Source organism: Cupriavidus sp. CuC1 (genome assembly GCF_044627735.1).
Classification (GTDB): domain Bacteria; phylum Pseudomonadota; class Gammaproteobacteria; order Burkholderiales; family Burkholderiaceae; genus Cupriavidus; species Cupriavidus ulmosensis.
Genome location: NZ_JBIUHC010000010.1, coordinates 1 through 56247 on the forward strand (window position 1 = coordinate 1; position 56247 = coordinate 56247).

51 protein-coding genes (1 of these 51 only partly in view) are annotated in these 56247 nt (G+C 66.1%); 19 read left to right on the forward strand and 32 right to left on the reverse strand.

Features of this window, described 5'->3' with window-relative positions; translation table 11 throughout:
• The 6 genes from glcE to ACGLHR_RS06340 form a co-directional block, all read right to left on the reverse strand.
• A partial coding sequence (gene glcE / locus ACGLHR_RS06315; RefSeq protein WP_400092728.1) for a glycolate oxidase subunit GlcE occupies positions 1-706 on the reverse strand: 706 nt, incomplete at its 3' end.
• 39 nt (positions 707-745) lie between these two features.
• A complete protein-coding gene (locus ACGLHR_RS06320) occupies positions 746-1705 on the reverse strand; it encodes an ion transporter (protein ID WP_267604351.1) in 960 nt (319 codons plus the stop codon).
• Positions 1706-1707: 2 nt separating this feature from the next.
• On the reverse strand, positions 1708-3201 hold the full coding sequence (locus ACGLHR_RS06325) for an FAD-linked oxidase C-terminal domain-containing protein (protein ID WP_318230896.1): 1494 nt from the start codon (positions 3199-3201) through the stop codon (positions 1708-1710).
• Between the two features lie 253 nt (positions 3202-3454).
• Positions 3455-3982 carry a GNAT family N-acetyltransferase gene (locus tag ACGLHR_RS06330; RefSeq protein WP_400092729.1) on the reverse strand — a complete coding sequence of 176 codons (528 nt, stop codon included), beginning with the start codon at positions 3980-3982 and terminating at the stop codon, positions 3455-3457.
• A gap of 40 nt (positions 3983-4022) precedes the next feature.
• The gene (locus tag ACGLHR_RS06335; protein WP_400092731.1) at positions 4023-4913 is read right to left on the reverse strand and encodes a LysR substrate-binding domain-containing protein; all 891 of its coding nucleotides are present in this window, start codon (positions 4911-4913) and stop codon (positions 4023-4025) included.
• A 14-nt stretch (positions 4914-4927) separates the two neighbouring features.
• Positions 4928-6346 (reverse strand): FAD-linked oxidase C-terminal domain-containing protein, encoded by a 1419-nt coding sequence (locus ACGLHR_RS06340; RefSeq protein WP_318230899.1) that lies wholly within the window; start codon positions 6344-6346, stop codon positions 4928-4930.
• 239 nt (positions 6347-6585) lie between these two features.
• Between ACGLHR_RS06340 and ACGLHR_RS06345 the strand changes: the two genes are divergently transcribed.
• The 4 genes from ACGLHR_RS06345 to pabB all read left to right on the forward strand — a co-directional run bounded on the left by ACGLHR_RS06345 (position 6586) and on the right by pabB (position 12887).
• The gene (locus ACGLHR_RS06345; RefSeq protein ID WP_400092732.1) at positions 6586-7131 is read left to right on the forward strand and encodes a cob(I)yrinic acid a,c-diamide adenosyltransferase; all 546 of its coding nucleotides are present in this window, start codon (positions 6586-6588) and stop codon (positions 7129-7131) included.
• 186 nt (positions 7132-7317) lie between these two features.
• Positions 7318-9327 carry a molecular chaperone DnaK gene (gene dnaK / locus ACGLHR_RS06350; RefSeq protein ID WP_400092838.1) on the forward strand — a complete coding sequence of 670 codons (2010 nt, stop codon included), beginning with the start codon at positions 7318-7320 and terminating at the stop codon, positions 9325-9327.
• Positions 9328-9502: 175 nt separating this feature from the next.
• Positions 9503-10651, forward strand: a complete 1149-nt coding sequence (gene dnaJ, locus ACGLHR_RS06355) for a molecular chaperone DnaJ (RefSeq protein WP_318230902.1) — start codon at positions 9503-9505, stop codon at positions 10649-10651.
• A gap of 313 nt (positions 10652-10964) precedes the next feature.
• Entirely contained in the window at positions 10965-12887 is a 1923-nt protein-coding gene (gene pabB / locus ACGLHR_RS06360) for an aminodeoxychorismate synthase component I (RefSeq protein ID WP_400092734.1), read from the forward strand.
• 9 nt (positions 12888-12896) lie between these two features.
• On the opposite strand, the gene ACGLHR_RS06365 is transcribed toward pabB, so the two are convergent.
• From ACGLHR_RS06365 to hda, 8 genes are all read right to left on the reverse strand, one after another.
• On the reverse strand, positions 12897-13628 hold the full coding sequence (locus ACGLHR_RS06365) for an ATP-binding cassette domain-containing protein (RefSeq protein WP_400092735.1): 732 nt from the start codon (positions 13626-13628) through the stop codon (positions 12897-12899).
• Positions 13625-14323, reverse strand: coding sequence for an ABC transporter permease (locus ACGLHR_RS06370; protein WP_400092737.1), 699 nt, complete (start codon positions 14321-14323; stop codon positions 13625-13627). Before ACGLHR_RS06370 ends, ACGLHR_RS06365 begins: the two co-directional genes overlap by 4 nt.
• A gap of 13 nt (positions 14324-14336) precedes the next feature.
• Complete coding sequence (gene panB, locus ACGLHR_RS06375; RefSeq protein WP_318230905.1) at positions 14337-15158, reverse strand: 3-methyl-2-oxobutanoate hydroxymethyltransferase; 822 nt, start codon at positions 15156-15158, stop codon at positions 14337-14339.
• 209 nt (positions 15159-15367) lie between these two features.
• Positions 15368-16009: a deoxynucleoside kinase gene (locus ACGLHR_RS06380; RefSeq protein WP_267604338.1), complete on the reverse strand. Its 642-nt coding sequence runs from the start codon at positions 16007-16009 to the stop codon at positions 15368-15370.
• 84 nt (positions 16010-16093) lie between these two features.
• Positions 16094-16612, reverse strand: a complete 519-nt coding sequence (gene folK, locus ACGLHR_RS06385; RefSeq protein WP_318230906.1) for a 2-amino-4-hydroxy-6-hydroxymethyldihydropteridine diphosphokinase — start codon at positions 16610-16612, stop codon at positions 16094-16096.
• Positions 16612-18231 carry a polynucleotide adenylyltransferase PcnB gene (gene pcnB / locus ACGLHR_RS06390; protein WP_400092739.1) on the reverse strand — a complete coding sequence of 540 codons (1620 nt, stop codon included), beginning with the start codon at positions 18229-18231 and terminating at the stop codon, positions 16612-16614. The genes folK and pcnB overlap by 1 nt, the downstream gene beginning before the upstream one ends.
• 1 nt (position 18232) lies before the next feature.
• Positions 18233-18907, reverse strand: coding sequence for an HAD family hydrolase (locus tag ACGLHR_RS06395; RefSeq protein WP_400092741.1), 675 nt, complete (start codon positions 18905-18907; stop codon positions 18233-18235).
• A gap of 115 nt (positions 18908-19022) precedes the next feature.
• The gene (hda, locus tag ACGLHR_RS06400; RefSeq protein ID WP_267604330.1) at positions 19023-19730 is read right to left on the reverse strand and encodes a DnaA regulatory inactivator Hda; all 708 of its coding nucleotides are present in this window, start codon (positions 19728-19730) and stop codon (positions 19023-19025) included.
• A 278-nt stretch (positions 19731-20008) separates the two neighbouring features.
• Between hda and purM the strand changes: the two genes are divergently transcribed.
• Positions 20009-21061 carry a phosphoribosylformylglycinamidine cyclo-ligase gene (gene purM, locus ACGLHR_RS06405; protein WP_267604328.1) on the forward strand — a complete coding sequence of 351 codons (1053 nt, stop codon included), beginning with the start codon at positions 20009-20011 and terminating at the stop codon, positions 21059-21061.
• 175 nt (positions 21062-21236) lie between these two features.
• Here the strand turns inward: purM and ACGLHR_RS06410 are convergent, their stop codons facing one another.
• From ACGLHR_RS06410 to mutL, 3 genes are all read right to left on the reverse strand, one after another.
• On the reverse strand, positions 21237-21740 hold the full coding sequence (locus ACGLHR_RS06410) for a GNAT family N-acetyltransferase (RefSeq protein WP_400092743.1): 504 nt from the start codon (positions 21738-21740) through the stop codon (positions 21237-21239).
• A gap of 74 nt (positions 21741-21814) precedes the next feature.
• Positions 21815-22804 carry a tRNA (adenosine(37)-N6)-dimethylallyltransferase MiaA gene (miaA, locus tag ACGLHR_RS06415; protein WP_400092745.1) on the reverse strand — a complete coding sequence of 330 codons (990 nt, stop codon included), beginning with the start codon at positions 22802-22804 and terminating at the stop codon, positions 21815-21817.
• A 31-nt stretch (positions 22805-22835) separates the two neighbouring features.
• Positions 22836-24860: a DNA mismatch repair endonuclease MutL gene (gene mutL / locus ACGLHR_RS06420; RefSeq protein ID WP_400092747.1), complete on the reverse strand. Its 2025-nt coding sequence runs from the start codon at positions 24858-24860 to the stop codon at positions 22836-22838.
• Positions 24861-25017: 157 nt separating this feature from the next.
• Here mutL and ACGLHR_RS06425 point away from each other — a divergent pair, with 157 nt between their 5' ends.
• Positions 25018-25644, forward strand: a complete 627-nt coding sequence (locus ACGLHR_RS06425; RefSeq protein ID WP_400092840.1) for a VTT domain-containing protein — start codon at positions 25018-25020, stop codon at positions 25642-25644.
• Positions 25645-25682: 38 nt separating this feature from the next.
• Here ACGLHR_RS06425 and ACGLHR_RS06430 read toward each other — a convergent pair whose 3' ends face one another.
• Together ACGLHR_RS06430 and murJ are read right to left on the reverse strand one after the other, a co-directional pair.
• Entirely contained in the window at positions 25683-26531 is an 849-nt protein-coding gene (locus ACGLHR_RS06430; protein WP_318234630.1) for a SirB1 family protein, read from the reverse strand.
• Positions 26532-26774: 243 nt separating this feature from the next.
• Positions 26775-28328 carry a murein biosynthesis integral membrane protein MurJ gene (gene murJ / locus ACGLHR_RS06435; protein WP_267604324.1) on the reverse strand — a complete coding sequence of 518 codons (1554 nt, stop codon included), beginning with the start codon at positions 28326-28328 and terminating at the stop codon, positions 26775-26777.
• 371 nt (positions 28329-28699) lie between these two features.
• Here murJ and rpsT point away from each other — a divergent pair, with 371 nt between their 5' ends.
• Positions 28700-28966, forward strand: a complete 267-nt coding sequence (rpsT, locus tag ACGLHR_RS06440) for a 30S ribosomal protein S20 (RefSeq protein WP_006157537.1) — start codon at positions 28700-28702, stop codon at positions 28964-28966.
• A gap of 258 nt (positions 28967-29224) precedes the next feature.
• Here rpsT and ACGLHR_RS06445 read toward each other — a convergent pair whose 3' ends face one another.
• Positions 29225-29524: a DUF3579 domain-containing protein gene (locus tag ACGLHR_RS06445; RefSeq protein WP_006157536.1), complete on the reverse strand. Its 300-nt coding sequence runs from the start codon at positions 29522-29524 to the stop codon at positions 29225-29227.
• Positions 29525-29920: 396 nt separating this feature from the next.
• Between ACGLHR_RS06445 and argF the strand changes: the two genes are divergently transcribed.
• From argF to ACGLHR_RS06460, 3 genes are all read left to right on the forward strand, one after another.
• Positions 29921-30844: an ornithine carbamoyltransferase gene (gene argF, locus ACGLHR_RS06450; RefSeq protein WP_400092750.1), complete on the forward strand. Its 924-nt coding sequence runs from the start codon at positions 29921-29923 to the stop codon at positions 30842-30844.
• 189 nt (positions 30845-31033) lie between these two features.
• Positions 31034-32263, forward strand: coding sequence for an argininosuccinate synthase (locus ACGLHR_RS06455; RefSeq protein WP_267604320.1), 1230 nt, complete (start codon positions 31034-31036; stop codon positions 32261-32263).
• A 165-nt stretch (positions 32264-32428) separates the two neighbouring features.
• Entirely contained in the window at positions 32429-32740 is a 312-nt protein-coding gene (locus ACGLHR_RS06460; protein ID WP_006157533.1) for a pyrimidine/purine nucleoside phosphorylase, read from the forward strand.
• 48 nt (positions 32741-32788) lie between these two features.
• Here the strand turns inward: ACGLHR_RS06460 and murB are convergent, their stop codons facing one another.
• A complete protein-coding gene (gene murB, locus ACGLHR_RS06465; protein ID WP_400092751.1) occupies positions 32789-33808 on the reverse strand; it encodes a UDP-N-acetylmuramate dehydrogenase in 1020 nt (339 codons plus the stop codon).
• A gap of 168 nt (positions 33809-33976) precedes the next feature.
• On the opposite strand from murB, the gene ACGLHR_RS06470 reads away from it, so the two are divergent.
• Positions 33977-34462, forward strand: a complete 486-nt coding sequence (locus ACGLHR_RS06470; RefSeq protein WP_006157531.1) for a YajQ family cyclic di-GMP-binding protein — start codon at positions 33977-33979, stop codon at positions 34460-34462.
• Between the two features lie 54 nt (positions 34463-34516).
• On the opposite strand, the gene ACGLHR_RS06475 is transcribed toward ACGLHR_RS06470, so the two are convergent.
• From ACGLHR_RS06475 to ACGLHR_RS06485, 3 genes are all read right to left on the reverse strand, one after another.
• Positions 34517-34915, reverse strand: a complete 399-nt coding sequence (locus ACGLHR_RS06475) for a DUF192 domain-containing protein (RefSeq protein WP_400092841.1) — start codon at positions 34913-34915, stop codon at positions 34517-34519.
• A 238-nt stretch (positions 34916-35153) separates the two neighbouring features.
• A complete protein-coding gene (locus tag ACGLHR_RS06480) occupies positions 35154-35375 on the reverse strand; it encodes a hypothetical protein (protein WP_150985996.1) in 222 nt (73 codons plus the stop codon).
• A gap of 109 nt (positions 35376-35484) precedes the next feature.
• Positions 35485-36159, reverse strand: a complete 675-nt coding sequence (locus ACGLHR_RS06485) for a pseudouridine synthase (RefSeq protein ID WP_400092753.1) — start codon at positions 36157-36159, stop codon at positions 35485-35487.
• 322 nt (positions 36160-36481) lie between these two features.
• Between ACGLHR_RS06485 and icd the strand changes: the two genes are divergently transcribed.
• Positions 36482-37732 (forward strand): NADP-dependent isocitrate dehydrogenase, encoded by a 1251-nt coding sequence (gene icd, locus ACGLHR_RS06490; RefSeq protein ID WP_400092755.1) that lies wholly within the window; start codon positions 36482-36484, stop codon positions 37730-37732.
• A gap of 462 nt (positions 37733-38194) precedes the next feature.
• Here icd and ACGLHR_RS06495 read toward each other — a convergent pair whose 3' ends face one another.
• Positions 38195-38401, reverse strand: a complete 207-nt coding sequence (locus ACGLHR_RS06495) for a cold-shock protein (RefSeq protein WP_150986000.1) — start codon at positions 38399-38401, stop codon at positions 38195-38197.
• Between the two features lie 512 nt (positions 38402-38913).
• Here ACGLHR_RS06495 and clpS point away from each other — a divergent pair.
• From clpS to ACGLHR_RS06515, 4 genes are all read left to right on the forward strand, one after another.
• Positions 38914-39240, forward strand: coding sequence for an ATP-dependent Clp protease adapter ClpS (gene clpS, locus ACGLHR_RS06500; RefSeq protein WP_006157525.1), 327 nt, complete (start codon positions 38914-38916; stop codon positions 39238-39240).
• Complete coding sequence (clpA, locus tag ACGLHR_RS06505) at positions 39237-41531, forward strand: ATP-dependent Clp protease ATP-binding subunit ClpA (protein WP_043349328.1); 2295 nt, start codon at positions 39237-39239, stop codon at positions 41529-41531. The genes clpS and clpA overlap by 4 nt, the downstream gene beginning before the upstream one ends.
• A gap of 152 nt (positions 41532-41683) precedes the next feature.
• Positions 41684-42697, forward strand: a complete 1014-nt coding sequence (locus ACGLHR_RS06510) for a Bug family tripartite tricarboxylate transporter substrate binding protein (protein ID WP_400092756.1) — start codon at positions 41684-41686, stop codon at positions 42695-42697.
• 14 nt (positions 42698-42711) lie between these two features.
• The gene (locus tag ACGLHR_RS06515; RefSeq protein WP_267604308.1) at positions 42712-43554 is read left to right on the forward strand and encodes a VOC family protein; all 843 of its coding nucleotides are present in this window, start codon (positions 42712-42714) and stop codon (positions 43552-43554) included.
• Between the two features lie 32 nt (positions 43555-43586).
• Here ACGLHR_RS06515 and dut read toward each other — a convergent pair whose 3' ends face one another.
• The 6 genes from dut to ACGLHR_RS06545 form a co-directional block, all read right to left on the reverse strand.
• Positions 43587-44087, reverse strand: a complete 501-nt coding sequence (gene dut, locus ACGLHR_RS06520; RefSeq protein WP_267604306.1) for a dUTP diphosphatase — start codon at positions 44085-44087, stop codon at positions 43587-43589.
• A 100-nt stretch (positions 44088-44187) separates the two neighbouring features.
• Positions 44188-45210, reverse strand: coding sequence for an LLM class flavin-dependent oxidoreductase (locus ACGLHR_RS06525; protein ID WP_400092757.1), 1023 nt, complete (start codon positions 45208-45210; stop codon positions 44188-44190).
• A 48-nt stretch (positions 45211-45258) separates the two neighbouring features.
• Complete coding sequence (gene coaBC / locus ACGLHR_RS06530; RefSeq protein ID WP_400092759.1) at positions 45259-46455, reverse strand: bifunctional phosphopantothenoylcysteine decarboxylase/phosphopantothenate--cysteine ligase CoaBC; 1197 nt, start codon at positions 46453-46455, stop codon at positions 45259-45261.
• Between the two features lie 601 nt (positions 46456-47056).
• Positions 47057-47596 (reverse strand): signal peptidase II, encoded by a 540-nt coding sequence (gene lspA / locus ACGLHR_RS06535; protein ID WP_400092760.1) that lies wholly within the window; start codon positions 47594-47596, stop codon positions 47057-47059.
• Positions 47596-50487 (reverse strand): isoleucine--tRNA ligase, encoded by a 2892-nt coding sequence (gene ileS, locus ACGLHR_RS06540; protein WP_400092762.1) that lies wholly within the window; start codon positions 50485-50487, stop codon positions 47596-47598. Before ileS ends, lspA begins: the two co-directional genes overlap by 1 nt.
• Positions 50488-50635: 148 nt before the next feature.
• Positions 50636-51643, reverse strand: a complete 1008-nt coding sequence (locus ACGLHR_RS06545) for a bifunctional riboflavin kinase/FAD synthetase (RefSeq protein ID WP_400092764.1) — start codon at positions 51641-51643, stop codon at positions 50636-50638.
• Between the two features lie 148 nt (positions 51644-51791).
• Here ACGLHR_RS06545 and ACGLHR_RS06550 point away from each other — a divergent pair, with 148 nt between their 5' ends.
• A complete protein-coding gene (locus ACGLHR_RS06550) occupies positions 51792-53621 on the forward strand; it encodes a hybrid sensor histidine kinase/response regulator (RefSeq protein WP_400092765.1) in 1830 nt (609 codons plus the stop codon).
• A gap of 98 nt (positions 53622-53719) precedes the next feature.
• Here ACGLHR_RS06550 and ACGLHR_RS06555 read toward each other — a convergent pair whose 3' ends face one another.
• Positions 53720-54379: a response regulator transcription factor gene (locus ACGLHR_RS06555; RefSeq protein WP_267604301.1), complete on the reverse strand. Its 660-nt coding sequence runs from the start codon at positions 54377-54379 to the stop codon at positions 53720-53722.
• A 241-nt stretch (positions 54380-54620) separates the two neighbouring features.
• On the opposite strand from ACGLHR_RS06555, the gene purN reads away from it, so the two are divergent.
• Both purN and ACGLHR_RS06565 read left to right on the forward strand, forming a co-directional pair.
• Positions 54621-55277, forward strand: a complete 657-nt coding sequence (purN, locus tag ACGLHR_RS06560) for a phosphoribosylglycinamide formyltransferase (protein WP_400092767.1) — start codon at positions 54621-54623, stop codon at positions 55275-55277.
• Positions 55274-56247, forward strand: the 5' portion of a protein-coding gene (locus tag ACGLHR_RS06565) for an RsmB/NOP family class I SAM-dependent RNA methyltransferase (RefSeq protein WP_400092768.1). It continues 433 nt past the right edge of the window; the window shows 974 of its 1407 coding nt (coding positions 1-974); the start codon lies at positions 55274-55276; its stop codon lies beyond the right edge, outside the window. Before purN ends, ACGLHR_RS06565 begins: the two co-directional genes overlap by 4 nt.

Sequence of the window (56247 nt, forward strand, 5' to 3'; positions counted from 1 at the left end):
CGCGCGCGGCGCGCAGCGCGGCCGCCGCGCCCGACAGGCGCAGGTGCAGCACGCCGTCGTGCCAGGCCGAGGCGGCAATCGGCAGGGGCTGGCCGCCCCAGTCGTTGAGGCGGTCGAGCGCCGCGGCCTCGTCCAGCGCAAAGCGCAGCGTGGCGTCGTCGAAGGGCACCGGCAGCACTTTAAGCGAGACTTCCAGGATCAGTCCCAGCGTGCCGAGCGATCCGGACATCAGGCGCGAGACGTCATAGCCGGCCACGTTCTTCATCACCTGGCCGCCGAAGCTCAGGACGTCGCCTCGGCCATCCATCACGCGCGTGCCCAGCACAAAGTCACGCAGCGCGCCCACCGCCTGCCGGCGCGGGCCGGACAGGCCGGCGGCCACCGCGCCGCCGATCGTGGCCACGTCGCTGCCATCGGCGCCCGTGCTGAAATGCGGCGGCTCGAACGCCAGCATCTGGCGCCGCTCGGCCAGCGCCGCCTCGATCTCCGTCAGCGGCGTGCCGCAGCGCGCGGTGATCACCAGCTCGGGCGGGTCGTAGTCGACAATGCCGGTGTAGGCACGCGTGTCGAGCAGCGCCCCTTGCGCTTGCTGGCCGTAGAAATCCTTGCTGCCGCCGCCACGCAGGCGCAGCGGCGCGCGCGTGTCGGTGGCATGCCGGATGGCATCGCGAAAGGCGGTGAGGGTGGCTTGCTGATCGGATGGCATGGCTGGCATGGTGGCTGGCTGGTGTCGGCTTGAACTAAGTCAGGCGGAAGAAGTGGGGCGGCGGGTTGGCGCCTCGGCGGGTGCGCGGGAGCCTGCCGGCTCGCGTTCGCTCTCGTCCTGGTAAGGCGGCAGCTCGGTGCCGCAGTGCTTGCAGTAGCCGGCGTCGGGTTCGTGGCCTTCGGTCAGGCAATGGTTGCAGGTGCGCGTGGTCAGTGGCCGCTTCATGATGCTGGCGGCTAGCTCGGCGCCCACGATGCCGGTGGGAAAGGCAATGATGCCGTAGCCCAGCAGGATGGTCAGCGAGGTGATGAACTGGCCCAGCGGTGTCTTGGGCACCATGTCGCCAAAGCCGGTGGTGGTCAGCGTCACCACCGCCCAGTACATGCTAACGGGGATGCTGGTGAAGCCGTGCTGCGGGCCTTCCACCACATACATCACGGTGCCGAGGATCACGGTGATGATGAACACCGTGCCGAGGAAGACGAAGATCTTGCGCCGGCTGTTGGCCAGCGCGCGGTACAGGATCTGCGCCTCCTCGAAATACACCGTCAGCTTGAGGATCCGGAACACGCGCAGCAGCCGCAGCAGGCGCACGTCGATCAGGAACGCCAGCTCGGGCACGAAGAAGGCGAGCCAGGTCGGAATGATCGACAGGAAGTCGACCACGCCGAAGAAGCTGAACACATAGCGCAGCGGCCGGCGCACCACCAGGATGCGCATCACGTATTCGGCGGTAAATAACAGCGTGAATAGCCACTCCAGCACCGTGAACACGCGGCCCAGCCGCAGGTTCACGGCCGGCAGGCTGTCGAACACCACGATCAGCACGCTGGTGACGATGGCCAGCAGCAAGGTGATGTCGAACAGCCGCCCGTTGCGCGTGTCGGCCTCGAAGATGATGGTGTACCAGCGCTCGCGCCAGCCCGATTCGGGCTTGCCGAGGCGCTGGCGGGTTTGCGCGCTGCTGCGGGCGCGTTGCGTGGCGTTGGGACCGGCCATGTTCAGAAACGCGGCAGGTCGGGATGCGGCAGCAGGCCGCGCTTCACATGCATGCGCCCGTACTCGGCGCAGCGCGCCAGCGTGGGAATGGCCTTGTCGGGGTTGAGCAGGCGCGCCGGGTCGAAGGCCGCCTTGACGCCGAAGAACATCTCGCGCTCCTCCGCGGAGAACTGCACGCACATCGAGTTGAGCTTTTCCACGCCCACGCCGTGCTCGCCGGTCACCGTGCCGCCGAGCTCCACGCAGCTCTCCAGGATGTCGGAGCCGAACAGCTCGGCGCGGTGCCATTCGTCCTGGTCCGCACCATCGAACAGGATCAGTGGATGCATGTTGCCGTCGCCCGCATGGAACACATTCATGCAGCGCAGGCCGTACTTGCGCTCCATCTCCTCGATGCGCTTGAGCAGCGTGCCGATGTGCTTGCGCGGGATGGTGCCGTCCATGCAGTAGTAGTCCGGCGAGATGCGGCCGGCGGCGGGGAAGGCATTCTTGCGCCCACTCCAGAAGCGCAGCCGCTCGGGCTCGCTTTGCGACACCTGGATGCGGCTGGCGCCTGAGGCGCGCAGCACCTCGCTCATGCGCTCCACTTCCTCGGCCACCTCTTCCGGCGTGCCGTCGGATTCGCACAGCAGGATGGCGGCGGCGTCCAGGTCGTAGCCGGCACGCACGAATTCCTCGACCGCGGCGGTGGCGGGCTTGTCCATCATTTCCAAGCCGGCCGGAATGATGCCGGCGCCGATCACGTCGGCCACTGCGTTGCCGCCCTTGGCCACGTCATCGAAGCTGGCCATGATCACCTGCGCCAGCTGCGGCTTGGGGATCAGCTTGACGGTGACCTCGGTCACCACCGCCAGCATGCCCTCGGAGCCGATCACCGCGGCCAGCAGGTCCAGCCCCGGCGCGTCGGGCGCTTCCGAGCCGAACTCTACCACTTCGCCTTCCATGGTGACGGCGCGCACGCGCAGCACGTTGTGCACCGTCAGGCCGTACTTCAGGCAATGCACGCCGCCCGAGTTCTCGCTGACGTTGCCGCCGATGGTGCAGGCGATCTGCGACGAAGGATCGGGCGCGTAATAGAGGTTGTACTGCGCGGCGGCCTCGGAGATGGCGAGATTGCGCACGCCGGGCTGGACCACCGCGGTGCGCGAGCGCGCGTCCACGCTGACGATCCGCTTGAACTTGGCCAGCGACAGCACCAGGCCGGTGGCGATCGGCATGGCTCCGCCCGACAGGCTGGTGCCGGCGCCGCGCGGCACCACGGGGACCTGCAGCGCATGGCACAGGCGCAGGATGGCGCAGACCTGGTCCTCGTTGTCGGGCAGCGCCACGGCCATCGGCACCTGGCGATAGGCCGCCAGGCCGTCGCACTCGTAGGGCACGGTGTCCTCGGGTTTCCACAGCAACGCCGCATCGGGCAGGATTTTCGCCAGGCCCGCGAGCAACGCGTTGCGGCGTGTGTCGTCGGCGACCAGTGAGGCTTCGTGCGGGGCGTTCATGGCAACTCCTGTTATGGCCGCCGGCGCCCGCCATGGCAGGGCGGGAGCGGGTGGGGAGCAAGGACTATAGCGCAGCCAGGTGGCTGCGCAGCCCTGTGGCGACGTGAATTCCGCATGGCAGGCCGATCAAAATCGCTCATGACGGCATTGGCCCGGAACGTGCCATGCGGGCGGTGTCGCGCAGGAGCCTCGCGAGCTGGCCGGTACCAATCCAGCTTAGCACCGGCGCGGCGCAAGGCGTCGATAGGGCGCCTTATTGTCCGCGCGGCGCCAGCATGTGCACCATTTCCAGCTTGTCGTGATAGTCCGGTGCCACATAGAGCGCCTGCGGCTCCACGCCGTAGCGCACGAAGCCCATGGCTTCATAAAGCGCGATCGCGGGCGCATTGATGACGTTGACGCAGAGCGTGACCTGGCGCAGGCCGGGCATGGCGGCAGCCACCGCCATCGCCTGCTCCATGAGCTGCCGCCCGAGACGCCGGTCGCGATAGCCCGGCGCTACATACATACCCCAGATAAAGGCCTTGTGGCGCTGCTTGACCTTGTCCTCGCGCATCACCCCGACCACGCCGGCCAGCGCGGTGCCGCCCTCGGTGGCTTCAAAGGCGCCGATCACAGCCTTTTCGGGCGTTGCCTCAAGGCGGCCGGCGATGGTGGCCAGCGGCAGGTCACTCTCTTCCTCGAAGCTGGAGCCAAAGGCAGCGGGCGCTTCCAGCAGGCCTTCGAGGCGCAACGCCTGGAAGGCTCTGGCATCGGCGGGGGTTAGCGGGCGGATCTGCATGGGGTTCTTCTCCGGGGGCCGGCCGAACAGCCAGCCAGTCTTACCAGTCCAGGCTGAGCAGCCAGTCGACGAAATACCGCGCCTCCGGCTTGAGCGGGGCCTGTTCGCGCTCGACGATGTAGTAGCCGTGCGGCGATACCGATTCGATATCCAGCAGCCGCACCATCTGGCCCAGCGACAGCCAGTGCCGGGCCATGCGCTGGCGCACCAGCGCCACGCCCTGGTTGGAGGCGATGGCTTCCAGCATCAGGCCGATGTCGTTGAATTGCGGGCCGGTCTGGGGTTCGGGCCAGTCCAGGCCGGCGGTCTCGAACCAGGGCTTCCAGGGCTCCAGCGGGCTGCGCAACAGCACCAGGTTGTGCAGGTGCTCGGGTCTGGTGATGGCGCGGCCGTCAATGCGCTCGTAGTACTCGCGCCCGCAGGCCGGGAACACCGGCTCGACCAGCAGCTTGGTGGTCTTCAGGTCGGGGTAGCGTCCGGTGCCGTAGCGGATCTCCACATCGGTGTCTTCCGCCTTCACGTCCAGGAAGGGGATGGCCAGGTGCAGCTCGGTGTCGATGTGCGGGTACAGCGCGGTGAACTCGGGCAGGCGCGGCACCAGGTGCTGGCGGCCGAAGGTGGGTGGGATCGCCACGCGCAGGCGGGTGCGCTGCTTGTTGTACTCGGGCCGGGCCAGTTCGTTGAGCGACTTGAGGGCATCTTGCACGTTGCGCAGGTAGCGCGTGCCAGCGGCCGTCAGCCGCAGCGCGGCATTGGCGCGCACGAAGAGGTCCTCGCCCCACAGTTCCTCGAGGTTCTTGATGCGGTGCGACACCGCGCTGGGCGTGACCGACAGCTCCTCTGCCGCGCGCGCGAAGCTGCCCAGCCGGGCGGCGGCTTCGAACGCGATCAGCAGGTGCAGCGGCGGGACGCGGTTGAACACGGATGCCATGCCGTGCCGGTCCGCTAGCGCACCGGGCGGAAGATCTTGCCCGGGTTGAGGATGTGGTTGGGATCGAGCGCGTTCTTGATAGCGCGCATCAGGTCGAGCGCGTCTTCGCCGTGCTCGCTGACCAGGAAATCCATCTTGTGCAGCCCCACGCCGTGCTCGCCGGTGCAGGTGCCGCCCATGGCCAGCGCGCGCTCCACGATGCGCCGGTTGATGGTCTCGGCCTCGGCGAGTTCTTCTGGCTTTTCAGGATCGGTGAGAATCGCGACGTGGAAATTGCCGTCGCCCACATGGCCCACGATGGGGCAGGGCAGGCTGGACGCATTGAGGTCGCGTTCGGTCTCGGTCACGCAATCGGCCAGGCGGGAGATCGGCACGCAGACGTCGGTGGTGACCGCCTTGCAGCCCGGCTTGAGCTGCAGCATGGCGAAGTACGCGGTATGGCGCGCGTTCCACAGGCGGCTGCGGTCTTCCGGCCGCGTGGCCCACTCGAAGCCCTGGCCGCCATTGTCGGCGGCGATCTGCTGCACGGTCTCGGCCTGCTCCTTGACGCCGGCCTCGGTGCCATGGAATTCGAAGAACAGGTGCGGCATCTCCGGCATGGACAGGTTGTCGTGCCGGTTGATGGCGCGGATGGCCAGCGCGTCGACAAACTCCACGCGCGCGACGGGCACGCCCAGCTGGATGGTCTCGATGGTCGCCCGCACCGCGCTGCCCATGCTGGGGAAGCTGCAGATGGCTGCCGAGATGGCTTCGGGCTGCGGGTACAGCCGCACCGTCACCTCGGTGATGATGCCCAGCGTGCCTTCGCTGCCGATCATCAGGCGGGTCAGGTCGTAGCCGGCGGAGGACTTGCGGGCGTGGGTGCCCGTCTTGATGATGCGCCCGTCGGCGGTGACCACGGTCAGCGCCAGCACGTTTTCGCGCATGGTGCCGTAGCGTACCGCGTTGGTCCCGGAAGCGCGCGTGGCGCACATGCCGCCCAGCGAGGCATCGGCGCCCGGGTCGATCGGGAAGAACAGGCCGGAGTCCTTGATTTCCTGGTTCAGCTGCTTGCGGGTCACGCCCGGTTGCACCGTCACGTTCAGGTCCTCGGGTTGCACCGACAGCACCTTGTTCATCTGCGACAGGTCCAGGCTGATGCCGCCGGCCACCGCCAGCAGGTGGCCCTCGAGCGAAGAGCCGGCGCCGTAGGCGATCAGCGGCACACGGTGCGCGTTGCACAGGCGGGCCACCTCGGCCACTTCCTCGGTGGTGTGGGCGAAGACCACGCCGTCCGGCGCTGCCGGCGGGAAGGGCGATTCATCGCGGCCATGGTGGTCGCAGACGCCGGGGGAGGTGGAGAAGCGTTCGCCGAAGCGGGCCTGCAGGGCGTCGCGCACGGCGGCGGGCAGGGGTTGGCGCACCAGCGCAGCGTGGGCAAGGGGTTGGTTCATGGCGTCTCCGGCGGGTCTGTGGGGGCCGGGGCCGTGCAGCGCCGGCCTTTGCAGGGCCGCGCTGAACGGTGCCGGCACTCGCACCCGGTAGCGTATCAAGCGAATCCCGATATTCTACGCCGCGCCCGGGCTGGCTCGCGGGGCGGGCGCCGCAACAGCCACCCGGCGCCAGGCCGCGCGCTAACGCGAAGGGCCCGATGCGCGCCATAATGCTGGATTCGCCAACGCAGGAGACCCGCATGGGCCATCGCCTCTCCAAGATTGTCACCCGCACCGGAGATGCCGGCACCACCGGGCTTGGCGACGGCAGCCGCACCAGCAAGGACAGCCTGCGCATCGCCGCCATCGGCGATTTGGACGAGCTCAACTCGAACCTTGGCGTGCTGCTTACCGAGACGCTGCCCGACGACGTCCGCTCGGCCTTGCTGCACATCCAGCACGACCTGTTCGACCTTGGCGGCGAGCTCTCCATCCCCGGTTACGTGCTGGTCAAGCCCGAGCAGGTGCTGCAGCTCGACGAATGGCTGAATCGCTACAATGCCAACCTGCCGCGCCTGGCCGAATTCATCCTGCCAGGCGGCAGCCGGGCTGCGGCGGTGGCGCATGTGTGCCGCACGGTGTGCCGGCGCGCCGAGCGCGCGCTGGTGGCGCTGGGCGCGCAGGAAGCCCTGAACGAGGCGCCGCGCCAGTACCTGAACCGCTTGTCCGACCTGTTGTTCGTGCTGGCGCGCGTGCTCAACCGGGCCGGCGGGGGCAGCGATGTCCTGTGGCAGCGAGGCCGCTAGCCGCTCCTGTTTTTGGTGGCGCAAGAGGCACAAAAACCACGCTTGGCGCGCAACGTCTTCTAATACCCCTCAACGTGGCCCAGCCAGCCAGCCGTTGATCAGAGGGAGAAGCCGAGAAATTTAGTCGGATTTGCACTTCCGGCCCTTGAAATGGCCCCGGACGGCCACATTTCGGCCTCAGGATGAATTGCAGTCCCCGCGGATAGCGGGGCTCAAGAGGAGAGAATAATGGGTAAGATCATCGGTATCGACCTCGGTACCACCAATAGCTGCGTCGCGATCATGGAAGGCAATACGCCCAAGGTGATCGAAAATGCCGAAGGCACGCGTACCACCCCTTCGATCATCGCCTACATGGAAGACGGCGAGATCCTGGTGGGCGCGCCGGCCAAGCGCCAGGCGGTGACCAATCCGCGCAACACCCTGTATGCGGTGAAGCGCCTGATCGGCCGCAAGTTCGAAGAAAAGGAAGTGCAGAAGGACATCGGCCTGATGCCGTACACCATCGTCAAGGCCGACAACGGCGACGCATGGGTGTCCGTGCGCGACCAGAAGCTGGCACCGCCGCAGGTGTCCGCCGAAGTGCTGCGCAAAATGAAGAAGACCGCCGAAGACTACCTCGGCGAGCCGGTGACCGAAGCCGTGATCACCGTGCCGGCGTACTTCAACGACTCGCAGCGCCAGGCCACCAAGGACGCTGGCCGCATCGCAGGCCTGGACGTCAAGCGCATCATCAACGAGCCGACAGCGGCCGCGCTGGCCTTTGGCCTGGACAAGAACGAGAAGGGCGACCGCAAGATCGCCGTGTATGACCTGGGTGGCGGCACGTTCGACATCTCGATCATCGAGATCGCCGACGTTGATGGCGAGAAGCAGTTCGAAGTGCTGTCGACCAATGGCGACACCTTCCTGGGCGGCGAAGACTTCGACCAGCGCATCATCGACTACATCATCGCCGAGTTCAAGAAGGACCAGGGCGTTGACCTGTCCAAGGACGTGCTCGCGCTGCAGCGCCTGAAGGAAGCTGCTGAAAAGGCCAAGATCGAACTGTCGAGCTCGCAGCAGACCGAAATCAACCTGCCGTACATCACGGCGGATGCCTCGGGTCCGAAGCACTTGAACCTGAAGATGACCCGCGCCAAGCTGGAATCGCTGGTCGAGGAACTGATCCTGCGCACCATCGAGCCCTGCCGCATCGCCATCAAGGATGCCGGCGTCAAGGTCAGCGAAATCGACGACGTGATCCTGGTCGGCGGCATGACCCGCATGCCCAAGGTGCAGGAACAGGTCAAGGAATTCTTTGGCAAGGAAGCACGCAAGGACGTGAACCCGGACGAAGCCGTCGCCGTTGGCGCCGCGATCCAGGGCTCGGTGCTGTCGGGCGACCGCAAGGACCTGCTGCTGCTGGACGTGACGCCGCTGTCGCTGGGTATCGAAACCCTGGGTGGCGTGATGACCAAGATGATCACCAAGAACACCACCATCCCGACCAAGCATGCGCAGGTGTTCTCGACCGCCGACGACAACCAGCCGGCCGTGACCATCAAGGTGTTCCAGGGCGAGCGTGAAATGGCCACCGGCAACAAGCTGCTGGGCGAGTTCAACCTCGAAGGCATCGCGCCGGCCGCACGCGGCACGCCGCAGATCGAAGTCTCGTTCGACATCGACGCCAACGGCATCCTGCACGTGGGCGCCAAGGACAAGGCGACCGGCAAGGAAAACCGCATCACCATCAAGGCGAACTCGGGCCTGTCGGAAGACGAGATCCAGCGCATGGTGAAGGACGCCGAGGCCAACGCCGAGGAAGACAAGAAGGCCCGTGAGCTGGCGGATGCCCGCAACCAGGCCGACGCGCTGATCCACTCGACCAAGAAGGCTGTCACCGAATACGGCGACAAGCTGGAAGCGGGCGAGAAGGAAAAGATCGAAGCCGCGATCAAGGAACTGGAAGACGCCGCACGCGGCGGCGACAAGGCCGAGATCGATGCCAAGGTCAGCGCGCTGTCCGAAGCCAGCCAGAAGCTGGGCGAGCGTGTCTATGCCGACATGCAAGCCCAGGCAGGCGAAGCGGGTGCGGCGGGTGCCGCGGGCGCAGCCGGTGCCGGTGCTGCCGGCGCGGGCCATCAGCAGCATGCCCATGCGCAGGACGACAACGTCGTGGACGCCGAATTCAAGGAAGTCAACGACAAGAAGTAATGGAAGAGCGGGGCGGGGGCGCGGTGCTTAACACCAGCGCCAGCCCCCATCCCGACGCCGGGCGACGGACATTGGACCAAGCGGGTTACCGCCGTCGAATGCCTCGCTCGGCTTTTTTGCTATTTCGCCCGGGCGGGCTTTGGACGCTTCCGGGCCCATCAGGTAAGCAGCCACCATGGCAAAACGTGACTTTTACGAAGTGCTCGGGGTGGGCAAGAACGCCGGCGATGACGAGATCAAGAAGGCCTATCGCAAGCTGGCGATGAAGCACCACCCGGACCGCAATCCGGACAGCAAGGATTCCGAAGAGAAGTTCAAGGAGGTCAAAGAGGCCTACGAGATGCTCTCGGACCCCGAGAAGAAGGCCGCCTACGACCAGTACGGCCATGCCGGCGTCGACCCCAACATGGCGGGCGGCTTCGGCGGCGGCGGCCAGGGGTACGGCGGTTTCGCCGAAGCCTTCGGCGACATCTTCGGCGATATTTTTGGCCAGCAAGGCGGCCAGGCTGGCGGCGGACGCCGTGGCGGCGGCCCGCAGGTGTACCGCGGCGCCGACCTGCGCTACAGCATGGAAATCACGCTGGAGCAGGCCGCCCACGGCCACGATGCGCAGATCCGCGTGCCCCACTGGGACGAGTGCGAGCATTGCCACGGCAATGGCGCCGAGCCCGGCTCCAGCGTCGAAACCTGCCCGACCTGCCATGGCGCGGGCCAGGTACGCGTGTCGCAAGGCTTCTTCTCGATGCAGCAGACTTGCCCCAAGTGCCACGGCACCGGCAAGCACATCCCCAAGCCGTGCACCAAGTGCCACGGCCAGGGCAAGCTGAAGTCGCAGAAGACGCTGGAAGTGAAGATTCCCGCCGGCATCGACGAGGGCATGCGCATCCGTTCGTCGGGCAATGGCGAGCCGGGCATCAACGGCGGCCCCCCGGGCGACCTGTATGTGGAAGTCCATATCAAGCAGCACGCGGTGTTCGAGCGCGACGGCGACGACCTGCACTGCCAGATGCCGATCTCCTTCGCCACCGCGGCGCTGGGCGGCGACCTGGAAGTGCCCACGCTGGGCGGCAAGGCCAGCTTCCCGGTGCCCGAAGGCACCCAGCCCGGCAAGACCTTCCGCTTGCGCGGCAAGGGCATCAAGGGTGTGCGCTCGGGGTACCCCGGCGACCTCTACGTGCACGTGAACGTGGAAACGCCGGTCAAGCTGACCGAGGCGCAGAAGGACATCCTGCGCCAGTTCGACCGCTCGGTGCATGAAGGCGGCTCGCGCCACAGCCCGCAGGAGCAATCCTGGCTGGACAAGGTGAAGAGCTTCTTCAGCTGATCCGGTTACGGTATGGGGCCGGCCACGCGCAGATGCGTGGCCGGCCTTTCTTGTTTTTGGGCGCGCTCAAACCGTGGGCTTCGCTTCAGGTGGCTCCTAGCCACCCCTCTCCCCGGCCCTCTCCCCCCGAGCGGAGAGGGAGCGAAAGCCGTCGTCATGGCGGGCGGTCTTTGGCCCGTTCCGCGGCTTCTCAGGTGCCGTGGGTTTACTCCCCTCTCCCACTTGTGGGAGAGGGGCCGGGGGAGAGGGCGGGCGCGCGATAATGCGATATCGCCCGCCTCCTGGCGACCTCAATTTACGCTGGTGATTTGCCGTGGCTGTCTCCCCGACCCGCTCGTCTTCTTCCTCAATCCCGCAAGCGCCCGTATCCGGCCCGGCCAGCGTCGCCCAGCCCTTCGTCCTGCTCGACGACGCTACCGCCGTATCCGGCGAGGCATCCTCGCGCCTGTACACCGGCTTCGCCCGCGAAGACGTGCTGCCAGACGCCTCAGCCCTCGGCACGCTCGACGCCTTGCTGGCCCAAGGCTGGCGCCAAGGCTGGCACGCCACGTTGTTTGCGCCTTACGAATTCGGCGGCCCGCTGGTTGGCGTGCCGGTCCATGTCGATCAGGCATTGCCTTTGCACGATGGCGCGTTGCGCCTGCTGTGGTTCAGGGAGATGCATCGGCTGGACAAGGCGCAGGTCGCGCAATGGCTGGCGCAGCCCTCGGATGAGCCAGCCGGCCTGATGGATGTCCTGGCTGACACGCCGGAGCCGGCTTTCCATGCCGCCATTGCTCGCATCCACCAGTGGATCGAAGCTGGCGACACCTACCAGGTCAATTTCACGCAGCGCCTGCGCTTTGCCGAGTTTGGCGATCCGCTGGCGCTCTATTCAGCATTGCGTGCCGCGCAGCCGGTGCCCTACGGCGCGCTGGTGCGGCTGCCGGGCGATGGCTGGGTGCTGTCGCTGTCGCCGGAATTGTTCGTCCGGCATGACGGCCAGGGTCAATTGCTCACCCGCCCGATGAAGGGCACGGCGCCGCGCACGGGCGACGACGCACGCGATGCCGAGGCCGCGCTGGCGCTGGCGGCCGACGCCAAGAACCGCGCCGAGAACGTGATGATCGTCGACCTGCTGCGCAACGATCTGGGCCGCGTCGCGGTGCCTGGCACGGTAGCCGTGCCCGATCGCTTCGTGGTGCAGCCCTTCGGCCAGGTGCTGCAGATGACCTCCACCGTCACCGCCAAGGCGCGCGCCGGCACCAGCCTGGCTGACCTGTTGCGCGCGCTGTTTCCCTGCGGCTCCATCACCGGCGCGCCCAAGCGGCGCACCATGGAGATCATCGGCGAACTGGAGCGCGCGCCGCGCGGCCTCTACACCGGCTCGCTCGGCTGGATCGACGCGCCCGGCGCGGGGCAAGCGCAGGCATGGCCGGGTGCCTTTGCCCTGTCGGTAGCCATCCGCACGCTGGTATTGGGCGTGCAGGGTGCCGACGGACTGCGCGCGGGCGAGATGGGCGTGGGCGGCGGCATCGTGCATGACAGCGACGCCGCGGGCGAATTTGCCGAGTGCGGCTGGAAGGCGCGCTTCCTGACCGCGCACGATCCGGGCTTTACCTTGTTCGAAACCATGCGGGTGCAAGACGGGCAGTGCCAGCGCCTGGATCAGCACCTGGCCAGGCTGGCGGCTTCCGCGGCCTGCTTCGGCTTTGGCTTCGAGCGTGCCCGCGCGGTGGCTGCCGTGCATGCGGCCGTGGCGGCTCTTGGTGCCGGCACCTGGCGCTTGCGGCTGGCGCTGGACAAGGCGGGCAGCTTCACTGTCGCCCACGGCCTGCTGGCGCCGCTCGCCACGGTCCCGGCGCAGGTGTTGCTGGCAGCGCAGGCGCTGCCGGTGGCGGACGCGCTGCGCCGCCACAAGACCAGCGCGCGCGCCGTCTATGACGCCGGCTGGCAAGCTGCCGAACGCGCTGGCGCGTTCGACAGCCTGTTCTTCAATGCCCGCGATGAACTGCTCGAAGGCGGGCGCAGCTCGGTGTTCGTCAAGGTGGATGGCGGGTGGCTGACGCCGCCGCTGGACGCCGATATCCTGCCCGGCGTGATGCGCGCGGCGGTGCTGGCCGATGGCACGCGGTACCTGGGCGGGGCGGTGCGTGAAGCGGTTGTCACGCGGGCCATGGTGCTTGGCGCCGAGGCGCTGGCGCTGGCCAATTCGTTGCGGGGCGTGTTACCCGCGGAGTTGCCGGCAAAAGCCTGAGCCAAGCGCTCAGGGGTGGCGCGTATCCAGCCGCCCGTCGCCGAGCTTCCAGCGCACCACGCCCGGCAGGTTGATCAGGTCGCGGTCATGGCAGACCATCACCACGCTGCGGCCCTCGGAGGCCAGGTCCTGCACCAGGCCGATCACCTGTTCGCGCGCGTAGCCGTCCAGGCTGGAGGTGGGTTCGTCCAGCAGTAGCAAATCGGGCTCCAGCACCTTGGCGCGGGCCAGTGCCACGCGCTGCACCTCGCCGCCGGACAGGCGTTCGGGGGCGGTGTCCTGCACGTGCGTGATGCCGGCCCAGCCCAGCGCGGCGCCCACGCGCCGCCTGACTTCGTCGTCAGGCATGCCGCGCGCCTTCAGGCCATAGGCGATGTTCTCGCGTACCGAGGTGCGGAACAGGTAGGGGTGCTGGTGCAGGTAGGCGATGCGCTGGCGCAGCGCGCCCGGCAGCGGATCGAGCGCGGCGTTGCGCGGCGTGCCGTCCGCGCTGGTCCAGGCCACCGTAGCGCCGGGCGCGCGCTCCAGCCCTGCCACCATGCGCAGCAGCGTGCTCTTGCCAGCGCCATTGACGCCGGTCAGCACCACGGCGGCGGCGCGCGGAAAGGCGAGCTCGGCAATATCGAACAGGCGGCGCGCGCCCACCTGGCGCCGCAGGCCGCGCACCGTCAGCAGCGGCGGCAGCTGTGAAGGCGGCAACGCCTGCCCGTCAGGCGTGCGGCGCGCGGGCAGCGTGCTCATCGTCGGAATCCTCCCGCGCCTTGCAGCCACGCCAGCATCACATTGACCAGTACGGCCAGTGCCACCAGCACGATGCCTAGCGCGATGCCCTGGGCGAATTCGCCCTTGCTGGTTTCCAGCGCGATGGCGGTGGTGATGGTCCGGGTGGCGCCTTCGATGTTGCCGCCGATCATCAACGCCGAGCCTACCTCGGCAACGACCCGCCCAAAGCCCGCCACCAGCGCCGCCATCAGGCCAAAGCGCAGCTCGCGCAGGACGGTAAACAAGGTCCGCCAGCGTCCGGCGCCCAGTACCCAGGCGGTTTCACGCAGGCGCGCATCCGCGCCCTGCAAGGTGGACAGGGCAAATGCCAGCACCACCGGGAAGCCGATCACCGCCTGCCCGAGCACCATGCCGCTGCGGGAAAACAGCAATGAGAATTCGCCCAGCGGGCCGTGGCGGGTGAACAGCAGGTAGAGGACCAGCCCGACCAGCACGGTCGGGAAGGAAAGGAAGGCCTGCGCCATCACCACCACCACGCGCCGTCCGGGGAAATCGTGGGTGGCGATCAGGTAGGCCGCGCCGATGGCGGGCACGGTGGCAATCGCCAGCCCGAGCGCGGCCACCACCAGCGAGGTCCAGACGATGAACCAGATGGCGCCGTCACCGCTGGCCAGAAGCGCAAAGGCTGCGACGGTGGCGGCACCGATCTCCATCGCCGGCGCGCGCTCAGGCCGAGAAGGTGTGTTCGACGGCCGGGAAGCTGCCGTCCTTCACGGCCGCCACGTAGGCGCGCACGGCAGCCTCGATCGAGCCGGCGCCTTCCATGAAGTTGCGCACGAACTTGGCCTTGCGGCCCGGGTAGACGTTGATCATGTCCTGCAACACCAGCACCTGGCCGGAGCAATCCGCGCCGGCGCCGATGCCGATGGTCGGGATGGTCAGCAGGCCGGTGACCACGCCAGCCACCGCAGCCGGCACCGCTTCCATCACGATCAGCTGGGCGCCCGCGGCTTGCAGCGCGAGCGCGTCGCGCTTGAGTTGCGCCGCGCTTTCGTCGGTCTTGCCTTGCACCTTGAAGCCGCCCAGCGCGTGCACCGACTGCGGTGTCAGGCCAATGTGGGCGCACACCGGGATGCTGCGCTCGACCAGGAACTTGACGGTGGGCGCGAGCCAGTCGCCGCCCTCCAGCTTGACCATGTGCGCGCCGGCCCGCATCAGCGCCACGGCGCTGGCGAAGGTGGCTTCCGGGGTGGGATAGGTGCCGAACGGCAGGTCCGCCACCAGCAGCGCGCTCTGGTTGCCGCGCGCCACGCATTCGGTGTGATAGACGACCTGCTCGAGCGTCACGGGCAACGTGGTCTGCTGGCCTTGCATGACATTGCCAAGGGAGTCGCCGACCAGCAGCACTTCGACCCCGCAGTAGTCGAGCAGCGCGGCGAAGCTGGAGTCGTAGGCGGTCAGCATGGCGATCTTTTCGCCAGCGGCGCGCATCGCTTGCAGCTTGGGGATGGTGACGGTCTTGCGGGAGGGGTCGAGGAGGTAGCTCATGACGTTGGGCCGGTAGAGAGACGGGAGCCGGGCTGGCCGCAATGCCGCAGTGCATTCATGATCCGTGCATCAACGCATCTGCATCCGTGCGGCAAGGCCTTTGCCCCTTTCAGTTCGTTCTGCGCGAGGCGCTCGGCCCTTGGACGGGGCCGCGGGATTCGCGGCAGCGACTGCTGTCGTTATGGTGAAGGCTGGCAGGCGGGAACCTGTCAGGGCGCAGCGAGATTGAGAAAGGCCTTGCGGCCACGCATGTTTTCGATGCGCGACAGTAGTGTACGGAAATCGGCGTCGTTGTCTACCGGACTGAAGTGTGCGGTGTCGACGATCATGACCGGCGCCTCGTCGTAGCGATGGAACAGCTCGCCATAGGCATCTGACAGCCGCTCCAGGTAGGCATCGTCGATGCTGGACTCGCCTGGTGCGTTGCGCCGGGCGATGCGCTCGCGCAGCAAGGCGGGCGAGGCCTGCAGCACGATCACGAGATCCACGCGCTGGCCTTGGGCCGGCAGGCGCGCGGCGAGGGCGTCGTACAGCGCCAGTTCCTCTTCGGGCAGCGTCAGCCCGGCGTAGAGGCGGTCCCTGGTGTACAGGAAATCGCCCACCATGCGCTGGCCTGCCAGCAGTGCCGCCTGCCAGGCCTTGAGTTGCTGCGCGCGCTGGTTCATCAGGGATAGCTGCAGCGGCAGTGCATAGCGCGCGGGTTCTCGGTAGTAGCGTTCCAGGAAGGGATTTTCACGTGCCGCATCGAGCAATTCGCCGGTGCGCAGGGTTTGCGCCAGGCGTTGCGCGAGCGCGGTCTTGCCGGCTCCGATGGGGCCTTCCACCACGATGCGGCGCAGGTGTTCGAGCATGGGCGGGTCCGGTCGGCTAAGGGGGCGAACTACACGGTACAGGGCGGACGAAGCGGGGCCGGCTTGCCGCTGCCGGCCATGGCTTCAGGAATCGCTGCGCGCGTCGGGCTGCCGCGTGCACTTGCAAAAGGAGATCTTCTCGACACGCTGCGTGCTGAGCGCGGCCAGGTAATCCGCCGCGCGGCCAAGGCCGGGGATGACCAGTTCGCCGTCCAGCTCAAGCAGTGGCACCAGCGTGAAGGCGCGTTCGGTCACGCGCGGATGTGGCACCACCAGCTTTTCGTCCTGGTGGATTTCGTCGCCAAAGACCAGCAGGTCCAGGTCGAGGGTGCGTGGTGCGTTGCGGAAAGGCCGCTCGCGTCCGAACTGATCCTCGATGTGGTGACAGATGCGCAATAGCTGGGCTGCGGTGAACGAGGTCTCTACCTTGACCACTGCGTTGTAGTAGTCATCGCCCGTCGCATCGACCGGGGCCGTGCGATAGAGCGACGACCTCGCCAGCACCGTGATGCCGACCTGCTGGGCCAGGCACACGATGGCATCTTTCAGGGCCTGCCGGGCGTCACCCAGGTTGGCTCCGATGCCGATAAAGGCAAGTGTCATTACGATTCCTCCGGCTGGACGCGTACCTTGCCGGTTTTCCGGTCTGCAGTGGAGCCGGATTCCTGGCTCGCGTCCATATCACTCCGCGGAGAAACTTTATCCGATTTCCGCGGACTGCGCCGACGGCGCTTCTTGCGTGCCGGGCCGCCGCTGTCGCCAATTTCGCCGCTGTCGCCATCTCCGGCGGGCTCAAAGCCTTCGGCATGGCCCGCGCCGCCACTGCCGCCGCCCTGCTTGCCGCCGCCGCGCACCGGGCGCACGGCCTCGATCAGGTCTTCGCGGCCGTGGCTATCGGCGTCCTGGAAGTCTTGCCACCATTTCGCCAGCTCGGCCGGCTGCTCGCCGGATTCGCAGCGCAGGTAGAGGAAGTCGAAGCCGGCGCGAAAGCGCGGCGACTCGATCAGGCGGAACGGCATGCGGCCCACGCGCTTCTCGAAGCGCGGCTGCATGCCCCAGATATCCCGCATGTCGGTGACAAAGCGGCGCTGGATGGCGAGCTGGCCGGTCTGGCGTTCCAGCACGTCGTCCATGGCGATGTTGAGCGCGGCGATGGCATGCTCGCCTTCCTCGCGCAGCGTGGTCCAGCGCTGCAGCACGTGGTGCCACAGCAGCGCGGCAAACAGGAAGCCCGGCGAGACCGGCTTGCCAACCTGCACGCGCTGGTCGGTGTTGTCCAGCGCCAGTTGCACGAAGCGCTGGCCCATCGGCTGCTCCAGCGCGACATCCAGCAGAGGCAGCAGGCCGCGGTGCAGGCCGGCCTTGCGCAGTTCCTGCAGCGACGCCCAGGCATGGCCCGACATCAGTAGCTTGAGCATCTCGTCGAACAGGCGCGCGCTGGGCACGTTGTGGATCAGCGAGGCGAGGTCGGCGATCGGCTGGCGGGTGTCCTCGTCGATCGTGAATCCGGTCTTGGCGGCGAAGCGCACCACGCGCAGCATGCGGATGGGATCTTCGCGGTAGCGCGTGACCGGGTCGCCGATCATGCGCAGCGTGCGCGCGCGGATGTCTTCCATGCCCTGGTGGTAGTCGTACACCAACTGCTGGGCCGGGTCGTAGTACATCGCGTTGATGGTGAAGTCGCGGCGTTCCGCGTCTTCGGCCTGCGAGCCCCAGACATTGTCGCGCAGCACGCGGCCGGAGGCGTCGATGGCGTGGGTCTTGCTGTCGAGTTCCGAGCGCTTGAGGCGCCGCCCTTCGGGCAAGGTCTCGCTGGCGACCGCGTCGACCAGCGCGCGGAAGGTGGAAACTTCGATGATCTCCTGCTCGCGCCCGCCATAGAACGTCACGTGCACGATCTGGAAGCGCCGGCCGATGATGCGCGAGCGGCGGAACAGCGCCTGCACCTGGTCAGGCGTGGCGTTGGTCGCGACGTCGAAGTCCTTGGGCTTGATGCCCAGCAACAGGTCGCGCACCGCGCCGCCGACGATAAACGCCTCGTAGCCTGCCTGCTGCAGCGTCGAAGTAACCTTGATGGCGTTGCGCGAGATCAGCGACTGGTCGATCTGGTGCTCGGCATGCGCGACGATGTTCGGCGCATGGGCGCGCTGGCCACGGCGTTTGACGGGGCGCTGCTGGGTGCCCGGCTTGCCTAGCAGCCGGTTGATTAGCTTTTTGATCACGTCAGAACAGGTCCATGATGCGCCAGCCTGACGCGGCGGCGTGGTGACGCAGGCGATCGTCCGGGTTGGCGGCGATCGGTTCGCTGACCTTCTCCAGCAGCGGCAGGTCATTGGCCGAATCGCTGTAGAAGGTGGTGTTTTCGAAGGCATCCCATTGGGTGCCCATGCTCTTTAGCCAGGCTTCCACCCGGGTGATCTTGCCCTCGCGGAAGCTGGGAATACCCGCCACTTCACCGGTGAAGGCGCCGTCGGGCTTGCCGTTGGCGGTGGCCGGCTCGGTGGCGATCAGGTGCTTGATGCCGAAGGCCGCCGCGATCGGGGCGGTGACGAAACTATTGGTGGCGGTGACCACGGCGCACAGGTCGCCGGCGTCGAGATGCTTGTAGACCAGCGCGCGCGCCTGCGGCGTGATGACCGGATCGATCACTTCACGCATGAACTGGCTGCGCAACGCTTCCAGGCGCTCGCGCGGATTGGCAGCCAGCGGGGCCAGGGCGAAACGCAGGAAAGCCTGGATATCCAGGGTGCCAGCCTTGTAATGGCCGAAGAACTCGTCGTTCCTGCGGCGGTAGAATTCCTCGTCGACAACGCCCAGGCGCACCAGGAAGCGGCCCCATTCGTGGTCGCTGTCAGTCGGGAGCAAGGTGTGGTCGAGGTCGAACAATGCCAGATTCATGGGCGGCGATTTTACATTAACGTGACTGTGACGGTTTTCTAAACGTCTCTGGATGCCAACAAAGTCAAGCACGGTGCATGCCATGGGCCACGCGCGCTGGCGCGCAGTCCCGGGTTCACTCGCGCAACTCGGCAAACATTTCCCGCAGCAGGGGCAGCGTGACGGCACGCTTGCGCTCCAGCGAATAAGTGTCGAGCGCGTCCAGCAGCGCCATCAGGCTGGGCATGTCGCGGTACTTGCGCGTAACCAGCCAGTGCGGGATTTCCGGCGAAAGCTGCAGCCCGCGCTCGCGCGCGGCCTGCACCAGCGCCGCCATCTTGTCCTCGTCCGACAGGGGCGCCAACTGGTAGACCAGGCCCCAGCCCAGCCGCGTACGCAGGTCCTCGCGCACCGGCATGGCTAGCGGCGCCAGGCTGCCGGCCACCACGATGGCGGTCCGCACGTGGGCCCGGACCTCGTTGTACAGCGAGAACACGGCGATCTGGCGCGCTTCGTCGAGCAGTTCCACATCGTCCACGGTGTAGAGCTGGCAGCTCGGATCGAAGATGAAATCCGACAAGGCGTGATGCGGGCTCAGGTACCGGCAGCGGATGCCAGCCTGGTAGCCGCTGTCGCAGACCGCATGCAGCAGGTGGGTACGGCCCGAGCCAACCTCGCCCCACAGGTAGATCAGGCGGTCGGCGGCCCGCTCCTGCGCCACCGCCGTGGCCAGGTCGCGCAGGCGCTGCACCGGCTCGCGGTTGACGGCAACGAAAAAATTCTCGAAGGTCGAGGGCGGCGGACTGCCAAGTTCAAGCGAAAGCTGCTTGGGGCGCGGAAACATGACTTATCGGTTACTTTTGGTACGGGTCATCTGTCAGGTAAACGCGTCGCGGCTGGCGTGCGCTGACCGCCTGTAGGGCGCGGGCAGAATGGCCTGGGGCTGCCGGAATCATCTTCATCGGGAATGGCTGCGGACAATACTTGATGACACGGGGCACCGGAAACTGGAAGCCGGAAGCCCGTATCCGTTAAAATTGCGATTCTACTGGACTCGCGGCCGCAAATCGCCGTCGTGAGCGCCGCATTCCTCACTTCATACTCCAGGACAAGCAGGTTCCCATGAGCGCATCCCCCACTTCCGGCCAGGCAGGCCTCTCCTACCGCGATGCCGGCGTCGATATCGACGCGGGCGACGCGCTCGTCGACCGCATCAAGCCGTTCGCCAAGCGCACCATGCGCGAAGGCGTGATGGCCGGCATCGGGGGCTTCGGCGCGCTGTTCGAGCTGTCCAAGAAATACAAGGAACCGGTGCTGGTCTCCGGCACCGACGGCGTGGGCACCAAGCTCAAGCTGGCCTTCCAGCTCAACCGCCACGACACCGTGGGCCAGGACCTGGTCGCCATGAGCGTCAACGACATCCTGGTGCAGGGCGCCGAGCCGCTGTTCTTCCTCGACTACTTCGCCTGCGGCAAGCTCGACGTGGAAACCGCTGCCACGGTGATCAAGGGCATCGCCCACGGTTGCGAGTTGTCCGGCTGCGCGCTGATCGGTGGCGAAACCGCCGAAATGCCTAGCATGTACCCCGACGGCGAGTATGACCTGGCCGGTTTCGCGGTCGGCGCGGTCGAGAAGAGCCGCATCATCGACGGCACCACCATCGTCCCGGGCGACGTGGTGCTGGGCCTGGCCTCGTCGGGCGCGCACTCCAACGGCTACTCGCTGGTGCGCAAGATCATCGAAGTCGCCAAGCCGGACCTGAACGGCGACTTCCACGGCCAGCGCCTGCAGGACGCCATCATGGCGCCCACCCGCATCTACGTGAAGCCGCTGCTGTCGCTGATCGAGACGCTGCCGGTCAAGGGCATGGCCCACATCACCGGCGGCGGCCTGACCGAGAACGTGCCGCGCGTGCTGGCGCAGAACGTCACCGCCGTGCTGCAGCGCGACGCCTGGACCCTGCCGCCGCTGTTCCAGTGGCTGCAAGCCCAGGGCAACGTGGCCGACGACGAAATGCACCGCGTGTTCAACTGCGGCATCGGCATGGTGGTGATCGTTGCCAAGGAAGACGCCGACCGCGCCATCCGTCATCTGCAGGCTGCCGGCGAAGCCGTGTGGCAGATCGGCGAGATCCGCGAACGCGAAGAAGGCCAGGCGCAGACCATCGTGGTCTGAGCGTTCGGCTCCAAAGAAAAACGGCGCATGCTCAGGCATGCGCCGTTTTTTTACGCCCGCCAAGCGCTTGACGAAGCCGCCGAACGGGCCAAAGCCGCGCGCCATGACGACGGCTGTTTCTCCCCTCTCCCCCAGGGGGAGAGGGGAGAAAACCCGCGCAGTAGGAAGGGCCGAGTCACTCCGCCGCGCCCAGCTTCGCCAGCGCGTCCCCCGTGACCCGGCAGATCCGCCAGTCCGGCATCACGTCCGCGCCCATCGCCCGGTAAAACTCGATCGACGGCGTGTTCCAGTCCAGCACGCTCCATTCAAAGCGGCCGCAGCCGCGTTCCACGGCCAGCGCCGCCAGATGCTTGAGCAGGACCTTGCCCAGCCCATGGCCACGCCAGGCGGGGTCGACATAGAGGTCTTCGAGATACAGCCCGGGCTTGGCCAGGAAGGTCGAGAAGTTGTGGAAGAACAAGGCGAACCCGACTGCCTGCGGGCCCAGCGCGCCTTGAACCTCTACCAGCACGGCCTCCGCGTGCGGGCGCGGGCCAAACAGCGCTTCGCGCAGTTTTTCCGGCGTGGCTTCGACCAGGTGGGTGAGCTTCTCGTATTCGGCCAGTCCCGTGATCAGCGCGAGCAAGGTCTCGCAGTCGTCGGAAGTGGCGGGGCGCAGTACGAAGTCGGTGGCGGACATGGCGGGATTTGACGTCATCGGCAAGATATAAACGACGATTATCGCTTATCCGTCACACCTATCGCCCAGTGGCGCTACGCTTGCCCGATCCGTGCGAGCTGCGCTACCTGCGCGACATAGTCGGTCGCCAGGCAGTCCACGACCTCCCGCTCCGGCGTGCTGCGCAGCCAGGTCAGCTGACGTTTGCAGAGCTGGCGGGTGGCGGCCAGGCCGCGCTCATGCATGGTGTCGAAATCGGTTGCCCCATCGAGGTATTCCCACACCTGCCGGTAACCGACGCAGCGGATCGAGGGCAGCGTGGGCTGCAGGTCCCCGCGCGCGCGCAGCCGCTGCACTTCCTCGATAAAGCCGCCGGCCAGCATGGCGTCGTAGCGGGTGGCGATGCGCGCGTGCAGCACGGCGCGGTCGGACGGCTCCAGCGCGATCACGCGATAGCGGCGGTCGGCGGCGCCGGCAAAGGCGCGCTCGTCGGCCTGCCGCGCCAGCAGCGCCGACATGGGCTGGCCAGACAGGCGGTGGATCTCCAGCGCGCGCTGGATGCGCTGGGCATCGTTGGGCGCCAGGCGCGCCGCGGTGACCGGGTCGACCTCGGCCAGCATGGCGTGCAGCGCGGGCCAGCCGCGCTCGGCGGCAAGTGCATCCAGTTCGGCGCGCAGGGCCGGATCGGCTTGCGGCAGGTCGTTCAGGCCCTGCGTCAGCGCCTTGTAGTACAGCATGGTGCCGCCGACGATCAGCGGCTCGCGGCAGCGCGCACGGATTTCCAGGATCAGCTGCTCGGCGTCGGTCACGAACTGGGCGGCCGAGTAGCTGTCGGCCGGGTCAATGATGTCGATCAGGTGGTGCGGCACCGCGGCCAGCTCGGCCGGCGAGGGCTTGGCGGTGCCGATGTCCATCTCGCGATAGACCAGGGCCGAGTCCAGGCTGATGATTTCGATCGGCGTCTGTGCGGCCAGGGCCAGCGCCGCGGCGGTCTTGCCGGAGGCGGTAGGGCCGAGCAGGCAGACCACCGGCACGTGGGCCGATGCGGCCGCGCCGGCGTGGCTGGAAGAAGCGGTAGTGGTCAAAGCGTAGGGTGCAATGGGGGCGGGCCGTGGCTTACTGCCCGCGCAGGAACAGGCGGTCGAGTTCCGCCACCGACAGCTGCACCCAAGTTGGCCGGCCGTGGTTGCACTGGTCGGCACGCTCGGTCTGCTCCATCTGGCGCAAGAGCGCGTTCATTTCTTCCAGCGTGAGCTTGCGGTTGGCGCGCACCGCGCTATGGCAAGCCAGCGTGGCCAGCAGTTCGTTCTGGCGCTCGACCAGCACGCGCGAGCCGCCGAAGGCCTGCAGGTCACGCAGCACGTCGCGCGCGAGGGCTTCGGTGTCGGCCTGCTTGAGCAGGGCGGGAATCGCGCGGATCGCCAGCGTGGTGGGCGAGACCTGGGCGATGTCGAAGCCGAGCAGGGTGAGGGTTTCCTGGTGCTCCTCGGCCGTGCCGATTTCCACCGGGCTGGCTGTGAGGGTGACCGGGATCAGCAGCGACTGCACCGCGAGCTCGCGCGCTTCGAGCGCGGTCTTGATCTGCTCGTAGAGGATGCGCTCGTGGGCGGCGTGCATATCCACCAGCACCAGGCCGCGCGCGTTCTGCGCCAGCACGTAGATGCCATGCAGCTGCGCGATGGCATAGCCCAGCGGGCTGGCCTCGTCTTCGGGGAGTTCCTGGCGGGGCAACTGGTCCAGCAGGCCGGGCGGGTCGTTCTCGCGCGCGGCTTGCGCATCGGCCAGCCAGGCCGGGGGCGTGGCGCCCGGGCCAGCCGGCGGGACATAGGCGGCTGGGGAGCGTGAAAATCCGCCTCCCGGCTGGATCGCGTCGCGCACCATGCCGAGGTAGGCCTGCCGGGGCTGGGCCACGCCGAGCTCGGTCTGGCGCGCGGCGGCCGTGTAGTCGACCCACGGCCGCGGGCTGGCACCGCCGCCGCCCATGCCGCCGCTCCTGCCGGATCCGCCGAAGCCACCCGAGCCACCGCCAAAGCTTCGCGCGCCCTGGAATCCGCCGGTGCCGCCAATCGGCTCAGCCGCCGCCGACCCATCCGAATCGACCGAGGTATGCAGGCTGTCGCCCTGCTCGCCGGCCTGCCGCGCCAGGCAACGCTGCACGGCGTGGTAGACGAACTGGTGCACCGCGCGCGATTCGCGGAAACGCACTTCGATCTTGGACGGGTGCACGTTCACGTCCACCATCTCGGGCGGCAGATCCATGCATAGCACGTAGGAGGGGAAACGGTCGCCGTGCAGCACGTCCTGGTAGGCGCTGCGCACCGCGTGGGTCAGCAGCTTGTCACGTACGTAACGGCCGTTGACGAAGAAGAATTGCTGGTCCGGGCGCCCGCGCGAGGCGGTGGGCAGCCCGGCAAATCCGTACAGGTGCAGGGTGCCGGCCTCTTCATCCAGCGGCAGCCGGGCGTTGGCGAAGTCGGTGCCCAGCACCTGGCCGGTACGCGTGGCGACGTCGCCGGCGTTCCAGTGCTCCATCGGCTTGCCATTGTGGTGGACCGAGATGGCTACGTCCGGGCGCGCCAGCGCCGCGCGCCGCACCATCTCCAGGCAATGGCCGAACTCGGTTTGTTCCGATTTAAGGAACTTTCGGCGGGCCGGCGTGTTGAAGTAAAGGTGCTGCACGTCGACGGTGGTGCCCACGCCGCCGGATGCGGGCTGTACCACGCCGGTGTCGGCGATCACCTGCATCGCGTGGGTATCGCTGGCGGTGCGGCTGGTCAGGGTCAGCTCGGACACCGAGGCGATCGAGGCCAGCGCCTCGCCGCGAAAACCTAGTGTCAGCACGGCTTCAAGCTCGCCCAGCGAGGCGATCTTGCTGGTGGCGTGGCGCATCAGCGCGACCGGCAGCTCGGCGGCGGGAATGCCGCAGCCGTTGTCGGCGATCACGATGCGGCGCACGCCACCTTCTTCAAGGCGGATATTGAGCTGTGTGGCGCCGGCGTCCAGGGCGTTCTCCAGCAGTTCCTTGACCACGGAGGCGGGACGCTCCACCACCTCGCCGGCCGCGATCTGGCTGATCAGCTGGTCGGGCAGGGGGCGGATGGGACGGAGCGGCTGGGCGGGGTGCGGGGCTTGGGCAGGCATGGGCGGAATTATACGTGGGTGCGCCGCCTGGCCCATGCGCGCCTGGCGTGTGGAAAAGTGGCCGGACAAGGTGACTTTGGCGCCCGTCCGGTCTTGTATGATGTCGGCTGAATATCGAACGGGGATCGAATTGGATATCGCATTGCAGTTCATCGACATGCTGCTGCACGTCGACAAATACCTTGGCACCGTCATCCAGAACTACGGTTCGTGGGTCTACGCCATCCTGTTTGCGATCGTGTTCGCGGAGACCGGGCTGGTCGTGCTGCCTTTCCTTCCGGGAGACTCCCTGTTGTTTATCGCCGGCGCCTTCTGCGCCACGCATGCCATGAACGAGTGGGTGCTGGTCGGCCTGCTGCTGGTGGCGGCCATCGGCGGCAATACGGTCAACTACCTGGTGGGAAGCTGGGTCGGCCCAAAGGTGTTCGACGGCCATTGGCGCTTTCTTGACCAGCAGGCGCTGCGCAAGACCCACGATTTCTATGAGCGCCACGGCGGCAAGATGCTGGTGATGGCCCGTTTCCTGCCGATCGTGCGCACCTTTGCGCCGTTCGTGGCCGGCGTGTCGCAGATGACCTTTGCCAAGTTCCAGCTGTTCAACGTGCTCGGCGCGGCGGCGTGGGTGCTGGGCCTGGTGTTTGCCGGCTACTTCTTCGGCAACCTGCCTTTCATCAAGCAGTACCTGAACCTGATCGTGCTGGCGGGCATTGGCGCGGCCGTGGTGCCGCTGGTGCTGGGCGGCCTGTGGAAGCTCGTGCGGGGCGGCAGGCGCCGTCCTTCGTGAGCCAGCGGGGGCAGGCCGCAGCCTGCCCCGCCTGAGTTTCAGCTTACGCTGCGGCTCATCATGCGCAGCGCCGGCATGCGGTCGCGGATCTGGGTGGTGTCGGCCGCGTCCGGGCGCGCCATCACATAGGCTTCCAGGTCGGCCAGCGCCGGGCGGAAGCACTCCAGGTTGGCATACGCCAGCCCGCGGTCGCGTACTTCCTCGATCGAGCCGGGCAGCAGGATCACCAGGCGGTTCTGCACCGCCAGCAAGCGCTGCCAGCGCGACTCCTGCAGATAAATCGACTTGAGGTTGCGCAGCATGCGCGCCACGATCTCGCGGTGGCTGGCCACTTGCAGGAACAGGCCCAGCGGCACCTCGTTGGGGTCCGCAATGCCCTCGCGCTCCAGGTGCGGGTCGAGCATCTCCTGCAACTGCTCCTTCGACAAGGTCTCGCCGGTGAGCGGGTCCACCACCACCTCGCCGGCCGGAATCGACATCCGCACCAGGAAATGGTTGGGGAAGGACACGCCCTTGAGCGGCAGCCCGATGTGCTGGCCCAGTTCCATATAGAGCACTGCCAGCGAGATCGGTATGCCGCGCCGTTGCTTGAGCACGACGTTCAGGTATGAGTTGTCGGGATCGTAATAGTCGTTCGCGTTGGCGCCGAAGCCCAGGTCGCGGTAGAAGAAATGATTGAGCAGGCGCATGCGCTGGATAGCCGGCGTGCCGTCGGCGACGCGGCGCTTCAGGCGTACCGCGAGCATGTCGAGCGCTGCGAGCTCGGCCTGCAGGTCCAGGTCCGGATAGGCGTCCTGGGCGATCGAGAGCACGGTCTCGGTAAGCGGGATACCGTTCTCGTCTGCCACGAGACTGGCAAAGTATTCCAGGACTTTCGTGGTTGTCATTGCGGCTTTCCTGAATGCGGCCTGGCGGCTATTCCAGTTGGAGCCTGGCGGCGTGGCGTGTGTTCCCGGACAGTGCGTTGGTACCGTCCGCGGTCGCGCGCCTGGGCAGAACCGCTTCGTCTCATTCTGGCACAACCTCAGTAGCCTTGACCCTGCACCACGCGCTGCCGCAACCCTTGGCCGGCGCTGTCTGGCGCTGGCGGCGCTCCGGCGGGAGTGGCGGGTTTGGCAGGCGGGGGCTTATTAGCCGGCTCTCCGCTTGAAAGCGGAGTATCTCAGCCCCATGAGCCACAGTGTACCGAAGTAGACGACTGCCGCAAGTACCAGGCACGAGGCCAGCAGGGCGATACGCAACAACGGCGTGGCACCCAGTGCGACCCAGTCGAAGTTGCGGGCAAACCACAGGAGCATGCCGGCCAGCAGCAGCACGGCGGTCATCAACTGGGCCAGGAACAGCAACCAGCCCTTGGCCGGCGTGTAGAAGCCGCGCTTGCGCAGGCCCAGGAACAGCAGCAGCGCATTGACGGTGGCGCCGAAGCTGATCGACAGCGCCAGGCCCGCATGACCAAAGCGCGGCACGAAGACGTAGTTGGACAACTGCGTGATCACCAGCACCAGCAGCGCGATCTTGACCGGGGTGCGGATGTCCTGGCGGGCATAGAAGCCCGGCGCCAGGATCTTGATCAGGATCAGCCCCAGCAGGCCGATGCCGTAGGAGACCAGCGCCTGGCGGGTCATTTCCACCGCATGCGCGTCGAACTTGCCGTAGTTGAACAGCACCGCCGTCAGCGGCGCGCCAAACACGAACAGCCCGACCGCGCAGGGCACGGCCAGCAGGAAGGTCAGGCGCAGGCCCCAGTCCAGCAGGCCGGAGTACTCGGCCCGGTTTTCCTCGGCGCTGGCTTTCGACAGGCTAGGCAACAGGATGGTGCCCAGCGCCACGCCCAGCAGCGCGGTCGGGAACTCCATCAGGCGGTCGGCATAGGTCAGGTAGGACACGCTGCCGGCGGCCAGGCGCGAGGCGATATTCGTATTGATGATCAGGCTGATCTGGGCCACCGAGACCGCCAGCAGCGCCGGCGCCATCTGCCGCATGACGCGGCGCACGCCCGGCTCCGCCCAGGCCGCGCGCAGGTTGAAGCGCAGGCGCGGCATCACGCCCAGGCGCCGGAGCGCCGGAATCTGCACTGCCAGTTGCAGGATGCCGCCCACCAGCACGCCCCAGGCCTGTGCGTAGATTGGCTGCGCCATGTGCGGGCCGACAAACAGGGCAGCAATGATCAGGCAGATATTGAGCAGCACCGGGGTGAAGGCCGGCATGGCAAAGCGGCGCCAGGTGTTCAGGATGCCGGAGGCCAGCGCCACCAGCGAGATCAGGCCGATGTAGGGAAACATCACGCGCGTCATGAAGACCGCGGCGTCGTAGGTTTCGCCGCCATGCTGGCGAAAGCCCGTGGCGACCACCATCATGACCACCGGCGCGCCGATCACGCCAAGCAGCGAGACGCCCATCAGGACCCAGGTCATGACCGTGGCAACGGCATCGATCAGCGCGCGGGTCTCGGTTTCGCCGCGCTTGCTGTGATATTCACCCAGGATCGGCACAAAGGCTTGCGAGAACGCGCCCTCGCCGAAGATCCGGCGCAGCAGGTTGGGGATGCGGAACGCCACGTTGAAGGCGTCGGTCATGTCCGAGGCGCCGAAGGCGCGCGCGATCAGGATCTCGCGGATGAGGCCCGTGATGCGCGACAGCATCGTCAGGCTGCTGATGGTGGCGAGCGCTTTGAGCAGGTTCAAGATGGGTTCGGCGGCAAGGGGTGGCGGCGGCAGCGTGGGTCGGACCACCGGTGCGAACCGGGATCAGACGCCGGGCGCGCGCCAAAGTTGCATCGAGGCCACGCGAGGGCGGGGCCGGTGTGGCGCGTATTATACGGTTTGGCCCCGCAGGCGCCCGTATATCGGCCTTTGCGTCACCCCGCCTTAGATGAGACATGGCTCGGCTTGCCAGCCGCTTTTTCTTGTGTGTATAATTGCCGATTCACAAGGCTAGTTGCGTTCCGGATTCGTGTGCCAGTGCATCCCGGGTCGCTTGATGTGCACTTAATTGTGTCCGCGGTTTGCTCCGTCCTTCCGTCGGGCACGCATCTGAATTCAGGAAATCTACTTAAATGGCAAATTCCGCACAAGCTCGCAAGCGCGCGCGCCAGGCCGTCGCACAGAACGCCCACAACTCCAGCCTGCGTTCGCGTCTGCGTACCGCAGTGAAGGCTGTTCGCAAGGCGATCGAAGCCGGCGACAAGGCTGCTGCTGCCGAGATCTTCAAGAACTCGCAATCGATCATCGACGCCATCGCCGACAAGAAGATCGTGCACAAGAACAAGGCTGCACGCCACAAGTCGCGCCTGTCGTCGGCTATCAAGTCGATGGCTGCCTGATATTGGCACTGGTGCCGGGCGAAAGCCGGGCGCCTTCCGGCTGTTCGCCGGCCATTGCGCCTGGTCGCGTCGCGTAGGTGGCGCGCCTCAGTCCTAGTCAGGTAGTCAGTCGGCAGGGTGGATCGCCTGAGGGTGGTCCGTCCGATAAAAAAGCTCGTCATTTGACGAGCTTTTTTTGCTTTGTAATTTGGCTTGCGTTGGTCCCGAAGGTGCATGCGGCTAGCTTTGCTGCGGCGAGGCCGCAGCTTCAGCGCGGACTCACTCCAGCGAGCAGGCCTCGACCAGTTGCAGGTTGTTGTCGCGGGCAAAGTTGAGGACGAAGTCCAGCGCCTTGGGCTCGATGTCGCGCAGCCGCGCATCGACCACCACGCTTTTCAGCCCGCCTGCCATCACGGGCCGTACGTAAGGGGAGTAGGTGATGCGGGGGTCGCCGGTGTCGCCCTCGGGGCGGAATTGCGCCATCACGCCGCACAGTCGTTCAGCCCAGTCGCTTGGGCGGAAGGTCTTGCCTTCCTTGGTGATGCCTTGGATGAAGTATTCGCGAACTGTGGGATTCATGGGACTGCGGGGATAAGACGGGTGACTCGACGATAAACCCGCCAGACTGACCAAACGGAAGCCCGTTTGACGCGGCCAGGAAACGATTAGTTCGTTTCATTCCGGCCGTGGCGGCGGGGGCGTCGGTGTCGGCGGGGGCACTTTTGATGCCGGCAGCGGGCGGTGGCATGGGTATGCCGGGCCCCGCGTGAATCAGCGGGTATTATATCTTATATAAGACTCGCGCATAAGCCTCCGTGCCTTGCGAGGTGCCGTGCACGCTCGCCAAAGCAGCAATAATCCCTTATGATTCTTAGAGTTAAATTGCGTAAGCGACGCGAAAGGCGGCTCCGCGGCATGGCCAGGTCATGAACCCTTCATGGCGGCATGCCACCACCGAGCCGCCTTCTTTGTTTTATGAGCCCAACTTCAATCAAGCATTACCTCCAGTTCAGCGACCTGACTCCCGACGAGTACGAGTACCTGCTGGACCGCGCACGGATTCTGAAGACCAAGTTCAAGAACTACGAGACATGGCATCCGCTGCACGACCGCACGTTGTCCATGATCTTCGAGAAAAACTCGACTCGTACGCGCTTGTCGTTCGAGGCCGGCATCCACCAGCTCGGTGGCCACGCCGTCTTCCTCAACACCCGCGACTCCCAGCTGGGGCGCGGCGAGCCGATCGAGGATGCGGCGCAGGTGATCTCGCGCATGGTCGACATCATCATGATCCGCACCTTCGGCCAGGAAATCATCGAGCGTTTTGCCGCGCATTCGCGGGTGCCGGTGATCAACGGGCTGACCAACGAATACCATCCCTGCCAGGTGCTGGCCGATGTCTTCACCTACATCGAGCAGCGCGGCAGCATCCGCGGCAAGACGGTCGCGTGGATCGGTGACGCCAACAACATGGCCTACACCTGGATCCAGGCGGCCGAACGCCTCGGCTTCACCTTCCATTTCTCGGCGCCTCCCGGCTACCAGCTCGATCCGGCCATGGTGCCGGCAACGGCCGCGCACCTGGTCAAGGTGTTCGACGATCCGCTCGCCGCCTGCCAGGGCGCCGACCTGGTCACCACCGATGTGTGGACCAGCATGGGCTATGAGGCCGAGAACGACGCGCGCAAGCGCGCTTTCCAGAACTGGATGGTGACCACCGCCATGATGGATCGTGCCGGCGACGATGCGCTCTTCATGCACTGCCTGCCCGCGCACCGCGGCGAGGAAGTGGAGGCAGCGGTCATCGATGGTCCCAAGAGCGTGGTGTGGGAGGAGGCCGAGAACCGCCTGCACGTGCAAAAGGCCCTGATGGAATACCTGCTCTGCGGGCATTACTGATCGCCGGCGGGACGGCGCCACGTTTGGCGCACATGCGATGTGCCAATCCGGCGCCCGCATGCCCGCCCGGCTTGCCAAGTGCCGCCCAAGCCGGGACGGACGTGTCAAAATAGCGGTTTTTCCGCATTCCTTTTTCTCGCGTGACTGGCTTTGTGGCCGGCCGCGCTTACTTTTCGCATCGAGTCGAACATGAGCGATATCAAGAAAGTCGTGCTCGCCTACTCCGGCGGGCTGGACACTTCGGTGATCCTGAAGTGGCTGCAAGACACCTATCAGTGCGAGGTTGTCACCTTTACCGCCGACATCGGCCAGGGCGAGGAACTCGAACCTGCCCGCCAGAAGGCGCTCAAGTTCGGCATCAAGCCGGAAAACATCTTTATCGACGACCTGCGCGAAGAATTCGTGCGCGATTTCGTCTTCCCGATGTTCCGCGCCAACGCCGTCTATGAAGGCGAGTACCTGCTCGGCACCTCGATCGCGCGTCCGCTGATTGCCAAGCGCCAGATCGAAATCCTGCGCAGCACCGGCGCCGACGCTGTGTCGCACGGCGCTACCGGCAAGGGCAACGACCAGGTCCGTTTCGAGCTGGGCTATTACGGCCTGGAGCCGGGCGTGAAGGTCATCGCCCCGTGGCGCGAGTGGGACCTGCTGTCGCGCGAAAAGCTGCTGGCCTACGCTGAAAAGGCCGGCATCGAAATCGACATGAAGCACAAGAAGGGCGGCGCCCCGTACTCGATGGACGCCAACCTGCTGCACATCTCCTTCGAAGGCCGCCACCTGGAAGACCCCAAGGCCGAGGCCGAGGAAGACATGTGGCGCTGGACCGTGTCGCCGGAGAACGCACCGGACGCGGCCGAGTACCTGGACGTCGAATTCGAGGGCGGTGACATCGTCGGCCTGAACGGCAAGCGCATGACCCCGGCTGAAGTGCTGACCGAGCTGAACCGCCTGGGCGGCAAGCACGGCATCGGCCGCCTCGACCTGGTGGAAAACCGCTACGTCGGCATGAAGAGCCGCGGCTGCTACGAAACCCCCGGCGGCACCATCATCCTGAAGGCCCACCGCGCCATCGAGTCGATCACGCTCGACCGCGAAGTGGCTCACCTGAAGGACGACCTGATGCCGCGCTACGCCAGCCTGATCTACAACGGCTACTGGTGGAGCCCGGAACGCAAGGCGCTGCAGGTGCTGATCGACCACACGCAGGCCAAGGTCAACGGCTGGGTGCGCGTCAAGCTGTACAAGGGCAACGTCATCGTGGTCGCGCGCGACTCCAAGGACACGCTGTTCGACAAGACCATCGCGACCTTCGACGATGACGGCGGCGCCTACAACCAGGCCGATGCCGGCGGCTTCATCAAGCTGAACGCGCTGCGCATGCGCATCGCCGAAAACGCACGCCGCCAGCGCGGCGAGTAAGGGGGGCTTTCCGGCATCGGCTCGGTTCGGGCCGCTGCCGGCCAGTCAGCACTCAGCAGAAGGGGGCCGCCATGGCCCCTTTTTTGCGCCGCCTCGCCCTCGTTCGACATTCCAGATTCCAGTCAGATTTCAGTGATCCAGAACCAAGCATCAAGGAGAAATAGCGTGAGCCAGTTCGACAACGTATCCGTCGTCAAGAAAGCCAACCTGTACTTCGACGGCAAGTGCGTGAGCCACACCGTGCTGTTCCCGGACGGCACCCGCAAGACGCTAGGCGTGATCTTTCCCGCCGCGCTGACCTTCAGCACCGGCGCTCCGGAAATCATGGAAATCAATGGTGGCGTGTGCCGCGTGAAGCTGGCTGGCGAAGACCAGTGGCATACCTATGGCGCCGGCCAGCAGTTCAACGTGCCCGGCGACAGCAGCTTCGATATCGAAGTGACCGAAACGCTGGACTACGTCTGCCACTTCGCCTGAACCCGGCGAAGCACGCCGGGGCTGGTGGTCAATGGTGGTTGATGCTGGTTAAAGCACCACCGGCTCGGGCTCGATACGCACGCCGAAGCGGGCCTGCACCGCATCGGCGATGCGGTTGGCCAGCGCCAGCAGCGCGGCTCCGGTGCCGCCGCCGTGGTGCACCAGCACCAGGGCCTGCTTGCCGTAGACGCCCACCGGGCCGTCGCTCAAGCCCTTGAACCCGCACTGATCGATCATCCAGCCGGCAGCCAGCTTGTAGCTGCCGTCGGGCTGCGCATGGCTGACCAGGCTGGGATGCTGCACCAGCAGCGCATCGCGCTGCTCGGCGCCCACCACCGGGTTCTTGAAGAAGCTGCCGGCATTGCCGACCTGCGCAGGGTCAGGCAGCTTGCGCGAGCGGATCGCGATCACCACGTCGCGGATGCCATCCGCCGTGGGGGCTGCCGCCGTGCCTTGCGTGGCCAGCTCGCGCGCCAGTTCCGCATAGCCCAGCATCGGCTGCCACGGCAGCGGCAGGCGCAGCGTGACCGCGGTAATGATGTAGCGGTCACGGCCCTCGCGCTTGAACAGGCTGTCCCGGTACGCGAACTGGCATTGTTCCAGCGTCAGGCGGACGAATTCGCCGCTGCGCCGGTCGAACGCGCGCAGGCTGTCGAAGCGCTCGCGCAGCTCCACGCCGTAGGCGCCGATGTTCTGGATTGGCGCGGCGCCCGCGGTGCCCGGGATCAGGGCCAGGTTTTCCAGGCCCGGCAAGCCGTCGGCAATGGTGCGGCAGACCAGCGCATGCCAGTTCTCGCCAGCGCCGGCCGTGACCAGGTGGGCCCCGTCGGCCTTGGCCACCGCGTAGCCAGGGATCTCCATGAGCAGCACCAGGGCGTCGAGGTCCTGCGTCAGCACCACATTGCTGCCGCCGCCGAGCACGACCAGCGGCAGGCCTTGCGCGCGCGGGTCAGCCAAGGCGGCCAGCAGGTCGGCTTCGCTGCGCACGTGCACGGCAAAGCGCGCGCGCACGTCGAATCCGAATGTATTGTGGCGGCGCAGGGGATAAAATTCGAGGAAATCTGCCATGCAAGGGAAAGGTGAAGCGGCCGCCGGGGTCGACGGCATCGGACTGCAGGGTAGGCTGGATTATACGTAAGCGCCGCCGCCAGCCGGCGCGCGCGGCGACAAGGCCCGCGGATATGCCGCGGGCAAGTGGCAAGACACAGCAACACGCAGCTAGACAAGGAGAATGCAATGCCGTCGTTTGACGTAGTGTGCGAAGCGAACATGATCGAGGTGAAGAACTCGGTCGAGCAGGCCAACAAGGAAATCACGAACCGTTTCGACTTCAAGGGTTCGGATTCGCGGGTCGAGCACAAGGAGAACGAGCTTACCGCGTTCGCCGATGACGATTTCAAGCTCGGCCAGGTCAAGGACGTGCTGATCAGCAAGATGGCCAAGCGCAATGTCGACGTGCGCTTCCTCGACTACGGCAAGACCGAGCGCATCGGTGGCGACAAGGTCAAGCAGGTCATCACCATCAAGAAGGGCGTCACCGGCGATCTGTCCAAGAAGATCGTCAAGATGATCAAGGACAGCAAGATCAAGGTGCAGGCCAGCATCCAGGGCGACGCGGTGCGCGTCACCGGCACCAAGCGCGATGACCTGCAGAGCGTGATCGCGCTGCTGCGCAAGGACGTTCCAGAGGCGCCGCTGGACTTCAACAACTTCCGCGACTGATCTCCTGTCGCCGGCAGGCGCGGCAGCCATGCTGCCGCGCGCGGCCCTTTCTATCTAGCGCGCCTGCGGCAGGCCGCCGATCTTCGCGCCGGCCTTCAGGCCTTTCTGCGCAAACCAGCCCTTGTTCATCTCCAGCGCGTAGCGCACGGCCGCGCGCGGGCAGTGGTTGTCCTCGGTCTGGGGCGCCATGTCTTCGATATTGACGATGGACCCGTCATCGGCCAGGAAGGCGATCGACAGGGGCAGGTCGGTATTCTTCATCCAGAAGCAGTGTCCGGCTTTCTCTTCGAACACGAACAGCATGCCCTCGTTGGCGGGCATGGTCTTGCGGTACATCAGGCCGAGCTCGCGGGCCTCGGGCGTGGCGGCGATTTCCGCCTTGATCGCGTACATGCCAGCGGTGAGTTGCCTGACCGGCAAGCTGGCCGGGGACTGGGCACAGGCGCAGGCCATGGCGGCGAAGGCGCTGCCGCCGACAAGCAGGTTCTTGAGGAAAGGGCGCATGAATTGGAGCGGCGAATGACGGGTTCGGGACAGCCGCCAGCATAGCGCAGCTACCGCGCGAGCGGCGCGATCAAATATTCCACATCGTTGCAGCAGGCCTTACCGCCGCGAGCAAGAAAAAAGGCAGGCGCCTTGCGGGCAACCTGCCTTGCTTGCCGGGCGTAAAGCCCGGCCTGCCTGCAAACTCTTACTTCGTTGCAGCAGCGTCGGCCTTGGCAGCCGGAGCAGCCTTGGTCTTGCTGTGAGCGTGCTTCTTGGACTTCTTGGTGCTCTTCGTCGCGGGCTTTGCAGCCGGTGCTTCGGCGGCAGGCGCTGCGGCAGCCGGGGCTGCCGGTGCGGGTGCGGCGGCTTGGGCGAAAACGCCGGTGGCGAACAGGCCGGCAACCAGAGCAGCGATCAGTTTGTTCATGCTTAACTACCTCGAAGGTAAATCGATTCGGAAGAGTTGACTCGTACTCGTATGCGACGCGTCAGTGTCAAAAACGAAACGAGGCGGTGAGTCGTTGACTCGCGACTTGTTAATTTTTGTAACTTTTTGCGCGAGGGCGAGCAGGACGCCGATCCTGGGGACTGGTTGCCGCCCCCAATCCGCTGCCGCGCGCGGTCGTGCGGGTGCGTGGCGCGGCTATGGCTTGCAGGCCGAGCGCGCTCGGCTCGATCTCGCACCATTGCCCTGGCGCAAGTCCGAGCGTGCGCAGGTCGAGCGTGCCGATCTGCACGCGCACCAGGCGCAAGGTCGGAAATCCCACTGCCGCGGTCATGCGGCGCACCTGGCGGTTCTTGCCCTCGCGGATCTCGAGTTCCAGCCATTGGGTAGGGATGGCGGCGCGAAATCGCACCGGAGGATTGCGTGGCCACAGGAAGTCCGGCTCGTCGATGCAGCGCGCCCGCGCCGGCAGGGTACGGAAATCTCCGAGGTCGACGCCATTGCGCAGGTGCGCCAGGGCGGCTTCGTCCGGCACGTTTTCAACCTGGGCCAGATACGTCTTGGGCAGTTTGTGGTGCGGATCGGCGATGCGCGCCTGCAGGATGCCATCATCGGTCAGCAGCAGCAGGCCTTCGCTGTCGGCATCGAGCCTTCCTGCCGGATACACGCCGGGCCGCTGCACGCAGTCGGCGAGAGTCGGGCGCGACGGGTGCGCGGAGAACTGGCTCATGGTGCCGAAGGGTTTGTTCAGTGCGATCAGCGTCATCGAGAGTATTGGAGCCTGGCGCGCGGGTACGGCGCATTAATGGCGTCAGTATGGGGCGTCAGTATGCCGTAGCCCGCGCCGGGCGGCGCGGGCTACGGCCAGGATGGCGGATCATGAAATTTTGCTGCATAATACGAAACGGTCTTATGTCTTATATAAGACCTGTATGCGTGTGACGCATAGCCGGGCAGTCCGCGCGTGGTGCGCTGCGGCATCCCCCTGCGCCGATCGCCGTTAAAATGCCCGCGCGCCATCCAAATCTCGCCGCCAGGTCACGAATCCGGCGGCTCGTTGCAACCCCCCGTTCCGTACTGGAGACGTCATGTATCAACACATCAAGGTTCCGGCCGGCGAAAAGATCACGGTCAACCAGGATTTTTCGCTGAATGTTCCGGACAATCCGATCATTCCATTCATCGAAGGCGACGGTACGGGCCTGGATATCACCCCGGTGATGATCAAGGTGGTCGACGCAGCCGTGGCCAAGGCCTACGGCGGCAAGCGCAAGATCTCCTGGATGGAGATCTACGCCGGCGAGAAATCGACCAAGGTGTATGGCCCCGACGTATGGTTGCCTGAAGAAACCCTCGAAGTCCTGAAGGATTACGTGGTGTCCATCAAGGGCCCGCTGACCACGCCGGTTGGCGGCGGCATCCGCTCGCTCAACGTGGCGCTGCGCCAGCAACTGGACCTGTACGTCTGCCTGCGCCCGGTTGCGTACTTCAAGGGTGTGCCCTCGCCGGTGCGCGAGCCGCAAAAGATCGACATGGTGATCTTCCGCGAGAATTCGGAAGACATCTACGCCGGCATTGAGTGGGAAGCGGAAAGCGACCAGGCCAAGAAGCTGATCGCCTTCCTGCAGAACGAAATGGGCGTGAAGAAGATCCGTTTCCCGGATACCTCGGGCATCGGCGTCAAGCCGGTTTCCAAGCAAGGCACCAAGCGCCTGGTGCGCAAGGCCATCCAGTACGCGATTGACAACGACAAGCCGTCGGTGACCATCGTGCACAAGGGCAACATCATGAAGTTCACCGAAGGTGGCTTCCGTGACTGGGCCTACGAGCTGGCACAGCAGGAATTCGGCGCCGAACTGATCGACGGCGGCCCGTGGTGCAAGTTCAAGAACCCGAAGACCGGCCGGGAAGTCGTCATCAAGGACGCCATCGCCGACGCCTTCCTGCAGCAGATCCTGCTGCGCCCGGCCGAGTACTCTGTGATCGCCACGCTGAACCTGAACGGCGACTACATCTCCGACGCGCTGGCAGCCCAGGTCGGCGGCATTGGCATTGCCCCGGGCGCCAACCTGTCGGACTCCGTGGCCATGTTCGAAGCCACCCATGGCACCGCACCGAAGTACGCCGGCAAGGACTATGTGAACCCGGGTTCCGAAATCCTCTCCGCGGAGATGATGCTGCGCCACATGGGCTGGACCGAAGCCGCCGACCTGATCATCTCCTCGATGGAGAAGTCCATCCTGTCGAAAAAGGTCACCTATGACTTCGCCCGCCTGCTCGAAGGCGCGACGCAGGTGTCGTGCTCGGGCTTTGGCCAGGTGATGATCGACAATATGTAAGCCTTGCCCCGGGCGTGCGCTGCCTTCCTGCGCGGATGGCGGCTCGCCGCGCTGCAACAGGCCCTGTGCTTCCGAGAGGAAGCCGGGGGCTTTTTCATTGGCGAGCCGCTTGGGACCTTGGATTCGCCAAAGGCTGGGGCGCTGATCGAAGAGTCCCGGCAGTCGCCGCCAGGGCTTCCGATTCATTTCAGCCAAAATCGCGCAAGAATCAGCCAGAAAGCTGATGCAAAAGGCCTGAAACGGATGAATCGCGGAAGAGGCTGGCAACGGGCCAACCGGCAAGCAGGCAAGCAAAAAGCCCGGCATTGACCTGACCGGGCTTTTTGTCGGATGCGTTACGTGCTGCTGTTCAGCCTGCATGCCTTGGGGCGGGGCAGGCCGATCCCGTTCCGGGGATGATCCCCCGCATCCTGTCGTGGCCGCCTCAAGCTCTACCGGCTGGTGCGGCCGCGCACCGAATCTTCAGGCGTTATCCTGGATATTGGTGGCTTGTTTGCCCTTGGGGCCCTGGATGATTTCGAAGGATACGCGCTGACCCTCTTTCAGGGTCTTGAAGCCATTCATCTGGATGGCCGAAAAGTGCGCAAACAGTTCTTCTTCGCCGTCGTCCGGCTTGATGAACCCAAAGCCCTTGGCGTCATTGAACCATTTGACGATACCGCTTGCCATAAACTCCCCCAACAAAAAAAGCAGGATACGAGCGGGGGAAAGCGCCGCGGCCAGTGGGTACCCGGCTAGTGTTCTCGCGCGCTGCCCGGATGGAACCGGGTCGGGCGCAAAGGCACGACTGTGCGGACACCGCGTGGCGGCCAGTTTGATGTGCTGACTCGCCGCCGCTGGATTCGTGGGCCTCCCTGCTCACGGATCACTCAGTCCGGACTATTGCTTGGCTCGCTTAACCAGACGTGAATGTGCGAACGATTCTTCTGTCAAACCTGCGCACTGTCAAGTTGGCAGATTCCCCACTCCCGGTAGGGTGTGGCGGGAAAGGAACGGCTATAGGTGGTATTTTGGAGGGAAAGGGCGCGCCGCGAAAGCGTGCGCCCTCATTCAGGTGACCCACGAGGTGAGCCCGGATGCCTTCGGCATCCCAGGAATTTGGATGGCCGCTGCATCGGCCTCTTGAATCCGGCGTCTTTTCCCCAAATTGCAGAGTTGTGCGTAAGGGTTAGAATAAAGCCATGGCTACACGGCTGGCAAATGTCCCACAACGCGAAGCAGGCACCGTACTGGAGCGGAAAGAGCAGGCGCTCAAACCGCCCGCCATGTACAAGGTGTTGCTGCTGAATGACGACTTCACCCCGATGGAGTTCGTCGTGATGATCCTGCAGCAGTATTTCAGCAGGGACCGGGAGACGGCGACGCAGATCATGCTGACCGTCCACCGGGAGGGTAAGGGGGTCTGCGGCATCTATACCAGGGATATCGCGGCAACGAAGGTCGAGCTGGTGTCAACCCACGCACGGCAGGCGGGTCATCCGTTGCAATGCGTGATGGAGGAAGCATGATTGCGCAAGAATTGGAAGTCAGCCTGCACATGGCGTTTGTTGAAGCCCGGCAGGCACGCCACGAGTTTATAACCGTGGAGCACCTGCTACTGGCGTTGCTTGACAACCCCACGGCAGCGGAAGTCTTGCGCGCCTGCGCAGCCAATATTGAGGATTTGCGCACCAGTCTGAAGAACTTCATCGCGGACAACACGCCCGTGGTGCCTGGTACCGACGAGGTGGATACCCAGCCTACGCTGGGCTTCCAGCGCGTCATCCAGCGCGCCATCATGCATGTGCAGTCCACTTCCAACGGCAAGAAGGAAGTGACCGGGGCCAATGTCCTGGTGGCGATCTTTGGCGAGAAGGACTCGCACGCTGTGTATTACCTCCAGCAGCAGGGCGTGACCCGGCTGGATGTGGTCAATTTCATCAGCCATGGCATCCGCAAGGACCAGGCCGAGCCCGCCAAGCATGGCGACGGCACGGCCGAGGGCGAAGGCGGCGATGGCAAGGAAAGCCCGCTCGAGCAGTTCACCCAGAACCTGAACACGCTGGCCAAGGCCGGCAAGATCGATCCGCTGATCGGCCGCGAAAGCGAAGTCGAGCGGGTGGTCCAGGTGCTGTGCCGCCGGCGCAAGAACAACCCGCTGCTGGTGGGCGAGGCTGGGGTCGGCAAGACCGCGATCGCCGAAGGCCTGGCCTGGCGCATCACCAAGAACGAAGTGCCCGACATCCTGGAAAAGGCCGTCGTGTACTCGCTCGACATGGGCGCCCTGCTGGCCGGCACCAAGTACCGCGGGGACTTCGAGCAGCGCCTGAAGGGCGTGCTCAAGTCGCTCAAGGACAATCCGAACGCGATCCTGTTCATCGACGAGATCCACACGCTGATCGGCGCGGGCGCCGCTTCGGGCGGGACGCTGGACGCCAGCAACCTGCTCAAGCCGGCACTGTCGTCGGGCCAGCTCAAGTGCATCGGCGCGACCACCTTCACCGAATACCGCGGCATCTTCGAAAAAGACGCGGCCCTGTCGCGTCGTTTCCAGAAGATCGACGTGGTGGAGCCATCGGTCGACCAGACCGTGCAGATCCTGCGCGGCCTGAAGTCGCGCTTCGAGGAGCACCATGGCGTCAAGTACGCGGCTGCGGCGCTGACCGCGGCGGCCGAGCTGTCGGCACGCTTCATTACCGACCGCCACCTGCCGGACAAGGCCATCGATGTGATCGACGAGGCCGGTGCGGCCCAGCGCATCCTGCCCAAGTCCAAGCAGAAGAAGACCATCGGCAAGGGCGAGATCGAGGACATCGTCTCGCGCATTGCCCGCATCCCGCCGCAGAGCGTCAACCAGGATGACCGCAGCAAGCTGCAGACCCTGGACCGCGACCTGAAATCCGTGGTGTTCGGCCAGGAGCCGGCCATCGAGGCGCTGGCTTCAGCCATCAAGATGTCGCGCGCCGGCCTGGGCAAGACGGACAAGCCGATCGGCTCCTTCCTGTTCTCCGGCCCGACCGGGGTGGGCAAGACCGAAGTGGCCAAGCAGCTTGCCTTCATCATGGGCATCGAGCTACTGCGCTTTGACATGTCCGAGTACATGGAACGCCACGCGGTGAGCCGGCTGATCGGCGCGCCGCCGGGATATGTGGGCTTTGACCAGGGCGGCCTGCTGACCGAGGCTGTCACCAAAAAGCCGCACTGCGTGCTGCTGCTGGACGAAATCGAGAAGGCGCATCCGGATATCTTCAATATCCTGCTGCAGGTGATGGACCATGGCGCGCTGACCGATAACAACGGCCGCCGCGCCGACTTCCGCAATGTGATCATCATCATGACCACCAATGCGGGAGCGGAAACCATGAACCGCGCCACCATCGGATTCACGTCCTCGCGCGAGCAGGGCGACGAGATGGTCGACATCAAGCGCATGTTCACGCCCGAGTTCCGTAACCGGCTGGATGCCATCATCAGCTTCCGCTCGCTCGACGAGGAAATCATCCTGCGCGTGGTCGACAAGTTCCTGATGCAGCTTGAGGAGCAGCTTCACGAGAAGAAGGTGGAAGCCAGCTTCAGCGACCACCTGCGCAAGTTCCTGGCCAAGAAGGGTTTCGACCCGCTGATGGGCGCGCGTCCGATGCAGCGCCTGATTCAGGACCTGATCCGCAAGGCGCTGGCTGACGAACTCCTGTTCGGCAAGCTGGTGTCCGGTGGCAGGGTGGTGGTGGATCTCGACGAGCAGGACCAGATCAAGCTGGACTTTGCCGAGGCAGCCGCGGAACCGCCCGAAGCACCGGAAAACGAAAAGGCGGAAGTCTAGGACGAAGCGCGAGGGGCAGGCAGAGCGGACCTTGCCCGCAATTCGTGCTATCCTCGGGCAAAATACAGGGCGGCAGCAATGCCGCCCTTTTTGTTTTGGCCGGGTGCGGCTGCGCACTGCAGCTGTGTTCCCGCCATCCGTCTGAGTACCCGATGTCCCAATCCCAACGCTCGCGGCTGCGCCGCCTGCTGCTCAAATCGTTGCCACTTGGCGCGATGCCCCTGATTCCCGTGCCTGGCCTGGCTGCCCTGGGTGGCGATGCCACGGCAGGCGCCTCCGGCCGTCCCATCTCCATGGTGTTGCCGTTCCCTCCGGGCGGCAGCGTCGATATCGTCGCGCGCCAGTTGCAGCCCGGCCTGAAGAGCGGGCTTGGCCAGACGGTGGTGATCGACAACAAGCCCGGCGCCGGTGGCCTGATTGCGTCGAGCACCGTGGCCCGGGCCAAGCCGGACGGCAGCACGCTGTTGATGGCGTTCGACACGCATGCCATCAACCCGTTTGCCTACAAGAACATGCCCTACGACACGTTCCGCGACTTCACGCCGATCTCGCAACTGGTGCGTTTTCCGCTGGTGATCGCGGCCAACCCCTCCTTGCCCGCGTCCAACGTGAAGGAGCTGGTCGCCATGGCGCGGCAGAAGCCGGAGAGCATCCACTACGCGTCTTCCGGCATCGGCAGCCTGAACCAGCTCGCCGCAGAGGCGCTGGCTACCGAGGCCGGCGTGCGCTTTCTCCACGTGCCGTACAAAGGTGGCGGCCCGGCGGTGCAGGCCGTGCTGTCCAATGAAGTCGACGTATTTTTCTCCAGCTATGCGGCGGTGCAGGCGCATGTGGCTGCCAAGACGATCAAGCTGCTTGGCGTGACCGGCACCACCCGCCTGCGCCAGTTCCCGCAATTGCCAACCGTGGCCGAGCAAGGCTACCGCGGTTTCGACGCCTATTCCTGGATCGGCGTGTTTGGCCCGGCCGGGTTGCCGGAGCCGACCGTGGCGCGCCTGCACGACGCCCTGGTCCAGTCGTTGCGGCAGCCGCGCGTGGTCGATGCGCTGGCCGTGCAGGGCTTCGAGATCGTGGGCGGCAGCCCGGCCGAGCTGGCCAGCCTGGTGCGCCACGAGCACGACAAATGGCAGGCAGTGGCGCGCAAGGCCAATATCCAGTTCGATTGAAGCGAGAGGGTGCGATGACGATGGAACCGCTAGACCATGCCGTGATGGTGTGTCCCGACCTTGACGCTGCGGCGCAAGCCTGGCGCGGGTTTGGCTTCACGCTGACGCCGCGAGGCTACCACACGCTTGGCTCGCAGAACCATTGCGTCATGCTGACGCGCGACTATCTTGAGCTGCTGCATGTCACCGCGCCCAGCCCGATGCGGCAGTATTACTGGGATGCGCAGGAAGCCGGGGGCGGATGCGCGGGGCTGTCCTGCAAGAGCAGCGACACCTTCGCCGCCGCGGCGCAGCTGCGCGGTGGCGGCTGGCACACTTCGGACCCGATCGAGTTCTCGCGGCCGGTGCGGCTGGACGATGGCGCGGAGCATACCGCCACCTTCCGCGTGGCTGCGATCGACGATGCGCCGGGCGCGCGCTTCTTTATTTGCGAGCACCGCACGCCGGAGCTGCTGTGGCGTCCAGAGTGGACCACGCATGCCAACGGCGCTGTGGGCATCGCTACCATGTTCCTGGTGGTGGCGCCGTCGCTGGTGGAGGCTGCCGGGCGTGCCTATGCCGAACTGACCGGCGGCGAGATGACGCAACTGAGCGATCACATCTGCAGCCTGGCGCTGGGTGGCGCCACGCTGGTGGTGACCACGCCGCAGGCGCTGGCCGCCGCGACCGGCACCGAGCATGTGCGCCGCGCCGTGCCCGGGTATGCCGCCATCCGGCTGCGCACCAGCGACCTGGCCGCGGCCCGCCGCGGCTGGCGCGAGGCGCGCGTCGGCGCGCTCGACCTGGGCCCCGACGAGAGCCTGATTCCTGCCTCGGCGGCCGGCGGCGTAGCGCTGCTGTTCGAGCAGGCGCGCTAACGCAATAGCGTCAAGCGCGCCGCTCCTCCCGCTTAGCTGCCGCTCTTGGCGTGATGCACGCCGGTTGAGCCGAAGCCACCCGCGCCCCGCACGGTGTCTTCGGAGAAGACTTCCACGGTCTTGAACACGGGCCGCAGCACCGGCACGAACATCATCTGCGCGATGCGCTCGCCTGGCTGGATCATGATCGGCTCGGTGCCGGGCGCATTGCGGTTCCACACGCTCACCATGATCGGGCCCTGGTAGTCAGCGTCGATCACGCCGATCGAGTTGCCCAGCACCAGCCCTTTCTTGTGGCCCAGGCCCGAGCGCGGCGCGATGGTGGCCGCCATGTAGGGGTTACCCATGTGCACGGAGATGCCGGCAGGCACCAGTTGCGCCGGCGTGCCCGGCTCGATGGTGAGGGCGGCGTCCAGGCAGGCGTGCAGGTCGATCGCCGCCGCCATATCGCTCTGGTAAGCCGGCAGGCCCCATTCGTGCAGGCGTGCGTCAAGCACCTTGATTTCGACGGTGGGGTTGGCTTCGAATGTCATGGCTGGTCGGTCCCGGAAAAACTAAAAACGTTGGCAACCCGAGATGATAGCCGAGCTTGGTTGCCCCTTAGTTGTCCCTTAGTCGTCCCTTGGTTGTCCCTTAGTCGCCCGACAGGTCGAACGCCTGCGCCAGCAGCTCGTAGGTGTGCAGCCGCGCCGCGTAGCTGGCGGCCACGCTCAGCACCACCAGTTCGTCGGCAAGGAAGCGCTCGCGCAGGGCCAGCATGCGCTGCGCCACCTGCTCGGGCGTGCCGCAGATGGTGCGCGGGCGCTCGCGCTCGACGATCAGCCGGTCGCGCTCGCTGAGCTCGTGCTGCGCGGCCTGGGCGAGCGAGGGGATCTGTGCGTTGACGCCATAGGCCATCTGCAGCCGGCGCAGGTCCACGGCGCGCTCCAGCTCTGCCGCCTCGGCCTCGGTATCGGCGCAGATCACGAAGATGGCCGCCGCGCTATAGGGCCGCTCGTCATAGCCCGTCTCGAAATCGCGGCGGTATTGCTGCGCGACGGCATGCCCCACATGCGGGTTGATAAAGTGGGCAAAGGCAAAGCGCAGTCCCAGGCGTGCCGCCAGGGCGCCGCCGTAGTCGCTGGAGCCCAGCACCCACAGCTCGGGCCGGGTATCGATCTCGGGCTGCAGCACCACGCCCTCGGCGATATGGCCCGGCGGCACCTCGCCACGGAACAGCCAGGACAGGTCCTGCACTTGCTCCGCGAACTGGTCGCCCCGGTTGTACTGGCCCATGGCCACCGCCTGCGCGGTGCGCATGTCGCCGCCCGGCGCGCGCCCCACGCCAAGATCGATGCGGCCCGGGAACAGGGCCTCCAGCATGCGGAACTGCTCCGCCACCTTGAAGGGGCTGTAGTAGGGCAGCATCACGCCGCCCGAGCCCAGCCGGATGCGCTTGGTCACACTGCCCAGGCGGGCCAGCATGACTTCCGGCGCCGGATTGCACACACCGCGCAGCCCGTGATGCTCGGCGCACCAGTAGCGGGTGTAGCCCAGCGCATCGGCGGCCTGCGCCAGCTCCACGGTGGCGGCCAGCGCATCGCGTGCGTGATGGCCGGCGATGACCGGGCTCTGGTCGAGCACCGAGAGGCGCACTTTGGGTTTGCTTGCGGACATGTTCAGGGTTTGGGCCGGGTGAGGATCGAGGATGCCGGGCATGCAGGCTTAACGGCGCGCGGGCAGGCGCTGGGCGATGGCCGCTACCAGGTCGCGCGCCAGCGTCAGCTTGTCGGCGCGCGGCAGGCGGGTCATGCCGTGGGCATCGAACAGCACGATCTCGTTGTCGTCCATGCCGAAGGTGTGGTGGCCGATATTGCCCACCAGCAGCGGCACGTTCTTGCGCTGGCGCTTTTGCTCGCCGTATTGCTCGAGCTTTTCGCTCTCGGCGGCAAAGCCCACGCAATAGGGTGCGTCCGGCTTTGCGGCCACGGCGGCGAGGATGTCGGGGTTCTGCACGAACTGCAGCGTCGGCGTGTCGCTATCATTGGCTTTCTTCAGCTTCTGGCTGGCCACATCGGCGGGACGCCAGTCGGCCACGGCCGCCACGGCGATGAACACATCGGCGCCGGACAAGCCCGCCATTACCGCGTCGTGCATCTGCTGCGCGCTTTCCACATCGGTTCGGGCAACGCCGCGCGGCGTGGGCTGGGCCGTCGGGCCAGCCACCAGCACCACGTCGGCGCCGGCCTCGCGGGCCGCGCGCGCGATGGCAAAGCCCATCTTGCCGGAGGAGCGGTTGGTAATGCCGCGCACCGGGTCGATGGCTTCAAAGGTGGGGCCGGCCGTGATCACCACGCGGCGCCCGGCCAGCGGCTTGGGCTGGAAGAACGCGATGATATCCGCAAGCAGCTCCAACGGCTCCAGCATGCGGCCGTCGCCGACTTCGCCGCACGCCTGGTCGCCGCTGCCGGGGCCCAGCAGGGTCACGCCGTCCTTGCGCAGCTGGGCGGCATTGCGCTGGGTGGCGGGGGCCGACCACATCTGCAGGTTCATGGCCGGCGCCACCAGCAACGGGCAGTTGCGAGCGATGCACAGGGTGGTCAGCAGGTCGTCGCACAGGCCATGCGTCAGCTTGGCGAGGAAATCGGTGGAGGCGGGCGCGACCACGATGGCATCGGCTTCACGCGAGAGATCGATATGGGCCATGTTGTTGCCCACGCGCGCGTCCCATTGGGAGGTGAAGACCGTGCGCCCGGAGAGTGCCTGCATGGTCACCGGCGTGATGAACTGGGTGGCGCCTTCGGTCATGACCACCTGCACGGTGGCACCGGCTTTGGTCAGCAGGCGGACCAGCTCGGCCGATTTGTAGCAGGCGATGCCGCCGGTCAGGCCAAGGACGAGATGCTTGCCTCGCAGATCCATGGATATGCTCTTCGCTTGAAGGTTGTTGTCCGGCAGTTGCGGCAGCCAGCAAGGTCTGCAACTCCCGCGCCGGAGAGACATCAATAATACCGGCTTGCCCGCGAGTGCGTTGGCGGGCGCCGCCACACGCTTCGAGCGTCTCCATCGGCGCTGCTTCACTGCAAATTCAACGGCTTAAAGTCAAAGGCAAAGAAGGCGACCCGGATGCGGCGAGGCGCCGCATAACGAGAGATTCAAACCTTGACGGCTCGCTGCGCATCGCGCGTGGGTGATTTCCGCCTGGCCGGCGGAAATCACGGCTACACCGAATGGTTCTCTATTCCCGTCGGTTTGCTCCCCTCTCCCACTTGTGGGAGAGGGGCCGGGGGAGAGGGCGGGCGCTCGATATGCCTCTGCGTGCTGGACAAAACCGAAGACTTCGCTTCAAGTGGCTCCTAAGCCACCCCTCTCCCCGGCCCTCTCCCCCTGAGGGGAGAGGGAGAGACAGCCGTCGTCATGGCGCGCAGGTGTTGGCCTGTTCGGCGGCTTCGGCTTGTGCCTCAGGTTTGTCAGCGGTTTGACGCCCGCATGAAGCGGGCGCAGCTGGAACGTTGGTGCGGCCTCAATGCCGGCGAACGCGCCGCAGTTCGTCGACGATCAGCAGCACAGCGCCCACCGTGATGGCGCAGTCCGCCACGTTGAACGCCGGCCAGTGGTAGTTGCGCACGTAGAAGTCGAGGAAATCGACGACATGGCCGTACACCACGCGGTCCACCACATTGCCAATGGCGCCGCCAAGGATCAGCGAGATCGCGAAGCAGAACAGGCGCTGCCCGGTATGGCGGTACAGCATCCAGATGATGAACAGCCCCACCAGCACGCCCAGGCCGGTGAAGAACCAGCGCTGCCAGCCGCCGGCGTCTGCCAGGAAGCTGAAGGCGGCGCCCTTGTTATAGACCAGCACCAGGTTGAAGAAGCGGGTCACCGGGCGGGATTCGCCGTAGGCGAAGGTCCGCACGATGACGATCTTGAAGAACTGGTCGAGCACGATCACCAGCAGGGCGAACGCCATCCACAGCAGTGGCGTGGCGTTGCTGCCCTTCGAGCCCTTGCTGCTGGCGCGTTTGGTGCCGCGCGCGGTGCGCGTGGTGGTAGCGGCCATCAGGCATGGCTCCTGTGTTCACCGGCGCCGAACAGGTTGCTGTCGCAGCGGCCGCAGAGGGTGGGATGGGCCGGGTCGCGGCCGACGTCGGCGCGGTAGTGCCAGCAACGCTCGCACTTGGCGTGCACCGAGGGCGTCACCGTGACCAGCAGGTCGCCGCCTTCCGGCGCCGGCGTTACCTTGGCGGCGGAGGTCAGCAGCACGAAGCGCAGGTCATCGGACAGGCTCTGCAGCGCGGCCAGCACCGGGCCACCGGCCTGGATGGTGACTTCGGCTTGCAGCGAGGAACCGATCTCGCCGTCCACGCGCACCGCTTCGAGCTGCTTGGTGACTTCGGCGCGGGCTTCGCGGATCACATGCCACTTCTGCAGCAGGTCGTCGGCCTGGTCGATCGCCGGCACTTCGTAGTAGGTGCTGGTGAAGATGGTGTCGGTGTGCTCGGTGCCATGGCCGAAGATCTGCCATGCCTCTTCCGCCGTGAACGACAGGAACGGCGCCATCCAGTGCAGCATGGCCTGGGTGATGTGGTACACCGCGTTCTGCGCGGCGCGGCGCTCTGTCGAGTTGGCCGCGGTGGTGTAGAGGCGGTCCTTCAGCACGTCCAGGTAGAAGCCGCCCAGGTCTTCCGAGCAGAAGGTCTGCAGCTTGGCGACCACTGGGTGGAACTCGTAGCCGTCGTAGTGCGACAGGATTTCCTGTTGCAGGCGGCCGGTCAGGGCGACGGCGTAGCGGTCGATTTCCAGCCATTCCGACGCCGGCAGCGCATGCTGCGCGTGGTCGTAGTCGGCCAGGTTGGCCAGCAGGAAGCGTAGCGTGTTGCGGATGCGGCGATAGCCTTCCACCACGCGCTTGAGGATTTCGTCGGAGATCGACAGCTCGCCGGAGTAATCGGTCGAGGCCACCCACAGGCGGATGATCTCGGCGCCCATCTTGTTCGACACGTCCTGCGGCGACACCGTGTTGCCGACCGACTTCGACATCTTGCGGCCTTCGCCGTCGACCGTGAAGCCGTGCGTCAGCAGCGCCTTGTAGGGCGGCTTGCCGTACAGCATCGACGCGGTCAGCAGCGACGAATGGAACCAGCCGCGATGCTGGTCAGAGCCTTCCAGGTACAGGTCCGCCAGGCGGCCGTCGGGCAGGTCGGCCGACGCGTCGTACAGGTCTTCGCGGTGGGAGCCGCGGATCACGGTCCAGTGCGTGGTGCCGGAGTCGAACCAGACGTCGAGCGTGTCGCGGTTCTTTTCATACAGGGCGGCATCGGAGCCCAGCAGTTCCTTGGGATCCAGCGTCTGCCAGGCTTCGATGCCGTGCGCTTCCACGCGCTTGGCGATCTCCTCCAGCAGCTCCGGCGTGCGCGGGTGCAGCGCGCCGGTTTCCTTGTGCAGGAAGAAGGCCATCGGCACGCCCCACTGGCGCTGGCGCGACAGGGTCCAGTCGGGCCGGTTGGCGATCATGTTGTGCAGGCGCTGCTTGCCCCAAGCCGGGTAGAACTCGGTTGCCTCGATGCCGGCGAGCGCGGTTTCGCGCAGGGTCGGGCCGTTGCTGCCGTCGTCATTGACCGGATCCACGTCCATGCCCGCGAACCATTGCGAGGTGGCACGGTAGATGATCGGCGTCTTGTGACGCCAGCAGTGCATATAGCTGTGGGTGTACTTGTGCGAGTTGAACAGGTTGCCCGAGGCCTTCAGCACTTCGACGATCCTGGGGTTGGCATCCCAGAGCTTCTGGCCGCCGAACAGCGGCAGCGTGCTGGCATAGACGCCGTCGCCCATGACCGGGCTGATGATGTCCCTGTCGTTCATGCCGTGCGCCTTGCACGACTGGAAATCCTCCACGCCGTAGGCCGGCGCCGAGTGCACGATGCCGGTGCCGGTATCGGTGGTGACGTAGTCGCCCAGGTAGACCGGCGACAGGCGGTCGTAGCCCGCGTCCATCTTGGACAGCGGGTGGTGGAAGCGGATTTCCGACAGCGCCGCGCCGGTGGTGGTGGCCAGCACCTTGCCTTCCAGTTCGTAGATCTTGAGCTGTTCTTCGACGCGCTCGGTGGCCAGCAGCAGGAAGCCGCGCGGGGTATCGACCAGCGCGTACTCGACCTCCGGATGCACGTTGAGCGCCTGGTTGGACGGGATGGTCCACGGCGTGGTGGTCCAGATCACGATCCAGCCGGGTTTGGCGGCGAGTTGCTCGGCCGGCACCTTGAAGGCGTGCGCCAGCTTGTCGGTCTCGGCGAAGGGGAAGCCCACGTCGATGGAAAGATCGGTCTTGTCCTTGTACTCGACCTCGGCTTCGGCCAGCGCCGAGCCGCAGTCGAAGCACCAGTTCACCGGCTTCAGGCCGCGGAACACGTAGCCCTTTTCCATGATCTTGCCCAGCGCGCGCAGCTCGTCGGCTTCGTTGCTGTAGTTCATGGTCAGGTAGGGGTGTTCCCAGTCACCCAGCACGCCCAGGCGCTCGAAGTCCAGCTTCTGGCGGGCGATCTGCTCGGTGGCGTAGGCACGGGCGCGCGATTGCACTTCCTGCACCGGCAGGCCCTTGCCGAACTGCTTTTCGATCTGGATCTCGATCGGCATGCCGTGGCAGTCCCAGCCCGGCACATAGACGGCGTCCAGCCCGGTCAGGCCGCGCGCCTTGACGATCATGTCCTTGAGGACCTTGTTGACCGCGTGGCCGATGTGGATGTCGCCATTGGCGTATGGGGGGCCATCGTGCAGGATGAACTTCTTGGCGCCCATGCGAGCGGCCCGGATCTTCTTGTAGAGCTGCTTGTCCTGCCATTGCTTGACCCACAGCGGCTCGCGCTTGGGCAGGTCGCCGCGCATCGGGAAGGGGGTCTCGAGCAGATTGACCGGGTACTTGCTTTTTTCGGGCTTGGCGCGTTTGTCGTTGGACATGTCGATTCTCGGGGCAATTCAGTTGGCGCGCGGCACTAGCTCGGCTGGGTGCGGGCGCGCGGTACGGCGTGGACCGGCTGCGGAGGGTGCCGCGGCCTGGCTTCGGGTTGGGGTAGCGACCCGGGTCCCGCCGCGCGGGAACGGGGCGCTAGCTAATTCGGTCGGTGGCGGAGGTGGCGAAGTCGCGGCTGCCCGCTGCCGGGGGCGTGCCCTCGGGCGAGCCCGGCACGGTCAGGCCGAAGAAGGCGCGGGCGTCCGCGCTGTCCTTGGCAATGGCGGCGGTCAGCGCCTCCAGCCCGTCGAAACGGGCTTCGTCGCGCAGCTTCTTCATGAACTCGACCCGGACCAGCTTGCCGTAGACGTTCTGCTTGAAGTCGAACAGGTGCACTTCCAGCAGCACCCGGCCGGCATCTTCGATGGTCGGGCGCACGCCGATGCTGGCCACGCCTGGTATGGCGTGGTCGGCCAGCCCATGCACCTGCACCACGAAGATGCCGTTGACAGCCGGCCGCTTGTGCGAGATGCGCAGGTTGATGGTGGGAAAGCCCAGGTCGCGCCCGAGCTTGCGGCCGTGGACCACATGCCCGCTGATGGCATAGCCATGGCCAAGCAGGCGGCGCGCGTGTTCGAGATCGCCATCGCCCAGCGCCTGCCGCACGGCGGAGCTGGAGATGCGCACGCCGCCTTCGGAGACCGAGCCCATCTGCTCAACGTCGAAGCCGAACTGGACGCCGGCCTGTTGCAGATAGGCGAAATCGCCGGCGCGCCTGGCACCGAAGCGGAAGTCGTCGCCGACCAGCAGCCAGCGCGTGTGCAGGCCGTGCCAGAGCACGTTCTCGACAAACGCTTGTGGGGATTGCGCGGCGAAGTGTGCGTTGAAGTGCTCAACGACCACGCGGTCGACACCGTTGCGGCGCAGGCTTTCCAGCTTGTCGCGCAGCAGCGCAATGCGCCTTGGCGCCTTGTCCGGCGTGAAGAATTCGCGCGGATGCGGCTCGAATGTCATCACGCATAGCGGCAGCCCGCGTGCATCCGCCGCGGCGCGCGCGCGGGCGAGCAGCGACTGGTGGCCGCGGTGCACACCGTCAAAATTGCCGATGGTGAGGGCGCAGGGCGCCCGGCTTTCGGCGTTGGGCAGGCCACGGAAGACTTTCACGAGGACGGCAACAAGCGTTTGGGTAAAGCGAGCATTATAAGGCGAATGGTGGACAAGTTTGGCTTGGCGGCGGTGGCGGGCATGCCGGCACTGGCGTTTTTGTGCACGGATCGACCCATTGTCGTGGCGTTGTGCCCCAAAAGGCGGCATGATATGGCGGATCGCACTCGCTGCCCCCAGCCCTCCCTTGAACGCGCTGCTAAACCGAATCCTGCCGCCGCCAGGGCCTCCGCTCGATACCGAAACGCGGGCCAAGCTGCTGGCGACCATCCATCGCGTCTCCCCCACCGCCATCGTCGCCTCGGTGGTGCTTCCGGCATTGACCGCGATCGCCTTCTGGTCGGCCGCCGATCACAGCGCCCTGGTGGGCTGGTGCGGCGTCATGCTGGTGCTGACCGCGGCCACCAGCTGGTTCTACTTCGGCTACCTGCGCGATTGCGCCAGCATGAGCCGCTCGGCGCACACACGCAAATGGTGGGCCAATATGCGGGCGATGGCCTTCCTGACCGGGCTGACCTGGGGCAGCTCCGCGCTGCTGCATCTCTACACCGGCTCCACCGTCTTCTCCAGCGTGTTGTACCTGCTGGCGCTTGGCGTGCTGGCGGGCGGCGTCACCGCGCAGTCACCGGTGCCGTCCAACCTGGTCTATGCCGGCATCCCGATCCTGGTGCCCAATATCCTGCTGGCCGAGTACGCGTTCCCGGGGCATGGCACCTATGTGCAGTTGCTGCTGGTGGTCTACGCCATCATGCTCACGCGCCATGCCCTGAACCTGCAGCGCACGCTGGTGCGGGCCATCCAGCTGGAAAGCGACAGCCGCAGGCTGGCCAAGCAATTCCAGGAGGAAAAGGAGAGGGCGCTGCATGCCAGCGAGGAAAAGTCGCGCTTCCTGGCCGCCGCGAGCCATGACCTGCGCCAGCCGGTGCATGCGCTGGTGATGCTGGTGGAGGCGCTGCGCGCCCGCAACAAGTCGTCCTCGCTCCATCCGCTGGTGGAGCAGGTGGCCGCCGGCACCCAGACCATCGACCTGCTGTTCCGTTCGCTGCTGGATCTGTCCAAGCTCGAGGGCCGCAAAGTGCTGCCCACGTTGGAGCCGTGCGAGCTGAGCCACCTGATCAGCGAGGTCATGAGCCAGTTCGCCGCCGACGCGCGCGAGAGCGGCCTGACCCTGACCCCGCGCGTGCCCGAAGAGCTGTACGCCATGGCCGAGCCCGTGCTGCTGCGCCGCGCGCTGTTCAATCTCGTGCAGAACGCCCTGCGCTACACCCGGCGCGGGGGCGTGCTGGTGACCGCGCGCGAGCGCCGCAAGCATATCCGCGTGGAAGTGTGGGACACCGGGGCCGGGATTACGCCCGAGCATCTGCCGGACATCTTCTCGCCGTATTACCAGGTGCATAACCCGCAGCGCGACCCCTCACAGGGCCTGGGGCTAGGGCTGGCGATCTTCAAGGAATGCGTGCGGCTGATGCGCGGCACCTATGGCGTGCGCTCAGTGCCGGGCCGGGGATCGGTGTTCTGGTTCTCGCTGGCGCCGGTGGCGGCCGAGACCGTGGCCACCATCCGTACCGTGCGGGCCAATGCGCAGGCCGAGGACGCCAAGCCCGACCACCTGCGCGGCACCGTGCTGGTGGTCGACGACGACACCCAGATCCGCAAGGCGTGGATCGCGCTGATGGAAGCGTGGGGCATCGAGGTTGCCTGCGCCGCGCACGGCGCGGATGCCGACCGCCTGTTCCTCCAGGGGCTCAAGCCGGACATCATCTTCTGCGACCTGCGCCTGCCCGGCAGCGAGAACGGCCTGGACCTGCTGGAGCGCTGGCAGAACACCCAGCCGCAGGCGCGCAGTGCGCTTTTGTCGGGCGACCTGAAATCCGCCGCGCTGGCGGCGGCCGAGGAGGCTGGCTACTTCGTGCTGCCCAAGCCGGTCGATCCGGCCGCGCTCAGGCTGCTGCTCCGGCGCTGGCTGCGGCCCGCCTGAGCCGCGCATGCCTAAAAAAAATGGGCCGGCGCATGACGCGCTGGCCCATTTTTTATTTGTCGCCTGCACGGTTGATCGGCTGGCGTCGCCAATACGCGTTACTGGCGCAGGCGGAATCGCTCCATGCGCGACATGACCTGCATGCGGGTGCGCACGCCAAGCCGCTGCAAGATGGCCGAGACGTGTTCCTTGACGGTGTTTTCGGTCAGGCCGAGCCGCCGCGCGATGACCTTGTTGGGCAGGCCTTCCAGCACCAGCGCCAGCACTGAGCCCTGGCGCGGGGTCAGCCCCAGTTCCGCCGGGGTGACCGGGATGCCGTGCGCCGGCCCGAAGGATTGGGCACGGCCACTGAGCGCTTCGTCCGAGGGGAAGGAGGTGTCGCCTGCCAGCACCTTGCGCACGGCGGCGGTGAATGCGTTGGCGTCCAGGTGCTTGCCGACGAAGCCACAGGCGGCGAGCGCGCGCGCGCGGCCCACGATTTCGGGCGTGGCCTCGGCCGACATAAAAATAAAGCGAGCGGAAGGTACCAGTGTCTTGAGCGCCTGCATGGCGTCGAAGCCGGTACCGTCGGTCAGCCAGATATCCAGCAGCACGATGTCAGGCCTGAGTCCTTGCTGCAAGGTATTCAACGCCTCTTTGGCGCTCCCTGCGGCGTGGACGGCGACGTCGGGCATCACTTCCGCCAAGAACGCGGTGGTGCCAGACAAGGCCATAGGATGATCATCGACCACCAACAAGGTCGGTGCAGCGTTCGACATGCGATTTCCCGTCTAATTTCCCAGTTCGTCCTTGTTGTCACTTAAAGCCGTGTTAACGGACTGCGCGTGGACGATAGCAGCCACTCTAGCAGAGCGGGCGAGGCGTCACAATCCATCGGGCGTGAGTTCACGTTGCGTATAGGCCATGCGAAATGGCGCTGCGGCGGGGGTTTCGCGTGTTTTAAGTGCCTAATGCGCTCGCTTTGGTCGTGTACTGGCCCCGGCTTGGTAGAATTGCGCGATGAAAAATATCGTTATCCTGATTTCCGGGCGGGGCTCCAATATGGAAGCCATCGTCAGCGCCTGTGCCGCCGAAGGCTGGCCGGCGCGCGTAGCGGCGGTCTTGTCCAACCGGCCAGACGCCGAAGGTCTGAAATTTGCCGCCGACCACGGCGTGGCTACCGGCGTGGTGGACCACAAGCTATATGATGATCGCGCCACTTTTGACGCAGCGCTCGGCGATGCCATCGACGCTTTCGCGCCGGACCTGGTGGTCCTGGCCGGCTTCATGCGCATCCTGACGCCGGGCTTTGTCGACAAGTATGCCGGGCGCATGCTGAATATCCATCCGTCGCTGCTGCCGTGCTTTCCGGGGCTGCATACACACCGGCAAGCCATCGAGGCGGGCGTCAAGGTCCACGGCGCCAGCGTGCATTTCGTCACGCCCGAGCTCGATCACGGCCCCGTTATCGTCCAGGCCGCGCTTGACGTGCTGCCGGACGACACGCCCGAGAGCCTGGCCACGCGCCTGTTGCCGTGCGAACACGTTGTCTACCCGCGCGCTGTGCGCTGGTTTGTCGAAGACCGGCTGCGCGTGCATGCCGGCGTAGTCCGGGTCGAACCACCCGAATCCCAGCTGTTTACGGCCTTTGCTGCCGCTACGGAGGTGCAGTCATGAGCCGCAATACCGCAGGGGCGCGTCAGCCCGTTCGCAACAAGAACAAGGATCACAAGGGCACGCCCATTCGCCAGGCCCGCCCGCGCGACGCGCACGACAGCCAGGCGCCGCAGCAAGGCCGCGGGCCCCATGGCGGCCTGCACGCCGTCCATATCCAGCACATCGACCGCCTGCTGGGCAAGGTGCTGATGTTCACGCGCCCGTCCGACGTGGTGGTGAGCTACTACTTCCGCGAAAACCCCAAGCTGGGTCATCGCGAGCGCGGCATCATCGCGGAAGCCGTGTTTGCCGTGCTGCGCCGGCGCGTGGAGTTTGCGCAGTTCGCAGCCAGCGGCACGGGTGCTTCGCAGCGCCGCCTGGCCCTGCTGGGCTTGGCCGCCACGCTGGGCCGCGACGTGCTGACGCCGTTTCTCCTGCCGGAAGAGGGCGAGTGGCTCGATCGGCTGACCACGATCGAGCGTTCCAGCTTGGCGCCGCGCGTGCGCGCCAACCTGCCCGAATGGCTGTTCGACCAACTGGCCGCGCGCCACGATGAAGCCTTTGTCGAAGCGCTGGGCGATGCCTGGCTGCGCCCGGCGCCGCTGGACCTGCGTGCCAACCTGGTCAAGACCACGCAGGAGGCCGCGCTGGCCGAGCTGACCGCCGCGGGGCTGAAGGCCGAGGTGACGCCGATGGCGCCGTCCGGCATCCGCCTGGCCGGCAAGCCGGCGCTCAACCAGCTGCCGCTGTTCGTCAACGGGCTGGTCGAAGTGCAGGATGAAGGCAGCCAGATGCTGTGCAACCTGGTCGCGCCCAAGCGCGGCGAGATGGTGGTCGATTTTTGCGCGGGCGCGGGCGGCAAGACGCTCGCCCTAGGCGCGCTGATGCGCTCCACCGGCCGCCTCTATGCGTTCGACGTGTCCGAGAAGCGCTTGTCCAACCTCAAGCCCCGCCTGGCGCGCAGCGGGTTGTCCAACGTGCACCCCGTGCT

What these genes read in the sequence shown, in the direction of transcription:
- purN (WP_400092767.1), top strand. Translation starts at nt 54,621, where the DNA reads ATGAAAAATATCGTTATCCTGATTTCCGGGCGGGGCTCCAATATGGAA.
- dut (WP_267604306.1), bottom strand. Translation starts at nt 44,087, where the DNA reads ATGACATTCGAAGCCAACCCCACCGTCGAAATCAAGGTGCTTGACGCA.
- ACGLHR_RS06555 (WP_267604301.1), bottom strand. Translation starts at nt 54,379, where the DNA reads ATGTCGAACGCTGCACCGACCTTGTTGGTGGTCGATGATCATCCTATG.
- ACGLHR_RS06380 (WP_267604338.1), bottom strand. Translation starts at nt 16,009, where the DNA reads ATGCTCGAACACCTGCGCCGCATCGTGGTGGAAGGCCCCATCGGAGCC.
- icd (WP_400092755.1), top strand. Translation starts at nt 36,482, where the DNA reads ATGTATCAACACATCAAGGTTCCGGCCGGCGAAAAGATCACGGTCAAC.
- purM (WP_267604328.1), top strand. Translation starts at nt 20,009, where the DNA reads ATGAGCGCATCCCCCACTTCCGGCCAGGCAGGCCTCTCCTACCGCGAT.
- ACGLHR_RS06330 (WP_400092729.1), bottom strand. Translation starts at nt 3,982, where the DNA reads ATGCAGATCCGCCCGCTAACCCCCGCCGATGCCAGAGCCTTCCAGGCG.
- ACGLHR_RS06510 (WP_400092756.1), top strand. Translation starts at nt 41,684, where the DNA reads ATGTCCCAATCCCAACGCTCGCGGCTGCGCCGCCTGCTGCTCAAATCG.
- clpS (WP_006157525.1), top strand. Translation starts at nt 38,914, where the DNA reads ATGGCTACACGGCTGGCAAATGTCCCACAACGCGAAGCAGGCACCGTA.
- ACGLHR_RS06345 (WP_400092732.1), top strand. Translation starts at nt 6,586, where the DNA reads ATGGGCCATCGCCTCTCCAAGATTGTCACCCGCACCGGAGATGCCGGC.
- ACGLHR_RS06410 (WP_400092743.1), bottom strand. Translation starts at nt 21,740, where the DNA reads ATGTCCGCCACCGACTTCGTACTGCGCCCCGCCACTTCCGACGACTGC.
- coaBC (WP_400092759.1), bottom strand. Translation starts at nt 46,455, where the DNA reads ATGGATCTGCGAGGCAAGCATCTCGTCCTTGGCCTGACCGGCGGCATC.
- ACGLHR_RS06455 (WP_267604320.1), top strand. Translation starts at nt 31,034, where the DNA reads ATGAGCGATATCAAGAAAGTCGTGCTCGCCTACTCCGGCGGGCTGGAC.
- panB (WP_318230905.1), bottom strand. Translation starts at nt 15,158, where the DNA reads ATGAGCTACCTCCTCGACCCCTCCCGCAAGACCGTCACCATCCCCAAG.
- murB (WP_400092751.1), bottom strand. Translation starts at nt 33,808, where the DNA reads ATGGCAGATTTCCTCGAATTTTATCCCCTGCGCCGCCACAATACATTC.
- ACGLHR_RS06370 (WP_400092737.1), bottom strand. Translation starts at nt 14,323, where the DNA reads ATGGAGATCGGTGCCGCCACCGTCGCAGCCTTTGCGCTTCTGGCCAGC.
- ACGLHR_RS06320 (WP_267604351.1), bottom strand. Translation starts at nt 1,705, where the DNA reads ATGGCCGGTCCCAACGCCACGCAACGCGCCCGCAGCAGCGCGCAAACC.
- mutL (WP_400092747.1), bottom strand. Translation starts at nt 24,860, where the DNA reads ATGCCTGCCCAAGCCCCGCACCCCGCCCAGCCGCTCCGTCCCATCCGC.
- rpsT (WP_006157537.1), top strand. Translation starts at nt 28,700, where the DNA reads ATGGCAAATTCCGCACAAGCTCGCAAGCGCGCGCGCCAGGCCGTCGCA.
- ACGLHR_RS06550 (WP_400092765.1), top strand. Translation starts at nt 51,792, where the DNA reads ATGATATGGCGGATCGCACTCGCTGCCCCCAGCCCTCCCTTGAACGCG.
- ACGLHR_RS06335 (WP_400092731.1), bottom strand. Translation starts at nt 4,913, where the DNA reads ATGGCATCCGTGTTCAACCGCGTCCCGCCGCTGCACCTGCTGATCGCG.
- ACGLHR_RS06430 (WP_318234630.1), bottom strand. Translation starts at nt 26,531, where the DNA reads ATGACAACCACGAAAGTCCTGGAATACTTTGCCAGTCTCGTGGCAGAC.
- ACGLHR_RS06470 (WP_006157531.1), top strand. Translation starts at nt 33,977, where the DNA reads ATGCCGTCGTTTGACGTAGTGTGCGAAGCGAACATGATCGAGGTGAAG.
- argF (WP_400092750.1), top strand. Translation starts at nt 29,921, where the DNA reads ATGAGCCCAACTTCAATCAAGCATTACCTCCAGTTCAGCGACCTGACT.
- ACGLHR_RS06365 (WP_400092735.1), bottom strand. Translation starts at nt 13,628, where the DNA reads ATGAGCACGCTGCCCGCGCGCCGCACGCCTGACGGGCAGGCGTTGCCG.
- ACGLHR_RS06395 (WP_400092741.1), bottom strand. Translation starts at nt 18,907, where the DNA reads ATGAATCTGGCATTGTTCGACCTCGACCACACCTTGCTCCCGACTGAC.
- lspA (WP_400092760.1), bottom strand. Translation starts at nt 47,596, where the DNA reads ATGGCCGCTACCACCACGCGCACCGCGCGCGGCACCAAACGCGCCAGC.
- dnaJ (WP_318230902.1), top strand. Translation starts at nt 9,503, where the DNA reads ATGGCAAAACGTGACTTTTACGAAGTGCTCGGGGTGGGCAAGAACGCC.
- ACGLHR_RS06480 (WP_150985996.1), bottom strand. Translation starts at nt 35,375, where the DNA reads ATGAACAAACTGATCGCTGCTCTGGTTGCCGGCCTGTTCGCCACCGGC.
- folK (WP_318230906.1), bottom strand. Translation starts at nt 16,612, where the DNA reads ATGACACTTGCCTTTATCGGCATCGGAGCCAACCTGGGTGACGCCCGG.
- ileS (WP_400092762.1), bottom strand. Translation starts at nt 50,487, where the DNA reads ATGTCCAACGACAAACGCGCCAAGCCCGAAAAAAGCAAGTACCCGGTC.
- clpA (WP_043349328.1), top strand. Translation starts at nt 39,237, where the DNA reads ATGATTGCGCAAGAATTGGAAGTCAGCCTGCACATGGCGTTTGTTGAA.
- ACGLHR_RS06475 (WP_400092841.1), bottom strand. Translation starts at nt 34,915, where the DNA reads ATGGCCTGCGCCTGTGCCCAGTCCCCGGCCAGCTTGCCGGTCAGGCAA.
- ACGLHR_RS06425 (WP_400092840.1), top strand. Translation starts at nt 25,018, where the DNA reads ATGCTGCTGCACGTCGACAAATACCTTGGCACCGTCATCCAGAACTAC.
- ACGLHR_RS06485 (WP_400092753.1), bottom strand. Translation starts at nt 36,159, where the DNA reads ATGACGCTGATCGCACTGAACAAACCCTTCGGCACCATGAGCCAGTTC.
- ACGLHR_RS06445 (WP_006157536.1), bottom strand. Translation starts at nt 29,524, where the DNA reads ATGAATCCCACAGTTCGCGAATACTTCATCCAAGGCATCACCAAGGAA.
- ACGLHR_RS06325 (WP_318230896.1), bottom strand. Translation starts at nt 3,201, where the DNA reads ATGAACGCCCCGCACGAAGCCTCACTGGTCGCCGACGACACACGCCGC.
- ACGLHR_RS06495 (WP_150986000.1), bottom strand. Translation starts at nt 38,401, where the DNA reads ATGGCAAGCGGTATCGTCAAATGGTTCAATGACGCCAAGGGCTTTGGG.
- ACGLHR_RS06525 (WP_400092757.1), bottom strand. Translation starts at nt 45,210, where the DNA reads ATGTCCGCAAGCAAACCCAAAGTGCGCCTCTCGGTGCTCGACCAGAGC.
- ACGLHR_RS06340 (WP_318230899.1), bottom strand. Translation starts at nt 6,346, where the DNA reads ATGAACCAACCCCTTGCCCACGCTGCGCTGGTGCGCCAACCCCTGCCC.
- hda (WP_267604330.1), bottom strand. Translation starts at nt 19,730, where the DNA reads ATGTTTCCGCGCCCCAAGCAGCTTTCGCTTGAACTTGGCAGTCCGCCG.
- ACGLHR_RS06515 (WP_267604308.1), top strand. Translation starts at nt 42,712, where the DNA reads ATGACGATGGAACCGCTAGACCATGCCGTGATGGTGTGTCCCGACCTT.